This is a genomic window from Psychrobacter sp. 1Y6 (genome assembly GCF_052258385.2).
Lineage (GTDB): Bacteria > Pseudomonadota > Gammaproteobacteria > Pseudomonadales > Moraxellaceae > Psychrobacter.
The window spans coordinates 2076173-2133843 of the sequence record NZ_JBQQEW020000001.1 but is presented as its reverse complement, the minus strand read 5'-3'; the positions used below and the strand labels follow the sequence as shown (position 1 = coordinate 2133843).

The following is a 57671-nucleotide window of genomic DNA, read 5'->3' as shown; positions in this document are numbered from 1 at the left end:
CGGAAGATGCGGTTGAACAAATCAACATGGCGTATCAGCGCGATGGTTCGTTGCCATTGGTTTTCGATACGATCGTCAATCCTGAAATTCGTGAAAAGATTAACTCAGCACATAGTTGCAATTTAGATATGTATGAAGGTCTGATTGGCCGTGTTGCAGAAGAGACTGGTGTGGAGCCGGATGGTCATTCAGGGCACGCACATGATGATGTCGACTCTGAGACTTATAAAGAGCGTATCGACGCAGTGCATTTTGCCTTAGACAATGACGATGGCGCGCGTACTCGTCACTATAATGCAGCCGATATTATTTTGGTGGGTGTGTCGCGCTCTGGTAAGACGCCGACTTCTTTATACTTAGCATTACAATTCGGTATTCGAGCGGCTAACTATCCTTTGACTGAAGATGATTTGTACGACAATCAGTTGCCGAAAGCATTACGTGAGCACAAAGATAAACTATTTGGTTTGCTTATTGATACTGATCGCTTGGTAAAAATCCGTCAAGAGCGCCGTGCAGGCAGTCGTTATTCTAGCTATCAGCAATGCCAGCAAGAGCAGCGCGCGATTCAGGGTATCTATATCACGCATGGTATCCCGAGCTTAGATGTATCAGAGATGTCTGTTGAAGAGATTGCCACGCGTATTTTGCAGATGACAGGTCTCAAACGCCGTATCGGGTAGTGAATGTCAGCTTAAACAGTATCTGTTCAATCGGTATCAATAAGTGTTCAGGCAGCTTCAATAAATGCGCAAAAAACACTAATAAACATACATCATTTCATCCTAGATAATTATCATATAGAGAATATTATGATTTCAGCCTATCAATCTATAAAGCCATCGTTGTTGATGGCAGGTCTAATCAGTGCAGCGACTTTACTGAGTGCTTGTCAAACATCACCATTTGCAAAGGATCCAGTACCTGAGCCGCGCTATATTCCAAGTATCGTATTGGGAGAAGCACAGACACTGACCGTCATGCCAAACCGTGTTGCTTGTGCTTCAGAATTGCCAATGCAATGCCTACTTGCTAAGTCTAAAGACGGTAGCGTATTCCAGATTCCTTATGATTGGATCGACGACTTCAAACCAACCCTTGGTACAGAGTACATTATTAGCGCCCGCCCGCAGATTGATGAAGGACAACAGAGCGCTACTGGTCACTGGACATTGCAAAACATATTGTCACAACGTATGGTGGGCATGCCTTAGTAGGGCGATACTCAGTCATCTACATGATACTAACTCATCTACATATTGATTCATTTATATCTCAAACATTTACTCGATAAATAAATATAAAGAGGACATCATGGTAAGTAAAAGTGCAAGCGACGAGACCAACGATACTGGTAAAGATATTCATACCGAAGTATCAAATAAATCTAGCGGACACGTGCCAAGCCCTGAACATACCGAAGGTAAGAACAAAAAAGAAAAGATAGAGCAGACTCACGAGCAAGTGACTGATGATGTCATGCATCATCCGGACCTAGTGAATCCACTCGATGACACACGAATCGATATTAAATCTGGTTTTACCAAAGACTCTCGTCGTCTAAAAAGTGACGATCATGAGTATGAGTACGATGCCGTTGTTTTAGGGGCGGGCCCTGCTGGTGAAGCCGCTGCTATGAAGCTGACTAAGTCTGGTAAAAGAGTGGTGGTCGTCGATCCACGTGATCAAGTAGGGGGTAACTCTACTCACGTTGGTACGATTCCAAGTAAAGCACTACGCCAATCTGTATTTAACTTGATTAACTTCCGCCGCGATCCAATGTTTACCAAGGCGATGGAATATAAGCAAGTACCGCTAAATGAAGTACTCGCCAAAGCGCGTCAAGTTATTCGTCGTCAAGTCAGTACCCATACACGTTTTTATGAGCGCAACCGTATTGAAGTCATCCAAGGTTGGGCAAGTTTTATTGACGCACATACGCTACGTATTGAAGTCGATGAAAATGTGTACGAAACCATCACTTTCAATAAAGCCATCATTACTGTCGGTAGCCGTCCTTACCGTCCTGAAATTTTAGACTTTAACCATCCACGCGTTTTTGACTCTGACAAAATCCTGCAAATGGATTATGTGGTCAAAAAAATCATCATTTATGGTGCAGGGGTGATTGGTTGTGAGTACGCGTCTATCTTTACTGGACTTGGTTATAAAGTTGATCTAATCAATAACCAAGATCAATTGCTTAATTACTTAGACAGCGAAATCAGTGATGCCATCGCGCATGACTTTAGACAGTTCGGTGTGCTTATCCGTAGTAACGAAGAGATTGATCATCTTGAGACTCATGATGATTATGTAGTCTTGCACCTAAAGAGCGGCAAGCGCATCAAATCTGATGCCATTCTTTGGTCAAATGGTCGCTCAGGTAATACAGAAGGTCTGAATTTAGAAGCCATCGGGCTAAAAGCAAATGGCCGTGGTCAGTTAAAAGTAGATGACACTTACTGTACTGACGTCGACAATATTTATGCTGCTGGTGACGTGATCGGTTGGCCATCACTAGCTTCTGCTGCCTATGACCAAGGTCGCTGTGCTGCTGCATTTATGGTTGGTGATAGTGATGCCGAGCCAGTATCTAGTGTACCGACTGGCATCTATACGATTCCTGAAATCTCTTGTATCGGTAAGACAGAGCAAGAGCTCACGGATGAAAAAGTCCCATATGAAGTGGGTCAGGCGTTCTTTAAACATCTGGCACGTGCCCAAATTATCGGTGAACGTTCGGGCGTATTAAAGATATTGTTCCATCGTGATACGCTAGAAATTCTAGGCATCCATTGCTACGGTAACCATGCTTCAGAGATTATTCATATCGGTCAAGCCGTGATGAAGTGCAAGAGCAACAATACGCTTGAGTACTTTGTAAATACGACTTTCAACTATCCAACGATGGCAGAAGCGTATCGTGTGGCAGCATTGAATGGTTTGAACCGAGTGTTTTAAACCACCGCTATTTATGTCGTATAAATAAAAAAGCGCCTACTAATATTAGCAGGCGCTTTTTTATGCTCATAGATTTAATTAATTTGAGGATTTATAAATAGGCTTTTCTTTGCGGAATACGCTTGCGTAAAAATAGCAATAAAACAAAATAGAGCAACCATAAGCCAGTCAACGCATAAAATCCTATAGCGACTTGAGAGATACTGGCACCCATTTGGTTAAGCTGCACAGAGGTATTGATTGCAGGCGTAGTCGGTACCAGCCAACGTATTACTTGTAATACTTGAGGCAATTGGTCTGCTGGCCAAGGGTAGCCGCTTAAGAAGAATATCGGTAAGGAGATAAAAATTAATATCTGCATACTGCGCTCACGCTGCCGGAACCATAATCCGAGCACGCAGCCGAGCGTTGCGACTGTCGGACAAAACAGTGCCAAAAACAGCAGCGTACCAAGCATGTTTTGTCCGCGTGGATAATGATGTAGCTCAAACGCCCAACCATAATAAAAGCAGCCAACGATAAAGCTAAGTAAGCTTAGCGCTCCAATACGTCCTAACCAGCCACGTATACTGGTACTGTAACGACGCTGCTCATACCATGTGCCAATCAGCATCGCAGTTGCCATTAAAAGTGTCTGCTGTAAGATAATAACAGAGACAGCTGGTACGACATAAGCACCATAGCCCTCGGTTTGGTTATACAGTGGTATAATCCGTAGCGGTACAGCTTGAGTATTCTGTGCTGCGGTAGATGCATAAGCGCCTTTCGCAATGCTTTTCTTTACCTTGATACCGGCGGATACCGTACCTACTGCTTGAGAGAATCCCAATTGGACGTTCTTATTTAAAATAAAATAACCGCCATTACCCAGTACACTGACGCGTGCTTGCTCTCCGGACTGAACTTGTTCTTCAAGACCAGTTGGAATCACCATATAGCCTGCAATTTGATCTGACCATATGGCTTCTTTGGCAGCCTGCTCATTGATAAATCGTTCAGTGTCTAGATATGGACTAGCACTCGCATAGCGAACGAGAGTACGCGATAAGTTGCTGTTGTCATGATCAATGATACCTACTGGCACATGATTGACTACCTCAGACGAGTAGGGCCAAGGGTAGAAAAACCCATATATAATAGGGGCGATAATCAACATCAAAAGTACGCCTTTGTCGCCAAAGACGTCTTTAAAAGTTTGGATAAAGCTGGTCCAAAAACTTTGTGATGCCGGAGTGTCGGTTAAATTAGCTTTTGAGTGTATATTATTTGATTGTGCAGACATTAGCGTGCTCCCCAACGTTCAGGATGCGCCAATGCGCGTTTGGTTAATATTGCTGCAAGTATTAGCGCTATTACGGTCGCAAACATAAGGCCATAGACGATAGGTAGCGATATGGCGATCGGCGCTTGCATTTGTAACTGTGCAATATGGAGCTTTAGATAATGCGTTAGCGGCAGGGCATTTGACCAATATTGCGCGCTATCACTAATCGCAATATAAGGAAAAGTAACCCCAGCAAAGGCATAAGAAGGCGCTGAAATAAATCCCGTAGTCGATAGACCCATACGTAATGAAAAAGAATTTAAAGTAAAAATAGCACCTAGCCAAAACGACAATACCATTAGGCACAAAAACCCAGCATAGACTGCCATGAGAGACATGATGTTGATATTCTGATTGGACGTTGCCAGCCACAATATTAACGCTGACCACAAGCTATATGCCAGTATTGGCCAAAAGTATTTACCCAATAGACCAAATACTAAAACTGATAAGCTGACCGAATTGGGCACTTTTGCGCTTGAAGATGATGTTTTGTTATCGCTGCTATCTTGTTTGGTTGATAGCGAAGGTGTCGTTTTTGAAGTTTTAGATAAAGTTAGACTAGGCTTTCCTGTATCAATAAAACGGTACCAGCGACCGATATTCTTATCACGTAACTCGCGGCCAATCGTAGTTGCGCCAATGACCATTGCCAATATATGTAATAAGGCAGGTATGACGGTCGATGCCAAAAACTGCTGATAATTGGTTGCAGCATTGAATAAGCTAATACGCTGCACACTGATAGGTGCGTAAGCCGTCAGCGCTTGTGATGGCGCTACGCCTTGTTTGATCAATCGCTTAATCTCTATACCTGCGGATAATGTACTAGCGACTGCTTGGACACCTGCCTGAATAATACCAGAGTGCGTACCGTACTGTGCATTGACTTGTAGAGTCAACGGAGCAGGCTGGCTCGATAATATATTACGAGAAAAGTCCTCTGGGATAATGACGACAGCGTAAATATCGCGCTGTAAAATCGCAGCCTCTGCATCCGCTTGGGAGTAATAAAGCTGTCTGACCGTCAAAGTAGGACTGGCCTCTAAGTAACGGACGGCAGTATGGGCAACAGCGCTATTGTCTTGATCGATGACTCCGATAGGCAAATCGGTAATTTGAGTCTGTGAAAATATCCACCATATTAGCAGCACCGTTGCCAGTGGTATCCATACCACCATGCTAAAGTCCCAATGATTTTTTGCCAAAAAACGGCGCTCGTAGGCTGCACTGCGTAAAAAAGCCTCACTTAACTTAGTCAAGTGCATGGCTTACTCTTGGTTCTGATTGACAGGAATAGGATTGATACGTACGACCACACTCATACCCGAGCGGATACGGGCGTCGGGTTTAGAGGGTCGTGCCTTCACTTCAAAAGTACGCACATCAAAACCATCATCGTTATTGGTTGGACGCCAAGTAGCAAAGTCTGATAGGGTCGATGTTGCATAGACGGTAAACTGTTTTGTATAAGGATTATCCGCTGATGACAGCGCTGGGATAGTACCCGTAAATGTCTGACCAATAGCAAACTGATTTAAATAAGACTCAGTGACGTTAAGTACTACCCATTGGTCATTGGTATCCACTAGCGTTAAAAGCGGAACCCCTTGACCGATGACTTCTCCAGCACTCACAATGACATTGTCGACGATACCAGCGATAGGACTTCTTAGGTTCGCTTCCTCTTTTGCTACTAGCGCTTCATCGAGTTTTGCATCGACCTGTGCGACTTGTGCAGTGGCCGCTGACTTATCTTCAGTACGAGCACCTTCTAGCGCCAAATCATATTGTAAGCGAGCTGCTTCGGTTTGATCTTGAGTAGCGAGATATTGAGCATACGCCTCATCGCGCTTTTGTCGCGCCATCAAACCTTCTTCGTAAAGGCGATTGACACGCTGATAGGTATTTTCTGCCAAGTCAGACGCGGCTTTATTGGCTTGCCAAGCGGCTTTTGCTTGGGCGATTTCTTGCGGGCGAGCACCATTTTCTGCTTTGTCTAATTGGCTTTGCGCGATTTGCTTACCAGCACGTGCTTGATTAATCTTGGCATTAATCTCAGGCGAATCCATCTCAACCAGTTGCTGACCTGCCGTTACCGTATCACCCTCTGTTACCATAATTTGGGCAATACGCCCTGGTACTTTTGCAGCGATAGACGTTTGCTGCATCTGCATTTGCCCTTGTAGCGTAATAACTTCTGGCTCGCTATGCGCATTACTTTTGTATAAGCCGTACGCAATCGTACCAAGGACAATCAGTATGAATAGTGCAAGTAATACTTTTTTCATACGTGCAGATTTGTCAGTTTTAGACACATCACGATTATAAGTAGGTGTCGGTTGCTCTGGTTCAATATCAGACACGTTTTCTACAGGATCGACTGAATTTTGTGTATCTTGAGAGGTCACTGACTCGGTTGCATCAGCTGATTTATTTGAGTCGTCTGATTCGCGTAATAATTCTGTCATGACAATGAGATTCCTAAAGCAACAAAGTTGAAAATAAAGGGTTTATTACTAGTACACTCGAAACGCATAAGGTTTGGCGTTGTCTATAGTTTCAGAATTAAAAATAGCACCAAGAGCGACGATAAATGCTGAATAATAGAGCCATAGCATAATGACCACAGCAGCTGAAAGCGCGCCAAACTCAGCACTATAGTTATTAAAATTTTGCACATAAATTGAAAACAAGATGGACAATATAATCCATAAGACAGTTGCTAACGCAGCGCCCGGCATTAATTTTTTGAGGGCGACGGCATCGCGATTTGGGGCTAGGCGATAAAGACCTAAAAAGCTTAAGAATATGATACCTGTCAATATGGGCCACCTGCTCCAAAGCGCAATTGTCTTTGCTATCTGAGGGAAAGGGAAGTAGGCGGCTCCCAAGGGAATAATCGCGATAGAAGAGAATGCGATAATCAATACGACTACTGCTGCAAAGGTCAAACCAACTGCGCGAATCGTGCTTTGTACAAAACTACGCTCTTGAGTAATATGGAACGCAAGGTTAATAAGAATAATTAAAGACTTGATACCTTTAGAGCCTGCATAAAGTGCGAGCAAGGACGAGATAAGCAGACTGAAAGTCAGGGCAGACGTAGTCGTAGAAACCAACTCGCTCAGACGGGAGTTGAGCACTTCATATACTGTATCAGGTATAAATTGACTCAAAAGCCCGATTTGCTCTTGCATCTCAGCAGGAGAAAACGCAAGACCATAAAGCAGGACAAACACAGCCATCACGGGAAAAATTGATAAGAATCCAAAGAAACCTACGCTTGCGCAATGCGCCCAAACATTAGAGTTATTGGCAATACGCCACGTTTCTAGTAACGTCTGTAGCCAGTTTTTTATCGATTTAGAGGTCAATTTTTTCATAAAAGCAGCTGTTCGTAATAGGGTTGGTAAGAGTAATTTCGATGTCGGCTTTATAGTAATACAAAGCATTTATCAGCACGACTTATGGTTTCTCACATCACGTCATTGCTCAGTATATAAAGTAGGCAATTGAATGTCAGCGGCATTCAGATAAGCATTAAAAGCAAGTGGCGTACCACAGCTTTGCATAAGGGCAGCCAGTGACTGTACATAGTCATTAGCAGCTTGTGCTTGCTCGGTACGTGCCTTAAGCGATTGCGTTTGTGCTTGCACTACATCAACGGTGGTATTTACACCTTCTTGTAATCCTAAGCGACGTAGTCGTAATACTTCTGCTGCCAAATCAACATTACTTTGCAATGCCTGATAACGTAATTGAGCATTATTGACATCGTGCCAGTTTTTTTCTACCAGTAGCAATAAATTGTCACTAACTTCAATCTCAGAGAGATCGGCCTGACGTATTTTGGCACTACTGGATGCTAATGATGCGGCTTTATCGAGTCCGCCCCATAGCTTCCAACTGGCAGATATACCAGCGACCCAGCTTGGATCTTTCTCCACTTGACCATAACCGTATAGCAATACCGTTGGCTTGTAGCCCGTATCTGATAGCGCGTGTAACTGCTGAGCCTGTGCCCGCTTGGCTGCAACTTTTTGTAGTCCGGGATGGTTATTTAGTGCCAAGTCCTGAAAGTAGCTCACATCTGGTAGAGGACGACTAGAGACAAACAATGGCGTGGTCGGTTTAATACGGTAGTCGGTACGTAGTAGACGCTGTAGTGCAATCATAGCTAAGCGCGCGTCATTATTGGCATTGACGGATTCACTCTTGGCATCCGCAAGCGCAGACTGTGCTTCTAGTCTATCGACACGTGAGATAAAACCTTCTTCAAACAGACGCTCGGCCATATGGTCGGTCTGCTGCAATGTATCGTAAGCATCTTCTCGTAAGTAAGCGGCGATAATCGCTAACTGTGCCTTAAAATAACGCTCGATTAACGTATTATAAAGCTCATTTTTATCCAGTACGCTATCAGCCATCGCTTCTTGCGTACGTGCATCTGAGGCGCCAGTCAGTGCGTCCGTACGTCCAGCAGTATAAATAGGCCAAACGACTCCAAGTCCTGCGCCTGATGTAGAGCCTGAGCGCTTGAGGTTATAGGAGTCGGGAATACGCTCACCGACCAGCTCACCAAAGTCTGGTAGGTCTGCCGTAGGAGGGACTATGTTATCTACGCCATTGTTTACTTCGTTGACGATACCGCTTCTGAGAGAAGATAAATCTATATCCTCATCTAAATGATAGGCACTGGCAGATACTCGAGCAAATACGAGTGGATTGTCGATAGTTCTGAGCGCGTCAGTTTGGTATTCGCTAGCAGCAATCGCTGCTTGATTGGCAGCAATTTTAGGTGATACTTGTACTAGCAGCTTTTGCGCTTGCTCTAAGCTCAAAAAGCTTGAGACGTCTAGTGCGTAGCTGTTATCGACTGTTTTATGTGTGATAGGGTCAACAAGCGTAGACAGTGCCTGCGATTTAGCCTTATTAGAATTTGGTACTGTATGAAAAGGCGCTACAGCTGGTTTATCATTATCAGTTGGACTATCAGCATCTATGATTTGTGTCACAGCCACTGGTGTAACATCATCTGATACTTCTATACTGTCAGCGTCAGTGCTCGCGTAAGTCATGACAGGCACGCTCATGACTGCAGCTGTCATCATAGCAGTCGGTAGCGCTGATAAAATGAATTTCATAAGTCACATAAGCCATTAATTAGAATGTAAGGTATTATAAAATAAGGAACAGCACCGATAGGTTTCATTGCTCAGGATATAAAGTTGCTGAACTATTATAGACTATTTGCCAGCTAGCGAAAAAATGATGCTTAAATAAATCATTCATATTTTAATATAAAAATACGGCTATATTAAAAGCGCTAAAAAGCGGTCATTCGTCATAAGAGATACACTGTAGAGCCACAATGGTGACGGGTCAATGCTCAGTATTTTGCCGTTTTCTATTGTGTGACCAGTAGCGGTATGATAGAGGATTGATTTAATTTTTAAATATCTGTTTATAAGTAACAACATAGCCAACAAGACGTTTTTAATTCAAGCGATTTATTTTTAGTTAGATTTTGTTTTTAATCTCATTCTGAAAGCATTTAGACCGTAATTAACAAAATAAAAAATGCTCAATAAGCATCAGTCAATCATTAGCAATTAATAAGTAGCAGTCAATGAATAGTCACTAAATGGCTATTAAGTAGAATAAATAATATTAGTAGAGGGTGTGTCATGGCAGGGTATATTTTAGCGTTGGATCAAGGGACCACGTCGAGTCGTGCGATATTGTACGATGATCATGCGCGTCCTATCAAAATGGTACAACAGCCAACGACGCTGCAAACACCAAGAGCTGGGTTCGTTGAACAAGATGCACAGCAGATTTGGCAAACTCAGATTAGCTGTGCACACGATGTTATTAATCGGGCAGGGCTGCTTGCCACTGACGTTACCAGTATCGCGATTACCAATCAGCGTGAGTCTATTGTGATGTGGGATAAGCAAACTGGTAAGCCACTGGCTCCCGCTATCATTTGGCAGGACAGGCGCACCGCAAATTACTGTAAGACGCTTGCTGCTGAAAGCGCTAGCAATAGTATGAATGACCCTGTTCATCAGGACATTGATAGCGTCAACATGGCACATGAAGTTCAGCGTATTACAGGTCTGCGTTTAGATCCGTATTTTAGTGCCAGTAAGATTGCTTGGTTACTCGAAAATAACCCGAAGCTGAGTGTACGAGCCAGCAGAGGTGAGATAGCGGTTGGCACCATTGATAGTTGGCTGATTTATAAGCTCACAGGTGGGGAGCATGTCATCGATGTGACCAATGCTTCTCGCACATTGTTATTTGATATACATAAGCTGGCATGGTCAGAGACACTCTGTGACCGATTCGCTATACCTATGAATATATTGCCTAAAGTATTATCGTCCGACGGCGATTTTGGCAAAACTAAAAAAGGCCTGTTTGCAAAGCAAATACCCATTCAAGCAGTATTGGGTGATCAGCAAGCAGCGCTCTTTGGGCAAGGTTGCCTTGATGCAGGCATGGCCAAAAACACTTATGGCACAGGCTGCTTTATGCTGATGAATATTGGCCAGCAGCCAAAATTGAGTGAGCATAAGCTGCTAACCACCATCGCGTGGCAACGTAAAACGTCACCAATTCGTCCAGACAATTTATCATTTGACCAAATCGTACAGTCAGGCAAACGCATGCTACAACCGCCCAAAAAGGAAGTCACTTATGCCCTAGAGGGCAGTGTCTTCATGGCGGGGGCTATCGTTCAATGGCTGCGTGATAATTTGGGTATGATTCAGCAGAGTAGTGATGTCGAAGACCTAGCCCGTCAAGTAGACAGTAGCGAAGATGTCGTATTATTACCTGCCTTTACTGGACTGGGCGCGCCTTATTGGCGTTCGGATATCAGTGCTAGCATTACTGGTATGAGCCGCGGCACTACTAAGGCACATATTGCACGCGCTGCATTGGAGGCTGTGGCTTATCAAACTTATGATGTGCTTATCGCTATGCAAAAAGACAGCCCTCATCCTTTGACTGAGCTGAGAGTAGATGGCGGCGCTGCAAATAATGATTTACTCATGCAGTTCCAAGCAGATTTGTTGGGTGTTCCGGTATTACGTCCTAGAGATACAGAGATTACGGCAAAGGGCGCGGCACTCCTTGCAGGTCTGAAAACTGGGCTATATGATGAATCGACCATGAAAGCTTCATGGCAGGTAGATCGCGTGTTTGAACCAAGTATGTCGGCTGATGCTCGTGAGCGACATCTTGCTAAATGGCAACAAGCTATCAGAAGGTCTCTAATGCCGTTATAAGATTGATTTACTTAGTAAATTTATCATAGCTGTACATTTATAATTACTCAAAGTATGAGGCTGCCGTACACAAATGTGATAAAGATACAGGCTGTAACGCAAGATAATCGCAATACGGACACAGTTTACAAAATCGGCCTATCTGTCCTTACCTATAAATTTCTATACTTCAATTGGATTTAGTAAGACCGCTAGTTTTTAGCAGATAAATAATTCAATAAATAATAAATAATTTAAGGACAATACTATGAGTAACCATGATGCTATCGATCGCAGTGAAGTAAAACATATGTCAAAAGAGACAAAAGAAGATTTAAACGCAGACATCATTACCGGTGAGCCAGGCTCGCATCCAGTAGGTACAGGTATCGGCGGGGTAGGCGGTGCAGCAGCAGGTGCAGCTATCGGCACAATGGCAGGCCCATTAGGTACGCTAATTGGTGGTGCTATTGGTGCTATCGTTGGTGGCGGTGCAGGTCACGCAGCAGCAGAAGCCATTGACCCAACTCACGAAGAAGCGTACTGGCGCGCAGAGTACGCAAACGCTGACTACCATAGAGAAGAATACGATTTCGACCGTGACTTACATCCAGCATATGCAGTTGGTTATGCGAACCGTGCTCGTTATCCAGTAGATGCTCGTTTTGAAGATCATGAAGCAGATTTAGAGCGTTCATGGCACGAAGTAAAAGGTGAGTCTCGTATGGAATGGAACGAAGCGCGTCAAGCATCACGTGATGCATGGAATCGCGTATCATAAGAGAGTTTAAGTAACTAATAGAGCGGTTAGGCAGACAGCTCACCTAGTAATTAGCTAGTATCAAGGATTGCTATACCATTACTTAAAATAGATTAATTGTATGTCTAGGTCTATTAGTAAATCTGCTTATCAACATTTATGCTATTTTAAAACTTCCAAGGTTTAACTTTGGGAGTTTTTTTAGGCATAAAATTTGCAACGTATACATATACGTGAATATTATGTACTATAATAATGAGAACGATGGGAAATATATGAGTTATAACACTGAAGGCAATAAACAGTTTTATGTCGCAACGGCCAACCTGCTGAACTTTGCGAACTCTAATCGAACTTATTATGAAAATGCGCCAGCTTATAACGATAAAGCTTACGAACATAAGCTGCGAGGTCTTACAGATTTATTGGCTAAAGCACATGCTGACATTATTGCAGTACAAGAGGTTTGGGATAGTGATGCATTAGAAGCGCTGGCTGTTTCACTAGGATTTAAGCCTGAGCATGCGGTCATTCCACTTGCAAGTAATGATAGCGCGAGTATATATACCAAAGGCATGGGTGCACAGAATACACCTGCTGTCGGTATTATCAGCAGATTTGAGCAGTTAGAAACCAGTTTGCTAGAAGATATAGCACCAAAAGCCATTATTGATGTACCTGATATCGGTCCTTATCAACGCTTCAACCGTCCTCCATTAGTGTTACGTGTTGACGCGTACGGGCAGCCCATCACAATTATTACAGCGCATCTGAAAAGCAAACGTGCTTTTTTCTTACGTGACGAAAAAGGTGACCTATTAGAAGACATGGACGATCCAAATATTCGAGTTCGCGCCAAGCTTCGTAGTTTATGTATGCGCGCGGCAGAAGCGGCTTCTATCCGTATGTCTATCATAGAGCGATTGCAACATACCCGTGAACCATTGATTCTATTGGGCGATATGAATGATGTCACAGGTAGCGTGACTACTCAGTTGATGACAGAAACTGGGGAAGTCAATTACGATAAAAGTATGCGTGATGTCGCACTTTTTGATGCTGCTCGGATTCAAGCACGATATGGCTGGATGAAAGATGTTGCCTATACCCATATATATCAAGGCATGCCGGAAGTTATCGACCAGTTGTTTGTCTCAGAAGAATTTTTACCTGATAGTAAGTTTTCGCTCGGTTATGTCGAACGGGTCGATTATTTTAATGATCATTTGAAGTGGGACTATGCCGATAGAGTCACTGATCATGGTATTATAAGGGCGAAAATAAAACTCAATGATTAACTTTATAAAATTAGACGGTTAGCTCTATTAAATTGCTGATCGTAGTATTATTTTTTAACCTATTCATGTCCCTTGCTTGATAATGTGCAAGCGTTTATGATGCCTCTGCATTGAACATAGTAGTGACTATATAGGCTTTCTATTTTAGCCAACAGTCAACCATCCTTTATCTGAGGATAAATACTATTCAATGAAGATTATATTTATAAAATAGGGCGCAACATTAAGAGATTCACAATGAGTGATAATAAAGACGAAAAGATTGAAGATGTGTTGGTAGATTCGGAATTGGCAAAGAAGCTTGTACCTAATAAGTTTAAGTTTACTAGCCAACAAGGCCGTGCACGTCGTCAAAAACTATTGGCTGGTGCCAAAAAATTGAGCGAAACACATGCTATTAACGATATTACGTTAGCAGCTGTGTGTGAAGAAGCGGGCATACCAAGAGCGTCTGCTTACCATTTTTTCCCTAATATTGAAGCAATATTTTTAGCATTGCGTTTTTTGAATGCGATTGAAATATTAGAGATGGTAGAGACGGTCGATATTGGCAACTATGACAGATGGCAAGGATACTTAACGGCGCTTATCGATCGTTGTATTACGATATTCCATAACGATGAGACGAAAGCCAAGCTTATCTATGACACCAATACACCTGATTTTGAAGGTGACAGTTTTGGTGAAGATATGGATCATCAAATTGTTGATCTGGTCTATAAGCGTTTGTCAGAGCGTTATGAGATGCCAAACTTCCATGATATCCAAGATACCTTGTTGATTGCTTATAGCATCGTAAATGCTATCTTTACGTTGTCTTATCGCCGTCATCAGAGTATTACTGAAGAGTATATCCAAGAAGCAAATACAGCATTTATTGCTTATTTACGTTGTTACCTACCAGAAAAGTTGCCACGTAAAAACCGCTAATTGAGCTCACTTTAAACATAAAAAAGCCGACAAATATGTCGGCTTTTTTTGCGTCTAATTTTTAGCATAAGATTAGAAATAATAGAGATTAATATCTCTAATAAAATAGCTATTTTTTAACGGTTAGATGTCAAATCTTGTCCACGGCAAGTATCCTCGCTCGCGTCTAAAGGCGAGTACTGCTTATGATAACTGACGATTGACTTCTCTAGCGCTACATTGGTCTGTGAGTCATTAGCATTGACGTAAGCTTCGCGGGCTTGTTCAAGCCAACGATCGGCCATGCGAAAATGCATACCAGATTCGCGCCAGCCTCGTGCGCATTGGTTGGTTGCTGCCCAAATTAAAGCCACTTCACTAAAAGCCATCTCACGTGGTGCTGACGCTATGCCATCACCGTCTTTAAGCGCACTTAAAGTTGCCCATAAATCAGGACGCATCAAGGCAGAGGTAGACGGAATATCTTGATGCAAGCCCAAGTCTTGTACCGTGTCATTATCTAGCGCTTGCAATATAGGCTCTGCCGTTTCTAACGCAACTTGACCTGCGGATGAGCGGCTATTCATACTGTCTTGATGAATGGCATAGTTCAACCACGCTTGCGCTTTATAAGCGAAATACTGTTGAGCTGCTGTCTTGTCTTTTTGTTGATAGGGTTTTAACTGCGTGACCATACAATTTAATAGGCGCTGTTGTTCGCTTTGATATCTATAAGAGCTTACTTGAGTCTGATTATCATCGCGGCAATATTCACTCATGCTAGTTGAGTGAGCCACTTGGACAGTTTCACTTTTAGCTAAAGCTGGCTGCATAAAGGTTAACGAGAATAAAGCTGATAGTGTAACGTATACTGAGCGCTTGAAAGGTGCTGCTTTGATGGCTGAATCAAACATGGTGTAAACCTTATGTTAAGGTAATAAACGTTGGTATTATTTACCATTACTAGGGCTGACCTAATTGTTTATTGAATGACAAAATAATTTGTCATAAGACAATCATGATACTGTCATAAGGTTGTACTTACGACAGTATCATTAGTATAAAACAATTAAAATGCAGAATTGCTGCTCAGACGTTGGTTCTTACGTGGGTCTTCACGTTTAAATAAGTCTTCATCGAACTTAAAGCGCAATCTAAAGTAAGCACCTTGCTGAGTACTGTCGTCATAAGCAATATCTTCATCTTCAAAGCCCATGAAGTTATAACCAAGTGATAACCAAAGGTTGGTCATTGGGCTATAACCCACTTCTGCACCAAGCATATAAGCCAAGTCATTTGCCTGATCATTCCAGTAAGTACCTGCTTGTAATCCAATATCCCAGCGCTCACTGATGTCATAAAGACCGCGGCCATAAACAGCGTGAGCCGTGTTATCGCTGGTTAAGCTGTCTGCTTCGTATTCTGTATACTTACCAGCATAACGTCCAGACAAGGTTAGCGGACGCGTAGGATGGTAATTACCATTCCATGACCAAATCATGGTGTCTTTTTGATAAGCGTCATCGCCAGTATTATTATCATCCAAACGATATTCGAATTTCGCAAGCATATCTAACTGATTGCTATCGTAGTCACGATACGCAGCACCTAGCTGAAAACGATTGATAGTGCGATCGCCATCACTATAGTCAGTTCGTGAGTAGATGTCTTTGGCTAAGAAGGTAACCTCATCGGTATAGCGATAGGCGATACCAGCACTACCAAGTAGCGTATCACTTGTTTCACCCCAACGTTTTTCAAAACGTCCCGATGCTTTATAATTCTCTTTGGCAAGATATTCAACACCGATACCTGCCGCTGTTGCAGTGTTACTTTCTTCACCTTCCAGAGATTCAACACGTTCAAATAACGTATTTAAAGTTAGCCCTTCTTGAACATACCACTTGTTTTTTAGACCAATGGCTGCTTCTGCTTCGCGTGCACTGATGGCATCGCGCATGCGGTATTCGCTATAAACCTTACCATCTTTCATGTAAGTGGCATCAAAACCAACAGTGGTACGTTGACGCTCATCTGTATCATCAAGACCATAAGTACCAGATAGGCTATTAATCAAATCATGACGTGCGTATAGTCGACCTAGATTTCCGAGCGGTGTCTCACCACCGATAGAAGTTGCATTACGTGAGCTGTTTTCGATATCTTGCTCATACTCTGCAAATACCAAGCTATCATTCAACTTAGGTAGACGAGAGGTAATACGAGCACGAACAGTCGTACCTTCAATATCTTCTTCAGCGTTACTAATACTACTTAACGCTGACTGATTGATAATGTCATCATCAAACAGAGTGTCGTCTGTAATATCTACAACGTCTGTCGCTGCTTGAGTATTACGTGAGGCAGCAGTCGCGTCTTGTTTGTAATAACGAACCCCAATTTCACCAACGATGTTTTCACTTAAACGATGCTCAACGCTTGCTTGCACGCCTTCGCGGCTAGCGTCAGTAGTATGCTCTTCTGTGCGTATGCCTTCTAACTTAAGAGCAGTTTTCTTATCATTTAGAGTATGAGTAACCTCTACACCAGATTCAGTACGTCCAGCAGTAAGCGGTGATGCACCAGTGACAAAACCTTCATCAGCATCATTATAATAAGCTTTGGCAAGCGTATTTTTCTTATTATCAAAATCAAGCTCAATACGTAGTGCGTTACCTTCAACATCACTATCAGTCAGTTCTGTCGCGTTGATTTGATTACTTGACTGAAAATTTGGGTTCTCAGCTTTGTTCATCGCATATTCAGCGACTAGCTTTAACTTATCATTGAATTTAACAACACTATTAACACTAGCCAACTCTTCTTTGTTCAGTGGGTCATCGCTATTCACATAGCTACCACCGATGGCGACTTTATCCGTCAGTTGCTGCTTCGCTGCAATACCACCGACGAAGTAATCTTCACCGCCTTCATCAACTTCGACAGTGACACGGATATAGATAGGATTGCCTTCGATATCTTGACTAGCAATCGGTGCCGTCAAGAATAGGCTACGGCTGATAGGGTCAATCTCATAATCAGCAAAGCGAGTAAGCGTCTCACGATTGATAATAAGCCCAGGGTTGTTGGCGTCACGAGTAATAACTTCAACCGTTTCAGAGTTTTCTAATACCGCATCGAAGTTCTCAGCCAATGGATATGGGCCTGAAATGCCCAAACCGCGAGTCTCATTTACCCGTTGGCTAGTACTGGTCTCTGCTAAAAAGGCAGTAACGCGAGTATTGCTATCTTCAAATTGAGCTTTTAGACCAGTTAATGTACGGTTATATTGACCAAGCTTGATACCTTCGTCATCATCAATCTGAGTTTTCAAGTCACCATACATAGCGAACGAACGACCTTTATCAAGGCGCACGTAAAGCTTGCTAGTAGACTGCGCATCGAAGCCTTTAGCTGATGAATCGCCATAGACAGGATAGTATTCGCCTGGATCGATATCACGGAACAAACGCTCGCCTTTTTTATCACTATCATATGCAAGCGTTAGCAGGTAGTCGCCGCGTACTTTTCCTTTTAGGAACATCGCGGCACGACCAGAAGCTGTGTAATCATCATTGCCAGCAAAGTCATTTAGCTCTTGCTCAAATGCACCTTGAGCATCGGTAATGCTGCTACCATCAAAGTCTTTTAGTGAAATAGCACCTTCTACAATACCAACAGCAAGTAGTGGACGTAGTTGAGCAGTAAACTGTAACGGAATGATTTGTTTGCTGCTACCAGTGTCAATTACTAGCTCGCCCTTACCTGGTATGCTTGATGCGATGACTGGTATGAGTAGCTCACCACCTGATACAGTCACTTGAGTGCCAGCTTGATCTTTGCTACTGTCTTCCAAATTGATACGACCGATATTAGTATCAAGCGTAAGAGAAGTAGTACCAATATAAGGACGATTATCGCGATCTTTTAGGCTGATGACGACTTGGTATTCACTAATACCATCAGCTGGTACTAACTGTGCTTGAGTACGGTAGTCGATAGCTTCTAGGCTGTCAGGAGTTAATACCTTAATCGTCTGCTCAGAGATGACCTGACCATTTATATCAGTCGCAACACCACGTAAGGTGTTCTTGCCGCGCTGTAAATCAACAGCATAGTAATCGAAAGCCGTTACATTCTGTTTTTCTTGCTTAGCAGTTTTACCTATTTTTTGTTCTGATACAGCTTTGCCGTTGGCATATAGTGTGAACACAGACCCAAGCGGTGCCTGAACCTGTACCATTTGTTTATAAGTGCTAAGCTGCTGACCTTCGTTAAGGTTAATGAAGGCAACATCGTTACTCGCCACTTCTTTTAAGTATTCTTCGAGCTCTTTTTCTACTGGTGGCGCAACAGTGGTTACCGTCATATCAACACGGCTATCTGCTGGATTGACCATGTCATTAACGATAGCCGAATCACAGTTATTACCAAGATCTAAGTCACCATTGATATTACAACCACTAGCATCTACATTGTCGGTAGTATCGGTATCATAGTCAGGATCTAAAGTCAGCTCGGTTTTTACCGCCTGCTCTAACGTGTCATTTTTAGCTTCTACTAATTTGCTACGAGCAATTAGCTCAGCGTTTAAGCGCTCAGTGCTATCTGCCATTCCACCAACGATTGCAAAATCCGCACGATGTAATTCGCCGTATTTCAAATCAACAAAACGACTACCGGCATCACCAGCATTGCGATTGCTTTGGGTAACCAGCTCAGTTTCTCTAGGAATAGTAGTACGATCAACTTTTAGTACGTGTGTTTTAGCACTGACACCATAGAAGTTATATTTACCTTCAGGATCAGTCACGATGAAATTGCCGTTCTCCATATAGATACGTACACCAGCGACACCAAGCTCGCCGTCTTCTTTTTGCTGAATACCATCGCGGTTAATATCGTGATAGACCTTGCCGACGATAATACCATCGGTATTCATCACTCCGCGTTCTACATCAATTTTCCACTGAGCTTCTCTTGAGCCGACGCTTTGACCTTGGTCATCTCTAGCAACTGCGGTGGCGCGGTTGATACCATCGCCGCCTAGTGATGACGCACCGATGAGCACACGATAAGTAACTTTTTTACTTTCGCCAACTGCCATGTTTCCTAAGTTCAGTACCTGATATTTACCATCAGCTTTAAACTCAGTGGTCTGCGCTTGGTTGATAACAATATCAGTCGTTGGACTAACACGTACACTATTCTCAACGTAGTCAAAACCACGTGGTAAAGCGTCTTTTAGTTGTACATCGTAAGCAGTCGATTTACCGTTATTAGTAATATCGATGGTATAGCTGACATAATCACCAAGCTCTGCAGTTTTGACATCACTTTCTTTAGTGACGACTAGGCTTGCATTATTATCAATGATGTTTACTTGAGAGCTCAGATCATCGATACGTACAGTAAAATCGCTATTACTTGGTAGCTGATCAGCATCTGTACCAACAGAAGGAGCAATACACGCTTCTAGACTAGCAGTTAAAGTATCGTTAGCTAATGTCTGAATGAACTTATCATTAATAGCATTGGCGTTGTTTTGTGTCGGTGCAGTTAGACGATATTTGCCTGTATTATTACCAGTTTCAATTCCTTTGAAAGAATAAATATCACCAGTCATTGGCGACTTAACAGTAATCCATACTTGATCAGGTTTATCAGATTGCACGTTACACTGCGCGTAACTGGCATCAATATAAACGTTGTCCCCAATTTGCGAGGTGGTTTTAGTACCGTCAAATTGAGGGGTAGTAAAGTTGATTTTAGATTCAACAATAACCAGTCTGTCAATTGCTTCAACAGCTGCTATTGATGGGTCTTCTAATATGATAGCGCCAATCTTTACATCAGCGGTATCGCCATCTTCACCGTCGGCATCTGATAGAGCCTGTACGATAAGCTGAATACTCTCACTCTGACCAAGTTTGATCTGAGCGCTCAGGTTATCGAGCATGATTTGTCGATCTTCTGAATCGACCTCACCATTATTATTAAGATCTTGATAGACTTTTAAATTAGAGACAGTTGGCGATATAGCAAGTGTCAATTCAACAGTCTGATCACTATAGCTGGTGTTACTCAGTACGTTGACCCAACTTACCTGTGTATTAGGTATGACTGTGCGTAAAGCATGCTGAGTCAAACTGATACCATACTCAGGTAAGGCAGAGGCTTTTACTTGTACTTGGTTTGAGTCAGTACTGATAGTCGTACTGGTCTCACTGTCAACGTTGTAGCTGGCTTGAGCAGTGTTATTGATCAGCTGTACCAATGAATCAGTTGCAGCAGATGCGGTATTTGATTGCATAAGCAACATTGCAAATGACAGCGCAGAGATCTTCGCTGTATGCAACGTAGCACGATTAGACAGTGTCATTAAAGATTTAGTCATATGTCGCTTATCCAATAAAATATAAAGGGGTAGGGTAGTAACGCTCCAGCTTGGCTAACCAAAATCAATTAGGTCAAGCCGGAGAGTTATTCTATAAGCGTCTTGTGAAGCTTATAGACTTTGCAATATTAAATATAAATTAACGAGCGTTTTTAATCTTGATCTTAAAGGTCAAGGTGCCAACGCCGCCAGGAACTAATGTATAGTTAGTACCAAGAACCGCAGTACTGGTAGTACTAGCTGTGCCTGCAGTAGATGACGTAGTAGCAGAAGTAGCAGGTGAATTAGCTACTAAATCCGCACCAGCTGAAAAGTTAGACAACAAATCCGAAATCGTTACACCAGTAAGATTAAAACCTAATGCTGCCGAAGAAGTGTTAGTCGCCTGAATACGATAGATAACACATTGATCAGGTTTCGCCTCGAGCGCAGTATCAACAAAAGTACTTGCAGCAACGGTAGCTTCACAAGCAGCATCTAGGGATTGAGCCTTCACTAAAGTTAAGCCTCTGACATTAGTCGTATCCGTAACTGAGGTAGCAGCAGGTGGATTAATACCAGCAGGCGTTAACGTTACAACAGAAGTTTCAGTGCTACCAACAGCTGCAGCATCAGCAACAGTTGCAGGAGCAGCTACATTGCCCGACGACACATTATAGTTGATCGCTAATGTGCCACCAGGTGCAATACCATTTGGAAATTGAGCTGTTGGTAGTGTAGTGCTATTAAGAGTATATGTATTACCACCAGCAACGGTAGGTTGCAGTGTTATAGTAACCGGAGCTCCATTACCAGGCGGCGTATAAGTAGCACTAACAGGACCAGTAGCAGGTCTAACAGCCCCATTATTGCCACCATCAGCAATAGTAAAGGTCAATGGGTTAGCATTGGTACCTTCAGCATCTTGACCGCTGTTAGTAATAAGAGTTGAGTGAATAGCTTGATTAGCAGTACCTGAGGCAGGGGCAATCTCTCTAGTCGTTGGATTGCTCACTACAACCGCTCGTCTGGTGAAGTTAGTCACACCAGCAGTATCTATACCAGCGCCGTTAGCTTGATCTGCAGCAGCAGGAACTCTAGTCACATCTATATTGTTATTTGTACTATCCAAAATATTATAGTCAGTACCAAGTACAGGAGCAGCAATTAACGGACTAACCGCACCGATGAACTTATCGTAGACTTCTGCATTGTTAGTTACTGAACTATTAGCAGCTGTATACTGAGTTTTATCGACATTAACTGTGAAAGTAATTGTGCGACTTGCGCCAACGGCTAAGTTTGCTACGGCAACATTAATAGCTTGTCGAGTACCAACAGTAGAAATCGTAGCAGTGCCAGCACCAGTTACGGTCACGTCTGAGGCTGTGCCATTAGGCAAACTCAAACCTGCAGGAAGGACATCTCGGATGACAATATCAGTCGCAGCAGTACTATACTCAGTATCCACGTTAGTGACTACGATACTATAGTTGATCTGCGGATTAGCCACTGTCAAATCGACAGTACTGGTCGCTGTTTTTGCAATTTTAAAGGTAGGCAATCTCACGATAGTTTGGTTTTCGTTCACCAACGTCGCATTTGCTGGAAGATTAGCAGTAAAGAAAGTACTGGTTGCTGTTAACGTACCAACGCCTTTGTCATTACCGTTACGAGCGTCTGGCGTAGCTGCTTCATAGCTTAAGTTAGCTCTAGTACCTGGCTGTAGTTTAATAGTACCACCATTGGCTAGGGTACCTGTCTGTGCTTGACCATTTAAAGCGGCTATTTGAGCAGAACTTAGAGGAGTACCATCTGCTTGTACAATAGTAAACGTAACAGGCGCAGTACCCAAAGCATAGTCTGGCGTAGCTGTTACTAGGGCTGAGTCATTACCTGTGGTATTAACGGTATAAGTATCTGTCACGTTACCCGTATTGGTTAAAGCATGAGTAAAGGTAGTCGTACCACCTGGCGTAGCAGGTCTATTAACAGCAGTATCGTTACCAATGCTACCATCATCAACAGTCGATACGAGTGCAAAGTTAGCTGTTTCGCTAACGCTTACAGTCACTGTGTTAGAAGTAACGTTCGGCTGAGCGATACCAGCAACACTATAATTTGCGGTTGCGACGTTGGTAATTGGTGCCGCTCCTGCACTAACACCACCAGTAGTATTAGGAGTAGCTGCATTAGCACCACCAGAGATACCCATTACTGCGGCAATACCGACAGCAAGCAAGCTATAGTTAAAAGTATTTGATTTCATGTAGTACTCCAAAATGGATAGTAAAAGGCCGAATTAATAATGGAAGGGTGAAAAATAAAGGTTTAACCTTCTGTTAATTAGTTAACAGTAGTGTTTAAAGCCACAGCAGCTGATTTTTTAGCTGGTAACAACTTGATATTCCAGCGTAAGGTACGGTATTCAGAATACGGAACTTTAACCATTTTGCCATTTACCTTTTTCATTAAAGGCATATCAGCATAGTTTTTGCCATCAGTGCTGGCTTGTGCGCTGGCAGGATTTGCCTCACCAGTAAATGTCATGTTTGCAGGGATAGGCAGTGTCACCATCAGATCATTAATGTCTTTATTGATGGTATTGGTATAAGTTGCTTTGTATTGAATGACAGTACCAGCTGGTGCTGTACGTACTGGTGAATATACTGTTTTGCCATCCGCATTCTTAATGACCTGATTAGCAGTCAGTTCCATTTTTAGAGCGTCGTCAGCATGAGCAGTACCTAGCAAACAAGCAGAGGCAAAAGTTGCTAGCATGACATTATGTAAGAGGTTAAAACGTTTCATATAAAATCCTTTCTTAGAACATGACTATCAGTAAAGAGCGAACGTCGTATATCATGATGGAGGAGCTAGTAATCTAATATCATTCATCGTTTTAAAAGGCATCTATCTCCCTTTCTTTTATTTTCACGTAATTAATACAATTAATCATCACAAAGATGACAACTGGCATTTTGGAGTATACAAACGGTAAAAGCCCTGTCTGGTTAGACAGGGCTTGAGTAAATGTTTAATAAACAGGTGTTTAGTTACTAATGGTAGTACCATATTTAGTATTAAAACGAATGGCCTGACGGCGAGTAGTGGTGGTAGTACCTAAAGAAAAAGTATTGGTAGTAACTGTACCGTTATTGCCAATAGATACCGAATTTGTTGCAAATGATGGAGTACCACTATTTTCACCAATAGGTGTTGGATTGGCTAAGGTAGAGGTAATCAATGAATTATTAGAGTCATTTTTACTCTGTAGCGTATCCTTAATAACAATATCTGCTAAGGCAACATTACCGCGATTTATAGCTTCAATTCTATAAGCGATACATTGTCCAGGGATAATGTTAGATATTGGTTTTGTACTATACGCACTACTAGCACTACCGTCATAATTAACACCAATGGTGGCAAGGTTATTTAGGCTACAGTCATGGACATACTGACTTTTGATTAATACCAACGCAGCATTTTCTTGAACAACATCACCAAAATCATTGCTAGGGTAGTTGTATTTACTGTTAGTAATGTCTATTTGTAGGACATTACTCGTAGTATCTACAGAATATGTATAGTTGCTAGGCTCATTTTGAGTAACGCAAAGCCTTGTATAGCTGCCTACTTGTGCTGCCGTCAAGCTAAAACTATAAGTTCCATCATTACCAATGTTTACCGTCTGAGGTGAGAACGTACCACTATCACCTGTACATTTGTTTAGAGTAATGGTATGACCCGTAGTAAAGGGAATACCAGATTCAGTTGGTGAATCGTATTTGCCATTGAAATAAAGGCTATTATTTAAGTATTTGCTAGATATATCATCCTTAGACGGATTTAAAACATTACCATTATCATCAAAGACTATTCCTGAAAATACATAGGTAGATCTACCGTTCGTGATTGTGCACGTCCAGTTATCTCCGTAAGTCAGCTTGAGGTTTTTTGGGTCTAAACTACTAACGGATGTACCATCTGATTTTCTACATGCGTATAGGGCAGTATAGTCTGCTAAATTTGTCGATCCTGAGACTGCTTCTGTCAATGTATAGGTCTTGGTAGGATTAACCTTGAAAGTTCCTATAGTACCTGTGCCAGTCGTGACAGTATTATTCGTCCCCGTTGTAGTAACAGAAGTAATGCCGCTCGTAACTACCGAATTATCTGCATTGTCTTTAATCTGAACAGTAAATTGATCTGTATTCGTTTTACGAGAAGTCGAAAGCGCTTTTGTATATGTTAGACGCGGCTGCGGCAAGTAGCAATAACCATCAAATACAATATTAATTAGCTGATCACCAGGATTACCAAAAGTACTGAAATCATAGTAACTTAAGTCAGGATTGTTACCATAAGTCACATTCACTCTGACTACGGGCTGATCAAAAGCTACGGAAACCTTGCACTTCTCATCTACTGAATCCGTAGCACAAAGAACGCTACTAGTACTAGTAGTTTGACGATAAGGTGCAGTAGTTGTCATTCCAGCACCACTATACTTTCGAATTGGAATTACACTTGTACCTGAACTAGTAATACCTGTTATCGTAACTTGGTCAGAAAATTCAAAAAATCTAGTATTGTAAGCTACTCCCAAATAGTTTGTATCTATGTCATATATACTTAAGCTTACATTAGTAAGGGCTTGCGGTTGATCATCAAACTTATTTTTAAAAGTATACGAAACCGTACGAGTAGATTCCTTGGTAGCAAAGTCCTGAAAAAACTCGAAAGATGGGATGCTAGTGCCTATATTTTTAGTTCTATAAAAGTTGGAACCACCAGCATCTAAAGTGCCAGTAGTACTAAGGCTATTAGATGCAATGACATAGCTTTCATTTTTGAGTCCATCTAAAAGTTGATTTACCCCAAGAAGTGGTGGAGAAACAGTAGATGCTAAATTGCTGTAATCAACGCTTGAAAACTCATCAGAAATGTATCCAACAGGACATGTATTTATTGCAGCAAAAGCTAAGTAATTAGGCAGTAGTATTAATAGGGATGGTAGAGCTATCCAACGCGTTACTCTTAACTTTAGAGTCGATGGTATAATAGACGGGTTCATAATAGCTCCGAGAATAAGGATGGAATATATATAATCTTATAATAAGAATAATACTTAAATCACAATTAATATACACAAATGAGACGAATGTCTATTTATAGGGTATGAGTAGCAAGAAGTGTATTTTCGATTAGTATATTTATTAATTAGAAAAGCAGATATCTACCGCTATGGACAGTAAATTTCATCTACCTATTACGAAAATCTTGGTATCAATGGAATAATGGTTAATAATATTTACCTAACAACTAATCATTATTTATTTAAAAAATACTTGTTATTTCATCATTTCTCTACAGCCATAAACAACCAACGCGTAAACGCTTATAATGGAATGTCATAGTAATTAACGTTTGAATAGAATAGTCGTAGCATTATGACGATTTGGCAGGTGTGTTGATTTGATACATTTGTCGATATGAGTAATACTATTTTTATAATCAAGCTGTATATCATCGCACAAAACAATGGAATGCTTGGACGTAGCAAGGATGTCATAAGTAAGCCAATCTCTCATCATGCATTTTTCAATGAAGCCCTGCCATTAGGTAGGTATGACTGATATAAAAGGATTAACAAGAATGAATTATTATAAGGATGCTGATAGCACCGAAACTCAGGAATGGCTGGCAGCCTTTGAGTCTGTGGTTAAACACGCAGACAAGGACCGTGCTCAATTCCTCCTAAAAGCCTTATACAATATGGCAGTTCAAGAAGGTCTTCCGTTCAACAGACTAGACACCGCCTACGTCAATAGTATCGCTGTTGAAGATGAGCCAATGTACCCAGGCGATCTAGGCATGGAGCGTAAGATACGTGCTTTAATTCGTTATAACGCACTTGCTATGGTTATGCGTGCTAATAAAAACGACGATGATCTAGGTGGTCACTTAGCGACATTCGCTTCTAGTGCAACGCTTTATGAAACGGGTTTTAACCATTTTTTCCGCGCAGCTAGCGATCACTTCGGTGGTGACATGATTTATTATCAAGGTCACTCAGCGCCAGGTATCTATGCCCGTTCTTATTTAGAAGGTCGTTTGACCGAAGATCAGCTTGATAATTTCCGCCGTGAAGTAGGCGGCAAAGGTCTATCAAGCTATCCGCATCCATATCTAATGCCTGATTACTGGCAGTTTCCAACCGTATCGATGGGACTTGGCCCAATCATGTCTATCTATCACGCCCATGTACATCGCTATATGGAAAATCGTGGATTGCTAGAAAAAGAAGGTCGTAAGATTTGGACATTCTTAGGTGATGGTGAAACGGATGAGCCAGAAAGCTTGGGTGCTATTTCTCTGGCAGGTCGTGAGAAGCTAGACAACCTAATATGGGTAGTCAACTGTAACTTGCAGCGTCTTGATGGTCCAGTCCGTGGTAACGGTAAAATCATTCAAGAGCTAGAGTCAGTATTCCGCGGCGCAGGCTGGCGAGTTATCAAAGTCATTTGGGGTGGCAACTGGGATTCATTACTTGGTAAAGATCATACTGGCGTGCTTAAACAACGTATGGAAGAAGTGGTGGATGGCGAGTATCAGCTATATGAAGCGCGTACGCCTGAATTTACCCGCAAAGAGTTCTTTGGTAAATATCCAGAGCTAGAAGAGATGGCAGATGCGTTGACTGACGAAGAAATTTCACGTCTGAACCGTGGTGGCCATGATCCAGTTAAAGTTTACGCTGCCTTTAGCGAAGCTATGAAAACTAAAGGCCAACCGACGGTTATTTTGGTTAAGACCGTTAAAGGTTATGGTCTATCTGCACAAACGCAAGCAGTCAACAAATCGCATCAGGTGAAGAAGCTTGATCAAGAAGCGTTGATGTATTTCCGTGATCGTTTTGATTTGCCATTTACTGATGAGCAGTTAGAGACCCTACCATTCTACCGCCCTGAAGAAGGTTCGGCGGAGATGAAGTATCTTAAAGGTCGTCGTGAGTCGTTAGGTGGTCATCTGCCAAACCGTCGTAGTGGTCATATCCCATTGAATATCCCTGAGTTATCGATGTTTGATCGTGTATTAAAAGGCAGCAATGGTAAAGAGCAATCTACAACGATGGTATTTGTACGCTTACTATCTGCGATGCTCAAAAACAAAGACATCCAAGATCGCGTCGTACCCATTGTACCTGACGAAGCGCGTACATTTGGCCTAGAAGGTATGTTCCGTCAGTTAGGTATCTACTCGGCTGTTGGTCAAAAATACACGCCAGAAGACAGTGAAGCATTGATGGGCTATAAAGAAGCTATCGATGGTCACATGTTAGAAGAAGGTATCAATGAAGCAGGCGCAATGAGTACTTGGATTGCATTGGCAACCAGTTATTCTGTGAACGCATTACCGATGATTCCGATGTATATCTATTACTCAATGTTTGGTTTCCAACGTGTGGGTGATTTGGCTTGGGCGGCAGGTGATTGTCAAGCACAAGGCTTCTTATTAGGCGCAACCGCTGGTCGTACAACACTTAATGGCGAAGGCTTACAGCATCAAGATGGTCATTCACAGATTCTATTCAATGTCGTGCCAAACTGCGTCAGCTACGATCCTTGCTTTGGTTATGAGCTAGCTGTGGTCATGCATGACGGTCTACGCCGTATGTATGGTGAAGGCGAGCGCGTCTATTATTACTTGACGTTGATGAATGAAAACTACGAACAACCTGCTATGCCAGAAGGTGCCGAAGAAGGTATCAAACGTGGTATGTACTTGCTTGAAGACAATGGTTCAACACAAGTACAGCTATTAGGTTCTGGTGTTATCTTGCGTGAAGTGCAGAAGGCATCACAGATATTAAAAGACGAGTTCAATATTACGTCTAACGTCTGGAGCGTAACCAGCTTTAATGAGCTGACTCGTGATGGTATGGTTTGTGACGATTACAACCGTCTACATCCAATGGATGAAGAGAAAGTGCCTTGGGTTACTGAGCAGTTAGCACCGCACGAAGGTATCGTAGTGGCAGCGACAGATTATATGCGTAACTACTCAGAGCAGATTCGTGCTTGGTTACCAGATAACCGTCCTTACACGACTCTGGGTACCGATGGTTATGGCCGTTCTGATACGCGCGAAAACCTACGTAGTTTCTTCAATGTTGATGCGGCGCATATCGTTGTGGCAACGCTTAAACGCCTAGCGGATGAAGGTGAAGTTGAGATGCGTTTGGTTAAAGACGCGATTTCAAGCTTAGGTATCGATGTGGATCATCCACCTGCATGGCAGCAGCAGTCTTACTATGATCAGTCTCCAGATGCACCAGCACCAGGTAACGTAAATCCAAATCCTGTACCTGAGTTTATTGCTGAAGACGATGATGAAATCAGTAATGAAGATCGTGCTGAAGATCAAGCAGATGCAAATGTACTTGATGATAAAGATGTCAAATAATAATAACCATAAGACGAGGAAATAAATCATGGACATTAAAGCCCCCGATTTAGGTGTGGATAGCGCCGAAGTCAGCGAGATTATGGTAGAAATTGGTGATGTCATTGCAAAAGACGACAACATCGTATTATTAGAATCTGACAAAGCATCGGTTGAAGTACCAAGCTCTGCTGCTGGTAAAGTGACTAAGATTAGCGTTGCTATCGGTGATCAAGTCAGCGAAGGTATGGTGCTAATTGAGCTTGAAAGCGCAGATGATAGCGCAGAAAGCAACGATGAAAATGCTGCTGAAAAGCAAGAAGCGAACAGCACAGACGATGTTAAACCAGAATCAAAACCTGAGCCTACTGCAACTGAATCAAAGCAATCAGAGTCTGCTGCCAAGCCAGCCGCTAATGCTGGTAAAGCAACTACTCATGCATTACCTGATTTAGGTGTTGATGAGGCACAAGTTTCTGAAATTATGGTGAGCGTTGGTGATACTGTTAGCGCTGAACAGTCGATTTTGCTAATCGAATCAGACAAAGCTTCGGTTGAAGTACCAGCGCCAGTTGCTGGTAAAATTGAAAAAATCTTGGTCGAAGCAGGTGATATGGTTGCTAATGGTCAGGACTTTATCGTCATCATGGAAAGTAGTACAGATGATGCTAGTGATAGTGAGTCTGAAGCTCCTAAGCCACAAGAGTCAGCACCAGCTAAAACAGAAGATAAATCAGCTGCTAAAACCACTGGTGAGCCAAAACAAGCTGCCAAAACGACCAATACTGATATAGCTGCTAGCAAAACAGAGGGTAAATTAACTGAAGCACAGGTCAATGAAAAATTGGTTGATGTGTATGCAGGTCCTGCCGTCCGTAAACTAGCGCGTCAGTTGGGTGTTGATATCACACAAGTGAATGGTTCAGCTCTAAACGATCGCATTCTAAAAGAAGACTTGTTTGCACATGTTAAAAACAGTCTAACCAAGCAGAAAGCGGCACCTGTGAGCAGTAATCCTGTTAGCTCAGGTCTACCGAAACTGCCTGACATGAGTAACGCTGAGATCTGGGGTGAGACAGAAATACAAGACCTCAGCCGCTTGCAGAAAGTCTCGATACCACAGCTCAACTACAATACTTTGCTACCGCAAGTAACGCAGTTCGATCTGTCTGATATCACTGAGACCGAAAAGCTGCGCGGTGAGCTAAAAGGTGGCATGAAAGCAGAAGGTATTGGCTTCACTATCTTGGCCTTTGTGGTTAAAGCAACTGCTTACGCGTTGACCCAGCACCCACGATTCAACAGTCACTTGAGTGATGACAATACTCAGGTCATATTGCGTAAAAGTGTCAATATGGGTATTGCTGTGGCAACAGATGATGGTCTTATCGTACCTGTTATCAAAAACGTACAAGATAAAGGCCTGAAGCAAATTGCGATTGAGATTGGCGAGCTTGCAGTAAAAGCTCGTGATAAGAAGCTCAGTACCAAAGATTTACAAGGTGCAAGCTTTACTATATCGAGCCAAGGTAACTTGGGTGGTACCGCCTTCACGCCACTAGTTAATTGGCCACAAGTTGGTATCTTAGGTGTCTCTGAAGCAAGTATGCAGCCACGTTGGGATGCTAAAAAACAAAGCTTTGAGCCACGTTTGATGCTGCCACTGTCTTTGTCTTATGATCACCGTGTGATTAATGGCGCAGACGCTGCTGTATTCACTCGTTATATCGCAACGCTATTAGCAGACCCACGTCGTATCTTGATCTAAAGCTAGCTAGCAATTAGAAAAGACTGCCTACGGGTGGTCTTTTTTTATGGAGATTATTTGTTCTTACAGGTTATTAACTTTTTTTATAAATAATTGCTTAGTAGTTAGAGTAGACAAACGGTAGTAGCCTTAATTAATAAGCATAAAAAAGCCAGCTATCAAGCTGGCTCTTATTACGCATTGTATTTTACTAACTTAGAACTGTTTAACGAATGCTACGCCATATACCCAAGGGCTGATATCAACTTCGCCAATATCATCACCGTTTAGGCTTGCATCTGTTTTAATGTCCATATAACGGGCATCAATACGGAAAGATTCAGTTGGAGCAAAAGGAATATCAATACCAACATGACCAGCTACACCAACGCTATCATCAAGTTCTAAATCATAGTCACCAGCGAGAGGAATATAAACCTTTTCTTCAAAGAAAGTAGTGTAGTTCACACCAACACCAACAAAAGGCTTCACATTCATAGGCAAGTCATAGCCATCGAAGTGATACTGTACAGATAGAGTAGGTGGTAGATGCTGTGTTTTCGCATCAATAGTAGTATCACCAGCTTTTAGGGTAATGTCATGATGAAATGGAATAGCAGCTAGTAATTCAACACCAACATTGTTAGCGATGAAATACTCACCACTGATAGTTGGGCGTACATCACCATCAACATCAACTTCAAAGTTGCCTAAGCCAGTAGATACTGTACCGTTGTCACTTTTAGGATCAACATAATGTGCGCCAGCAGCAACAGACCAAGTACCAGCAGGGACTGCAAAAGCAGTTGTCATTGTAAGTGCAGCAGCAGTTGCTAAAACTAGGGATTGTAGTTTCATCATTTCATTCCTTAACGTAATAAAAAATTATCAGCAGTTTTCTAATGAGGGATGGCATTAGCTACTGATACATAATGTCATGATTAAAGTTTAATCTGTAACATTTAATGTCTATTATAATACGAAAATCATTATTATTGATAAGGTTTTGAGCATAAAGTAGCAATATTTCTGCAATAAATTACATTTACATGTAATTCAATTGTCTACAGTCTATAATTAAACACAACAAAAGCTGCTTTTTAAGTAAGTGTCATTGACGTAAGTCGGTATCTCTTATTTATGATTCAACAAGAGGTGCAATATATTATGCTTGGCTATTGCAGTAACTCCCCTCTACGCTGTACGAATGCGCGTACGATGAAAATATTGAATCAGGTAGACTCTTGTTGTCCTGAATGTCACTTGTTTTTGATACCTGCGCAAGATATTAGCCAGCAGCTTCGCGCTGACGAACAGTTCTTAAGGTTCTCTATCCTACTAATTGTGTTTATACTGCTGGTATCGGTCTATATTTATTATCTGCATTTTGTATAGCCGATAGTCACGGCTGATAATAGACAGGTCAGTACAAAATGAAGCGTTTCTGATAAAAATCACAGATGATTGCTGCAAATATATCCTATGTTCTGTGATGAGAGTTTGGTTCTTATTGTTTGACCGTTGTTTTATTCTACTAATATCAAATCGGTATTTCACCGCATAGGGCTGGCATGTTATTCCAATCTATACGGCGCTTGCGTCATTTTGTTTATGATATTTTACAAAATGAAGAACATGACACGTTATTTAGCCGTTACGTTGATTATTTCCTTATATTTTTGATTATGACTAACGTAGCGGCTGTGATAGCCGAGTCTGTCGATCAGTGGTATTACCCTTATCAAGATTACTTCACATTATTTGAAAACTTCTCTATCGTTGTCTTTTCTATTGAGTACTTACTTCGTCTGTGGAGTGTGGCTGAAGCAAAGCCCGATAATACAACGTGGAAACAGCGATGGGATTGGCTTAGAAGCCCATCTGCATTGATTGATTTAGTAGCTATCGTGCCCGCCTTTTTGAATTTCTTTGTCAACATTGATTTGCGTTTCTTGCGTATTTTACGTTTGTTTCGAATCCTAAAATTGACGCGTTATTTTGCCTCAATGCGCATCTTGCTAGTCGTGATTAGCAAGGAGCGAGGCTCATTTCAGGCCGTTATTTTTATTCTTATTATTATGATTGTGACTGCCTCTAGCGGTATTTATTTAGTGGAGAATCACGCACAGCCAGACGAGTTTGAGTCTATACCTAAAGCGATGTGGTGGGCTGTGGTGACACTGACAACCGTAGGCTATGGAGATGTCACGCCAATTACTAATGCTGGCAAAATATTGGGTGCGGTCATTACGATATTGGGTGTGGGTCTTGCCGCACTGCCGGCTGGTATTCTAGCGACGGGATTGGCGAATGAATTGGCTCAGCGCCGTGAAGAGCTTGAACAGCATTTTCGTGAGCAGTTAATTGATAGCGATTTTGATCTGGTACAGAATCAGATGATGATTGATAAAATTCGTCGAGAGCTGGGTTTAGATAAAGAGCAGGCACAAAATATCGTTTTACAAGTACTTCGAGAGCAAGAGCTTGAACGGCGTGAAAAAGAAGTTGAGACGCGCCAAAAGAACTTCTGTCCGCATTGCGGTGAAGTTTTATAGCGAAGTGTGAAATGATTTATAACAATAGGTTTTTAGCAGTTAATTACAGCTAATGCTTTACTCATAAAAAGAGGTCTTGTGTTTGGATAGCATAAGACCTCTTTTATATGCGATGACCAGTTGCTGTTATATCCCTTGAGGGATAGGCAGTGCACGTGCTAATTCATGAGCCACTTGTTGTGCTGCATCTGCTAGACCCTCTGCAGTGAGTGGTAAGTTTTGCAATGTTAAATGCCAGTCATCAACAGATCGACGCAAATGCGCTACCCATAACGTCGTGCAGTCGCGTGGAAGCTGCTTAAGGTTGACTTCAAAACAACGGTTTCCTTCATCGTCACTCAGGTGAATTTCGCCTTTTTTCACCCTAGAAAACGAATGACCGTGGTATGAGTTGGCGATTAAACCAATATGAGTAATATGAGCAGGAATTTTTTCGAGTTCCAATCTGATTTGCTCTTGATCAAGCGGGGCAAGATACATGGCTTGTTCACCGCGATCCTTACCATTTAAGCTGTCTCCTTGATGCTTGACCGATTCAGCTTTATCTCGCAATTGTTTAAACCAAACGATGTCACTGATGACGCAATTGTCATCGTACAACACGCAAGCCAAATCAATATCCATTGCGCTTTGATTTTTTTTGAAGCGCTTAAACATGCCTTTTGGCTCAATTTTGGTAAATTCATAATTGAGCGCAAAGAACAACGTTCCTGCGTCTAGTCCCAGTCCTCGTAAACTATCTGACAACAGTGGTGATGGGGCAGTGGTCGACATAACTTTCCTTTTTTATTCTTAGTTTTTAACCGTTATCTAGATTTGGTATTTACTTACTTAAGGCGTACGGATGTAAGATTGTCTCATGTCAGTGACGTTATTCATTGATTGCTGTCGCAGGTTTGTCTAATACTGCTTGATAAAGTAGATCAGGCTTAGCATCTAATAAGCCACTACCAAATCCACGTAGCCACCAGACCAGCTGTGAGGTTAAATTAACAGTGGCCTTTACAGTAAGGGTGTTATCCTCATTTAGCGTCACGGTTTGATCGTCATTAAGCTTACTTTCGGTCAGACTCTTACCAGCTTGCCTAGTGAACCTAAGCTCAACAGCGGTATTCTTGCCACGCTCATCCAATTCGCCAAATAGTGGGTGACTAAAGCCCATACTGCCTTCATCCAAATAGGTATCGAGTTGAAAATTCTCTGGCGTTTTTGCAGCGGTTTCGAGAATCTCAACACTATCAAACCGATGTAAGGCAAAGGTGCGAATAGTGGATTTTGGGTCGTCGGTACGAGTTGCCAGTAGATAGATAATCACGCCACGCTGGATAATTGCGATTGGATTTAGGGTGTATTCGCTGGCTTGTAATTTGTTGCTACGAGTATAACAAGCATGAATCTGCAACTGATAAAATAGCGCGTGGTAAATATTGTCTTTACTATCCAAATCTATATCTGGTGCGATAAGCGGCTGTGTGGCAGGCTCGATACGCACTCTGTCTATCCAAGAGTGGGTCACTTTGCTGTTTTTGAGCTGTCGCCGTGCTAAGTCAAACCAAGGAAATAATTCATCTAAGATAACAGGTGGCAGTAACTGGGTCAGATTGGCCTCGACCATATTAAAAGCAACCGCTTGTGATAAGTTCATGTGCGGCAAACTTTGTAATGGGGCATCTTCTTTCCAGCGCCATCCTTGTGGATTGGCATTGTTTTTTTCGATAGGGAAGCGTTTGGCAAGGGCGTTCAAATCGCGTTGGACAGTACGTAGGCTGATATCGAAGCCTGCCATCATTAGCTGCTCATAAATATGCGTGGTGCCTACCCAGCGATTGCGCTGCAGCTGTGATAGTACCTGCCATTGCCGAGCAGTCGTTGCCGCACCATGTCGATTGTCATTAATATTGGCGGCATTGGCCTCTTTTGAGGTGCCGGTGTCTACAGCTGCAAGCGCACCTGCCTGCTCACTAGGATTGGACTGAGCTTGGATGTTATCAGCATCAGTAGGATGTACAGTCATTAAGAGATACCCTTTATGAAGTTACAAGTCGGTTTCTGGCACGATATTGCTCGATCAGGAACCGTTAATCATCGCAGAAAAGCAGCGTAGCGTCTAGCGACGTTCATGCATGCGTATGTTTATTTAATAGTTACTATTCGATGGTTGCTGCTCGATCTAGCCATAGACATAACAATGAATCTAGTCGAACAGCAATGTGCGTGCGTATCGGTAGTACCGTTCAAATTTTAATTGCCATCCTCATCGACAGCTGTTGTCTCGCTATCGTTTAGGGTGTCATCAATAGGCTTAGCATCACTTTGCTTGTTACTTTCCTCGTTACCTTTCTTATCACTTCTCTCACCTTTTCGCTTTTCTTTTATTCTCTTATCTTCTTTCTTTTGACGTTTTTCTTTACGCTTTTTCTTCGCTTTCTTTTTGGACTTTTCATCATCGATGTCGTCCGTGCTCTCTTGATTTTCATCCCATAGCATCAGACGGCTTAATACTTTGCCAAATAAAGTATCTTTACGATAACGGCCTTTTTCATTCATGGTGTCGATGGGCAAACCAGTCATCAACGTCAGGGCCTCACTTAGAGTATAGACGCCATAGATATGAAATTTGCCTCTATTTACCGCATCGATAATGTCGTCACGTAGCATCAGTTGTTTGACATTAGTCATCGGAATGACGACGCCTTGATCGCCTGTTAGCTCTTGCTCGCGGCAGGCGTCGAAGAAACCTGCGATTTTGGCATTGATGCCACCAACTGCCTGTACTTCGCCTAACTGGTTCATAGATCCAGTAATTGCGAGAGACTGATTGATGGGGACGTTTGCTAACGCGGATAGCAATGCACAGCCTTCGCTCACAGTGGCACTATCACCATCGATTTGCGCGTAGCTCTGCTCGAATGCCAGTGAGGCACTAAAATTCAGCGCATGATGTTGACTAAATAGCGCGCGCAGATAGCTGGTCATAATCAGCATGCCCTTGGCGTGTAAACTACCGCCCAAGTCTACATCACGCTCAATATCAAGAATTTCACCTGTGCCAATATTGGGCTGAATGACCGCAGTAAGCCGTGCTGGCATGCCAAACTCACTATCAGCATAACTGACCACGGTCAATGCATTAACTTGTCCGATAGCATCGCCTTGCGTTTGGATTAACTGCTGGCCGTTTTTCAGCTCATCCCAGTACAGATCGCGCAAATATCCTGAACGCTCATCCATGTCATCGATTACTTGAGTGACGTGATCTGCCGTCACCATAGTCTCATTATTTAAGCGAGCGTGACGGTTTGATTCATGCAATAGTTTAATCAATAAGTCACTGTGTAGGCTTAATCGATCTTGTTCTTCAGCTTGCAGGCTTAAGTGCTCAAGCAGCGTAGCTTGCGCGCTACTATCAAACGGATAAAGGTCGGCATGATCGATGATATCGGCCATTTTTGCGACCAGTGCCAATTCATGCTCAATGGTACGAGGCACATCGTCATGAAAGTCAGCGCGGACTTTGAATACCGCATCAAATTCAGGCTCAAGCTCTAGTAGCTCGTAATATAAATCTGCTTCACCTAACAAGATAACCTTGATATCTAAATCAATAGGCGCTGGTGAAAGAGATAAGCTACCGGTTAGCGTCAGCATTTGCTCTAGACTTGATAGTTTGATTTTTCGTGATTGTAATGCACGCTTTAAGCCTTGCCACGCATAAGGATGCTCAAGGACGTGGCTGGCTTCTAATAGTAAATAGCCGCCATTAGCGCGATGTAGAGCACCTGCACGAATCATACTTACGTCAGTGGTTACTGTGCCTAATTGGGTGATTTGCTCGACATGCCCCAATAAATTGAGATGGGTTGGCAAATCCTCAAAGACTACGGGCGCGCCACTGTCAGGTGTGTGACTGACAATAACATTGACCGCATAACGACTGGGCGTCGTAGCCAATACTGCCGTCACAAACTCTTCATCATCGCCATTGACGATACGCTCTACGTGAGTGACCATATCATCGAATACAGCTTTGAGATATGCCACGACAAGTGAATGAGTTGCAAACTGCTTATAGATAGGGGTAAATAATGATTGTAGAGCACGTTGGGCAATACTACGATGTAACGCCTCAATCTCATCGTTGGCTTCGTCTTCTAGCTGCTCTAAAGCGATGGTCAGTTGACTCAGGCGCTTTTGCATATGGTTCTTTTGTACAAAGTTATTCAGCTCAGCTTCATACTCATTATTGCTATATGTGGAGTCTTGATTTTCTTTACTCTTGTTATCTTCATCGCTCAAAATGTTAACTTTTTCGCTATCATCGAGCTTTTCTGAATTTTTTTGATTGTTAGGTGTTTCTACCTGTTGGTTATCATCACTGTTGCTTTCTGTAGGCAGTTGACTAGGATGAACAAATACGGCTTTATTATCAAACGAGCGAAACGTCAATGCTAGGTCATATTGCTTGCCTTCAGCATTAAGCGCGTCATAGGCATGACTTTCTTTTTGATGAGTACTGTTTTTGATGGCTTCGATTTTGCTTTGGTATTGATCGCTACGAAAGCGTTGGCTTAAACGCTTTTTTGCTTGCTGCCATAAGTTATTAACTTGCTGCTGTAATAGCGAGGCTTGACCAGCTGGTAGACGCAGCGCCAATGGTGTGCGTGGATCAGTGAAATTATGCACATATACCCAATCATCAGGCGTTGGTGCGTCGGCGGCAATACGCGTCAAAAGACGACTAATCACAGTACGCTTACCCAAACCGTTTTCACCAGCGGCAAACACATGGTAACCACTGGCTTTAATATCCAGCGCTGTATGCAATGCTTTAAGCGCGCGTTGTTGGCCAAAACCAACATCTAAGTCAGGCGCAGTACGTGTATCTGTAGGTAACTCATCAGGGTCGCTATAGCGTTTTAATTGTTCAGCGGAAATGCGACAATTTTGCTGAACTTCTATGAAGATAGGGTTTGGGGTATCAGGTGCTGTTTGCTTAGGATTTTTTGTATCGGTAGCAGGTACTACCATATTGTTAGCGTCTTTTGATACTTGCGATATAGGGGTGTAGGGTTGTTCTGTCATAGGCGTTTGAAAAATCATCTTAAAAAGTATTAAAGGAATATGAGAAGTGATTGGTTTTATCTAGTCATGCGTATTCTGAGTTTTTTATAATCAATCATGACATCTTACAAGATATAGCCACCTATTAGCGAAGTCATTAAGCGCAGTTTTGTATCATATTTAGACAAATGCTTGAGCGTAAACAGTAAAAAACGAATGACTTAATCAGCGAATTGGAGGCAATCAAAGCAGAATAACGCCTCATGATCAGCGTAGATAGTATAAGATGTCCCACATTGGCGCAATCTGCAACTATTCAATGGGCAGACTGCATGATAAAATAAACGGTTCACAAGTCAAAACTGGATAACTCGTTGTATGTCAGCTTCCGCTAAAAACTCTTCATCGTCTGCTAGTATGGGTAATATCAATATTGATCCGACTGGTTTCGTAAAGCTTGGTGCGCAACTGCCAAAGCTGGCCAATATCTTGGCGCAAGCGATAAATGAGCTGGGTCTGCCGTTAAGTGAAACGCAGCAGCGCACGTTATTATTGTACTTAGACCAGCTTTTATTATGGAATAAAGCGTATAATCTGACCGCGATCACTGATCCAGAAGAAGCGCTGATCAAGCATGTGATAGATTGTCTGTCTATTATAACGCATTTACCCGCCGGATCGTTGCTAGATATCGGCACGGGAGCAGGGTTGCCAGCAGTTATTATTGCCATTTGTCAGCCTGAGCGCCAGTGTACTGCGCTTGATAGCAATCAGAAGAAAATTCGCTTTATTAAGCAAATTAGCAGCGAGCTTGGTTTGAGTAATATGCAGCCAATCGCATCGCGTATTGAAGCGCATGAAGCAAGCTATGCTGTGGTGACATCACGAGCGTTTGCCAGTTTGATAGATTTTGTAGAAGTAGCGCAGCCAAGATTAGCAGATGGCGGCTTCTTATGTGCTATGAAAGGTAAAGTGCCGAGTGAAGAAGAGCTGCAAGCACTTGATAGTGATTGGCATATCAAAACCATCAAGCTGACAGTACCACGTTTGCACGACAGTCGTCATTTAATTGAAATGTCTGCTAAAGATAGTTAAAGCATAAATACTTCGCAGTCATGAAACAGGCACTGTTTTTTGTGAAACACAGTTTACGTCTGTATCTAAATGACATAGTATTTAAAAGCATTTAAAATACTCGACCGTAAACTGAGTATTTTAGACCATGAATGGCTGATTTCTAAATACTGAGCGAGTGTCGCTGTACAAGACTGAACAAAAATAATCGTACCAACCGAGTCAAAAGTAATAGACCCTAATAAAATTGAGTGAGTGTATGGAAATCATAGCAATTGCGAATCAAAAAGGCGGTGTGGGTAAAACCACAACGGCAGTAAATTTGACCGCTAGCTTGGCTGCTAAACGCAAACATGTACTGCTGATTGACTTAGACCCACAAGGTAATGCGACCAGTGGTACAGGTGTTGACAAAAACGAGTTGGATCTTACCATAGCGGACGTTTTGCTAGATGGTGTCGCGTTGTCTGAAGCAATTGTTACTAGTCCTGCAGGGTTCGATGTCATCGGTGCCAATCGCGATTTGGCTGGCATGGACATTACCTTAATGAGTAAGACGGACAGTCATGAACTGTTTAAAACCGCCATGGCTGAATTGGTTAACGATCAGGTATCTACACAAAAACAGCCATACGATTATGTGATTATAGATTGTGCGCCTAGTTTGAATCTACTGACGATTAATGCGTTGGTGGCTACAGATAGTGTGATTATCCCTATGCAGTGTGAGTACTATGCACTAGAAGGGTTGGCTGACTTATCGCAAACGATTGAACGTCTTACAGAGTTGAACCCTAAGCTATATATTCGCGGTGTGGTCAGAACGCTATTTGATGCGCGTAACACGCTTGCCCGTGATGTCTCTACTGAGCTAGAAGCGCATTTTGGCGATATCATGTACAAGACCCATATTCCAAGGAATATTCGCTTGGCAGAAGCTCCTGCGCACGGCTTACCAGTTATTGCGTATGAGAGATGGTCAAAAGGCGCACGCGCGTATCAAAAGCTGGCCGCTGAAGTGATGAAACAAAGCAACTAGTTTTTATCTAAAGTCTCTTACAAAGGATTTTTAGATAAAAAGCGTCACTGATCAAGACAGTAAATGAATAGCATAAGTATAGAACACTTAACATTGTATTTAGTAAGCCGCATCAGTAATCAATTGGCTTTTATTTTAGCGTTAGAGGATAGGTAATCATGGCGAAGAAAAGAGGGTTGGCTGCTAATCGGGGCTTAGATGCCTTATTAGGGTCAATCAAAAAAGAAAAGCAAATTACCGCCTCTGCCTTGCAAGACGACATGGTGGCGCGTGAAAATGCTGCGCCAGATATTAATGTGCCTGCAGATACTAATGCGCCTGTAGATACTGTATCCACAGATATAGCGCCTGATATCACTCCGACAAAAGCCAGTGAAAAATCATCTGCGAAGACTACTGATAACGATGCTGTTAGTGAGAGTAGTACTCGCGCGCCACGTTCATCTCGCACTACTAGCAAGACGTCGCTCAACAAATCGCGTGGCAATAGTGCAGATACGAGCACAACCGAAGACCAGATTAGCCTTGTCCAGATCGATGTCACACGTTTGCAAGCAGGTAAGTATCAGCCTCGTCGTGATATGAGTGAGACAGCACTTGCAGAATTGGCATCTTCTATCGAACAGCATGGCGTGATGCAGCCTATCGTTATCCGCCCGCTATTGGCAAATGAAGATAAGAGCGAAGCATTTGTCACTCACGAAATTATCGCTGGTGAACGCCGCTGGCGTGCAGCAAAAATGGCAGGAAAAGCAGTTATTCCTGCGATTGAGCGCGCTTTATCTGACGAGTTGGCGATAGCCCTAGCATTGATTGAAAACATCCAGCGCGAAGACTTGTCAGTGATTGAGCAGGCGGCGGCGTTGCAGCGCTTTCATACGGAGTTTGGTATGAGTCATGCCATGATTGCTGAAGTCGTTGGCAAGGCACGTACGACAGTATCGAATCTACTCCGCTTAAATCAGCTGCATGATACAGTAAAAGACCATTTGGCCAACAGTGCGCTAGATATGGGTCATGCTCGTACACTTTTAGCATTGTCCTCTGAACAACAACCTATCATCGCGCAAAAGATTATCGATGGCGGTATGACCGTGCGAGAAGCTGAAAAATTGGTCAAGTCAATCTTGCAGCCAGCGCCCAAGATCAACCGTGCTGAACAAGCACAATCTCGTGATGTAGAGCGTTTGACCCAAAGATTGACAGACATGCTTGGTGCTGAAGTCAAACTAAAGCATAAAAAAGATGGTCAAGGTAGTGTTGAGATATTTTTCCACAATCAAGATCAATTAGCTGCGTTGATTAAACATATAGAAGCTTAGGCTTGAGAACGTTTGCGAGTTAGCTGTATCTATCCAAACGCTAAATCGCTTCTGAATAACTATTTTTGCAAAAATATGGAAGAGAGTGGGTATGTGGGAGTTGGTAAAAGCAGGTGGCTGGCTAATGACACCTATCGTGGTCTGTTCTATATTGGCTTTGGTTATCATCATTGAACGTAGTCATACGCTACAGTTTAACAAAGTCGCTCCTAGTAGGTTACGCGAACAGCTAATAACTCGTTTACGCGAAAATGGCGATATTGGCCGCACACAATTGATGAATGTAAAAGAAAAGACGGCGCTTGGCGATATCTTGGCAACGGGTTTGCTTTACCGTCAGTATGGGCTAGAGTCGATGACGATGCACATGCAAAATCGTGCCAGCGTCCAAGTTCATCAGTTAGAAAAAAACATTAATATGCTAGGTACTATCGGTGCGATAGCGCCGTTGCTTGGCCTATTGGGTACGGTACTAGGGATAATCTCGTCATTCTTAGCGATTACCGATGGTGCCATGCAAGATCCGACGATGCTAGCCGCTGGTGTATCACAGGCACTAATTACTACTGCTGCTGGTATGATCGTTGCTATCCCTGCGTTGGTTGCTTATCGTTATTTTCAGCGCCGTATCATTGATATTAATGCTCAGTTTGAGACTCAAGCAGGGCTTATGATTCAAGAGCTGTATGATTATCACTTACTTGCTAGTACGCAGTCATCTACATCTTCTAGCCATAAGTCAATAGACGATAGTATAGTGCAAGAACGTTCATTCGGTGGGTTGGATTCTGATAAGACCAGCATAGCGGCAGTGTAGTAAATGCGGTTTTAAAGAATAGAAATCTTAAGCCTGTAAATGGTAGCTGAATTAAAGAGATTGATATGCGTTTTAGAAAACCAACGGTTGAACCGCTTGAAATTAATCTAACACCGATGATTGATTGTTTACTGTTTTTGATTGTGTTTTTATTACTTGCTACCTCATTCAATCACTTTAGTCGTTTAAATATTATTCTTCCGGAAGCGGAAGGTGTTGCACTGACAGAACAAAACAACAGTATCGAAGTAGCTGTGCAAGAGGATGGTAGCTATTTGGTCAACGGCATTACACTTGCTAGTAGCAATGAAGCTGAACTGACCAGTATGTTGCAGCAAGAGGCGGGCAGTAATCGCGATATGCTATTTGTTATTGCAGCGGATGCCAATGCGACGCATCAGTCTGTGGTACGAGTGATGGATATTGCTGGAAAGCTCGGATTTTTGAATTTAAACATCAGTACAGTGGTACCACTTGGCCAAACGCTACCGCAATAACATATATAGTCTTATCATCATAAAACTGTGTGTCACACAGCCCATTCATACCACGATACCCAAATTGAGGCTTTTATGAGCCAAGCTTATTTACCTGACTCTAAAAAATCTTCTGCTAAAAATGCATCGGCAGTATCGCCCGTTACGCCTAAGAGTAAGACACTATTACGCTTATTAAGGTATTTAAAGCCTTACTGGTGGGCATTGCTATTGACGGCTTTAGGTTTTGCAATTAATGCAGGGACAGAGATTTGGACTGCCAAGCTTCTGCAATATATTACTGATGCTATCAATCAGAATGATCGAAGCAAACAAACCTTATTTCCACTATTGATTATATTGCTATTCTTTGTGCGCGGGGTTGGTAGTTTTTTGGGTAACTATTACTCTGCATTGGTCTCACGCAACTTAGTCTATGAGCTACGTGTAGAAGTCTTTAATAAATTACTGCGCTTGCCTAGTTCGTTTTATTTGGCCAATCCAGCCGGTACGATTTCATCGAAATTGATATTTGATGTTGAACAGGTCACGGCCGCCAGTACAGACTCAATGAAGACCTTGCTGCGTGATGGTTTGACCGTTGTCGCATTGATTGGCTTTTTGTTTTATAGCAATTGGCGTCTAACGCTTATTTTATTTGTGGTATTGCCACCAATACTATGGCTGGTGCGTATTGCATCAAAGCGCTATCTTAAGCTCTCAAAAGGTATCCAAGAAACGATGGGTAATGTCAGTCACATTACCAATGAAGTCATTGGCGGCTATCAAGTGGTCAAAAACTATGGTGGTCAATCATACGAGTCAGCACGTTTTGACAAAACATCCAAGAAAAACTTACGCCAAGGTATGAAGGTAGTTGTTACCAATAGTATTAATACGCCAGCCGTACAGCTGTTGATGGCGGTTGCGATGGCCGTTGTCGTCTGGCTTGCACTGCGACCTGCAGTAATAGATGATATCTCAGCAGGTGAGTTCATCTCTTACATTGCAGCCGCAGGTTTATTGAGTAAACCAGTACGTTCGCTGACTGATATTAATCAGAAGCTGCAAAAAGGTCTGGCTGCTGGTGAGTCGATTTTTGCGCTACTTGATGAGCCAGAAGAGGAAGATACAGGCACAATCAGTAAAGCGCTATCAGGGCAAATGTCGTTAGACAATATCAGCTTGGTTTATCCAGATTCGACGGTGGCTCTACGTGACTTTACCTTGAATATAAAAGCAGGCGAGACAGTTGCATTAGTAGGGCGAAGTGGCGCGGGTAAGTCCTCACTAGTCAATTTATTAACCCGTACTCTAGAAACTTCCTCAGGGCAGATCACATTGGATGGTATGCCAATCGAAGACATTAAGTTAGAGAGTCTGCGTGCCCAGATTGCAATGGTGAACCAGCAGGTAGTATTGTTTAATACCACCGTATTTAATAATATTGCTTACGGCAGCCTAGCTGACAAGACTCAAGCTGAGGTTGAACAAGCTGCAAAAGATGCCTTCGCTCATGACTTTATTATGAAAATGCCAAATGGCTATCAGAGTGAAATTGGTGCTGAAGGGTTGCAACTATCTGGTGGTCAGCGTCAGCGTTTATCTATTGCTCGTGCATTACTAAAGGATGCACCGATTCTAATTTTAGATGAAGCTACTAGCGCGCTTGATAATGAGTCTGAGTATTATATCCAGCAAGCGCTCGATAATGTGATGAAAGACCGCACCACATTGGTCATTGCCCATCGACTGACGACTATCGAATCAGCGGATCGTATTGCTGTGATGGATGGCGGCCAGATTGTTGAGTTAGGAACGCACAATGAGCTAATGAAACTGCAAGGCCACTATGCGCAAATGTATGCTCGAGATTTCGAGTAGTCAATTTAGAAGTTTTCAGCCAATTTTCACGCAGCCATGAACCAATAAGATAAGCGACATTGATTAATGAGTATTGAGACGACAACCACCCGCGCATGGCAACGTCAAGCTGTTTGGTTGTGGTTGTTGCTACCTATTAGTTGGTTATACGGTTTCATCACCTTGCTGCGTCGTCAAGCTTATAACGTCGGCCTATTATCAAGCTATCGGGCACCTATTCCCGTGATGGTCATTGGTAATATCAGTGTCGGCGGTAGTGGTAAGACGCCGCTGATTATTGCTCTGGTCAGCTATCTGCAAAAGAAAGGTATAAAAGTAGGGGTGATCAGTCGCGGGTATGGCGGTGATACGAGTCAAATGCCTGCATTGGTCAGTGCTACCAGTTTACCCCATGTAGTAGGGGATGAGCCGTGCTTGATTGCTCATATGACAGGCGCTGCTATGGCAGTGTGCCCCAATCGTCAGCAAGCGATTGCCACTCTATTAAAGGCAGAGCCTAATTTGCAATTGATTATTGCAGATGATGGTTTGCAGCATTATGCACTACAGCGCGATATCGAATGGATTGTGGTAGATGCCGCTCGTGGGTTTGGCAACAAACAGCTATTACCAACGGGTTTTTTGCGTGAGCCGATGTCACGATTAGAGGGTGCAAATGTTATCTATCATGAAAAACCAAGTATAGATTTAACTCAGACTTCTAGAAGTGGTAATAAGATACAGTCTACTGACCGTTTGACCATGCATTTGCAACCAGCTGAGTTACAGCGCCTATGGGATCCTACATCGAGCGCAGCACGACTAAATAGTGTGAAGCCTACTAATAATAGTCGTGTTCATGCTGTTAGTGGTATCGGCTATCCACAGCGGTTTTTTGATACCTTAGAATCTATTGGCTTTGAGGTCATAGGGCATCCTTACCCTGACCATTATGATTTTAGTTTGGCTGAGCTTTTACAATATGATGATTATCCTATCATCGTAACCAGTAAAGATGCGGTAAAAATCAGCGCATTATTGGCAGACTATACAGCGACACAAGCACTCAATGATGAGTATGTAGAACTTGTCAGTAGACTATGGGTATTGCCAGTGACGGCTGTATTATCAGAGAATAGTTATCATAATCTAGATGCGCAGCTAAAGGCGCTAGGGATTCGTATTGACCATGATATGAACACGTCAGCCTCATTGTAAATATCAGCTAATATTTTAAATCGCCGTACCATTTTATAGGAATACGCCATGTCGTTCGCCACCACACCTGCCAAGACCCATATCGTGATTCCTGCACGTTTTAAGAGTACACGGCTACCTGGTAAGCCATTGCTAACTATTCATGGTAAGCCGATGATACTTTGGGTAGCAGAAAAAGCGCAGACAGCAAGTTTTGCTGATGACATGTGTATAGCGACTGATGATGAGCAAATCGCAAAAGTTTGCACCGATGCAGGCTTTGATGTGGTTATGACCAGTAGCAAGCATGCTTCAGGGACGGATCGCTTGGCAGAGGTAGCAGCTATCAAAGGTTGGGCTGAGCATGATATTGTGGTGAATATGCAAGGCGATGAGCCCCTTGTACCGCCATTGCTTTTGAAGCAAGTACAGGCGCTTTTGGTAGCGGATGAGGATAGCGTGATGGCCACACTCTGTGAGCCTATTAATGACTATGATACGTTCCAAAAGCCATCGGCAGTAAAAGTGGTCAGTCAATTTGCTAATAACTTACAGCGTGCGCTTTACTTTAGCCGCGCACCGATTCCTTGTGATCGTGATGTTGTATTGGCTGATAATAACCAGATGCAATCACCAAAGAATGCCTATCGCCATTTGGGTTTATACGCTTATCGTGTCAGTCTATTACAGCAGTTCGTAAACTGGCCACAAACGCCACTTGAGATACTTGAAAGCTTAGAGCAATTACGTGTTTTAGAAAACGGTCAGCATATCGCTATCGCAGAAGCTGCCTGTCAGTTACCAGCGGGTGTCGATACACAAGAAGATCTAGACCGTCTAAACGCGATGAGCTTAGATAACTTTCAGAACCCTACTAAGTAATAGTCTGAGCAAAGTTGCGTGCGATTCTAAGTTTTCTACAACGCTAAAGTATCGTTGTCGTGGCTATACCTGAAATACCTAATCAATGTGATAGAGCCATAACCATGAATAATTTGACAGGAAATATGGACGCATTAGATAACACAGACCGTATATATTTTGCGCCACTATTGCCATGGCAAAAAGTACTGTGGTTACAGTTGACCAAGCGCGTACTTAAGCAGCAGTCTTTGCCGCATGCATTGCTCGCTGCTGGTATGCAAGGTATGGGCAAACGCGCCTTTGTATGGCGATTGGTCGCTTGGCTATTATGCCGTGAGCGTGGCGCACACCCACTAGGTGCTTGTGAAGTGTGTGAGAGCTGTCAATGGCTCAAGTCGGGAACTCATCCGAGCCTACAAGTATTACCACTCGTTAGTATGCCTATCAGTGCCGAGAGCGATGCGCTTCAAGAAAAATCAAGTAGCACAAAAGATAAAAAAGGCGTTAAAGCTACTAGCAACAGCGCACTTAAGATCAAAGTAGATGATATTCGTGCTTTGCAGCCTTTTATTTATCAAGGCGGGCAAGGGATGCGCATCTGTGTATTAGATCACGCTGAAAAAATGACGGTGGCCGCTGCCAATGCGCTGCTTAAAACATTGGAAGAACCGCAAGCGCAGGTGCATCTGTTTTTGATTAGTGATACGCCTGCTCAGCTATTGCCAACGATTAAGAGTCGTGTGCAACAGTTAGCACTACAGACAATTGAGCCGACTGTTGCTGTCGATTACGTGACGCAGGCATTAGGTCACACGATTAACCGCGAAGCCGTCGGTAGCGCTGCGATTGAGCAGTTGATACAACTGGCCAATGGTGCGCCTTTAGCTGCTATAGCTTTGGCACAAGCACCATGGTATAGCAAGCGCAGCCTATGGCTGACCACATGGCAGGCGCTACGTAGTGGTAAACGTAGTGGTGTGGCAGCAAGTGATTATTGGCAAGGTCAGCTCAATATTAAAGAGTTTATACAGTTATCTGAGCTGATGCTCCTTGATATACGCCGTGTCTGTTTAGGCCTAAGTGAACTACAAAAGGATGTCAATCTATCAACGATATTGGCGACTTATCATCCTACTGATAGCGGGTTAGAGGCATTTGCCAACAGCGTACAGCAGACCAAAATTGCACTGCAACAAAATGTGCAAGAAAAATTTGCCTATGATAAGCTAATGCAAGAGTTGGCAAGCTTATAGAGCCATGTTTTAACGCTTAGTTAGTGTTCGAAAATTTGCAATTGTTCTTAACTATATACTATCGATTATTTATATAAACATATTAAACCCAGTTGATGAAGGAAGCTGACTATGGCAATGCCAGGACGTGGCGGGATTTTAACCTGTCATTATGAAAGTATCGAAATGTTATATGCCAGCTATTTATCATTTGTCAGTAATGGCGCTTTGTTTGTACCGTCGGACAAACTTCAGCAATTGGGTGATGAAGTGTTCATTGCCATTACACTACCCAACTCTAGTGAACGTCTACCAATGAATGGTAAGGTGGTTTGGATTAACTCCAAGAGTCAAGGCAGTCGACCTGCAGGGTTTGCTGTGCAAATTGGTAGTGACGTCTCTGGTCAAAGAATCAAGAATGAAGTTGAGCGCCTACTAGCAGGAAAAATCGATAGCTTGCAATCGACTTATACTATGTAGTATCTATTAATAACTAGGTAGTATCTAGAAATCACATTTGTATCTTTAATAAGTTTGACTGTAGTTTTTAACTTATTAATATAAAAAAGCAGCCTTATTATTTAGTAAGGCTGCTTTTTTAAATCAAGTTTCTTTAATTTTTTATAGTAGTAGGTGCTAGTGGCTTAATAACGAGGCGGTACATACATATCATCGGGAATAGGTTCGCGGTAGTACTCATCATCGCGTTTGCGTTTGGGTAACTCAATTTCGTCACGAGGCACTTCTTTGTAAGGGATTTGGTCGAGCAAATGGGCAATACAATTTAATCGTGCTCGCTTCTTGTTATTGCCTTCGACAACCCACCAGGGTGCTTCAGGAATATGAGTACGCTCAAACATGGTTTCTTTTGCTTTGGTGTAATCTTCCCAGCGTCGGCGCGACTGTAGGTCCATTGGTGAGAGTTTCCACTGCTTGAGCGGATCATATATTCGGCTCATAAATCGAGCATGTTGCTCATCATCAGTGATAGAAAACCAGTATTTTACTAAGCGAATGCCTGAGCGTACGAGCATACGCTCAAACTCTGGTACTGATTGAAAAAATTCCTCATATTGCGCGTCAGTACAAAACCCCATGACACGCTCAACGCCTCCGCGGTTGTACCAACTACGGTCAAACAATACGATTTCGCCTGCTGCAGGCAAGTGGGCCACGTAACGTTGGAAGTACCACTGCGTTTGCTCGCGCTCAGTGGGAGCCGGCAGGGCAGCTACCCTGCAAACGCGTGGGTTCAATCGTTGGGTAATGCGTTTAATGGCACCACCTTTACCAGCAGAATCCCGCCCTTCAAAAATAACGACGATACGTTCACCGCGATCAACGACCCAATCTTGTAGTTTTATCAGTTCTCGCTGTAGTCGTACCAACTCTTGGAAGTAGGTGCGTCGATCCAGTTTTTCTTGCTCGCTCATCTCACGTCCGTTAAAACGAAAGTCACGTGCATAGTCATCTATTTCATTTTCTAGTTCTTCATCATATGTATCGATTAAGTCTTGGTGCATTTTTCGACGTAAATCATCATCAAGAATGTCTTTTTCGATGCGTTCAGTAAGAATGGCTTGTTCCTGATTGTACCGATCTACATCCTCCTCAGTCGTTAGAGATCGAAAATCAGCGGTTGCAAGCGGTTCTGTCATCACCAGTTTTTCAGAGCCAAAAATGACTTGCCTCATTTTTCTTAATAAAATTTTTGTCTTACCCATAAATATTACCTTTGTTTTGCGTATCGGCTTTTTTAAGAGGCTACTATCTAGGTCGTTTCTATCATAGCAAAGTACAGACAATAAAAAATGCCCTTTAAATAAATTAAAGGGCATTTTTTTATTGATAGATATGTACTGATTAAACTAATAAGTCAGCGTATCTTTTTCACTTAAAAGTGACCAAGCTTATTTTTCTAGGATACAAGTCACGCCTTGACCACCTGCTGCGCAAATAGAAATAAGTGCGCGGCCTGAACCTTTTTGATCTAATAATTTAGCAGCAGTAGCTAAAATACGACCACCAGTTGCTGCAAATGGATGACCTGCGGCTAGTGATGAACCGTTTACGTTTAGCTTGCTACGATCGATAGAACCTAATGGGGCATCTAAGCCTAGGCGCTCTTCACAGAATTTCTCATCTTCCCAGGCAGCTAAGGTTGATAGTACTTGTGAAGCGAAGGCTTCATGAATCTCATAAAAGTCAAAGTCTTGTAGAGTCAGACCAGCGCGCTCAAGCATACGTGGTACCGCATAAGCTGGTGCCATTAGTAAACCTTCTGTAGTACCCGATTTGCCAATAAAGTCTACTGCTGCGGTTTCTTGATGGACGATATAAGCAAGTGGTTTTAGGCCATGCTCTTTTGCCCACTCATCAGTACCTAGCAGTACACAAGAAGCACCGTCAGTAAGCGGCGTAGAGTTGGCAGCCGTCATCGTTGGGTTGGCGTTTTTTCTACCAAATACTGGCTTTAATTTACCCAGTTTTTCTAATGTAGTATCTGGACGCAAGTTGTTGTCACGAGTTAGGCCTTTGTATGGCGTGATCAAGTCGTCAAAGAAGCCTTCGTCATAAGCACGTGCTAGGTTTTGATGGCTGTTAAATGCAAGCTCATCCTGCGCTTCACGGCTGATATTCCATTCAAGCGTGGTAATCGCTTGATGATCGCCCATTGATAGGCCAGTACGTGGCTCACCATTTTGTGGTGAATCGATTAAGTCTTTTGGATTGAGACCCATTAATGCTTTTAGACGTTGTTTGTTGTCTTTTGCTGCACCAAGTTTGATCAGTACTTTACGCAAGCCATCGCCGACAGCGATAGGAGCGTCAGAAGTAGTATCTACACCGCCAGTGATTGCCGAATCGATCAGACCAAGTGCAATCTTGTTAGCAGAAGCAAAGGTCGCTTGTAAGCCAGTACCGCAAGCTTGTGAAATATCATAAGTTGGCGTATGCGGGTTTAGCGCGGTATTCAATGTCGCTTCACGAGTAAGGTTGATATCACGGCTAAGTTTCATGACTGCGCCAGATACCACTTCACCTACGGTTTCGCCTTGCAAGTTATAACGCTCAACCAAACCGTCCAATGCAGCGGTTAGCATGTCTGTGTTGCTAACATCAGCGTATGATCCGTTTGAGCGCGCAAATGGAATACGGTTACCACCTAAGATCGCAACACGATTCAGATTTGAAGCTGGTTTGGTTTCGCTGGCTTTTTTAGCCGGAGCAGGTTTTTTGGCGGCGGTGGTTTCTACTTTTTCATCGACCGATTTTTTGCTAGCAGTTTCTTTAGTGCTAGTATCTTTAGTCGAAGTGCTTTTTGCAGCGGTTTCTTTTTTTGCTGTATCTGATTTTGTATCCGTTGCTTTAACAACTGTACTTTCAACAACAGGGCTATCTGGATGATTGTTTTTATTACTCATAATATTATCCTTAAAAAGTATGGGTAGAAGTAAAAAGTGATAGGTAACAATAAAAAATAGTTAAGTTATTTTATACAGGCAAATATTATCATTTATTACGCAATACAGCTGTTTATCATAAGGCGTTTTTATTCATTTAATGTATCTCTTTAGCAAACGATGTGACGCTTATATGAGGTCGGTAGTAGATTCATGACCATGACGCATCGCTCTAATAGACTGGCTAGTAAGAAATATTAGCATTGCATAACAGTACGTTTGATAATATATTGTTATCAATAATTAAGTATGCCATAACCTATAGGTCAGATTTTAACATGTTATAGTGGCGCTTAACGCTGCTAAAAACGACTGGCTTGTATACTGACTTGTTTACAGATTGTTGTAGACATTATCTGTTTTTGGACTTGTTTATAAGGGAAGTGTATAGTTAGGCTAGTTTTGAGGCGATTTACTAAATTTAAATAATTACGATGTTAATGTCTCTATATAATAGATTCATTGCATTTTTTATTATTATACGAATCATTAATTATAAGGATTATATTATGTCAGACCGTTACGGTGATTTTGTTCAATCTTCTATTGGCAAAAAAGTAGCAAAAAACTTAGGTTTGCCGATGCCAACGACGCTTGATCGTTTCGAAAGCGGCGAGCGTTTGGTGCGTGGTAGCGTATTGGTTGGCCGTGCTACTGGTGATGACAAGAGTGTCAGTGAGTCTGTTGCCCGTATCCTGTCAGACGTTCATGCCGAAGTATATGTAAACAGCAGTGATGATATCAAAGACGCACTTGCTGATGCAGGCGTTGAGGCAAAAGCCAACACGGGTAGCGATGATCAATTCAAAGTACTGCTTTTTGATGCCAGTAATATCAGCAATGCTGAACAGCTAAAAGAGCTTTATGAGTTTTTCCATACAGTTGCACGCCGCGTAGAAAAATCAGGCCGTGTGGTTGTGGTTGGCCGTACGCCAGAGAACATCACTGATATTGAATCAGCAATGGCTCAACGCTCGCTTGAGGGTTTTGTGAAGTCAGTGGGTAAAGAGTTTAAACGCGGTATCACAGCGCAGCTGATTTATGTTGAAGAAGGCGCAGAGGAAAACCTAGATTCAACCTTACGCTTTTTTACCTCAGCTCGTTCAGCTTATGTATCAGGACAAGTAGTACGTGTCAGTAAAGGCAGCTCAGTCGATGTTGATTGGAACCAGCCTTTGGGCGGCAAAACTATGCTAGTGACTGGCGCAAGTCGCGGTATTGGCGAAGCTATCGCTCGTGTATTGGCTCGTGAAGGGGCGCATGTTATCTGTCTAGATGTACCGCAGCAGCAAGCTGACTTACAAAAAGTTGCTAGCGAAATCAGTGGCTCTGCTTTGACAGTAGATATCACTAGTGAAGACGCTGGTGCAGAAATCGCTGACGCTGCCCAAAAACGTGGTGGTTTAGATTCAATCATCCATAATGCTGGCGTGACTCGTGATAAGACGTTGGCTAAAATGGATGAGAAAAAGTGGAACATGGTCATTGATATCAACTTGGGCAGTATCGCTAGATTGAATCGCTACTTGTTGGACAATGACGTACTGAAAGAAAACGCACGTATCGTATGTGTGTCGTCAATTTCAGGTATCGCTGGCAACATGGGTCAGACCAACTATGCCACTTCTAAAGCTGGGGTAATTGGTTTGGTTAACGCAACTGCCAAGCAATTAGAAGACAATGCTAAAGGCATGACGATCAATGCAGTCGCTCCTGGTTTCATCGAAACCCAAATGACAGAAGCCATTCCATTTGCTATTCGTGAAGCTGGTCGCCGCATGAACTCAATGAGCCAAGGCGGCCTGCCAGTAGATGTGGCTGAGACTATCGCATGGTTCGCTTCACCTGCGTCTGGCGGTCTAAATGGCAACACGGTTCGCGTCTGTGGTCAAAGCTTACTTGGTGCATAACATTGATTAATTGATAGGTATATGTGAGAAATAAGGTGCAGGTAGAGAAAGTAGTTGTATCATATGAGCTATTATTTCTCGTTTGTATCACATATGCTTACGAAATAATCTCTGATAAAGTGTAATAAAGCTGCCCAAGGGTGGCTTTTTTATGATAAAAACACAAGAACCAATAGCCAAACTATTTTTTGCTATTAAAGATACTCATGAGGTTGATTAAATTTAATGCTTATTAGATGATTTAATAGTAGGCTTTAGTCAATGACTGCAGATTGTCTTTATATACATTAAAGAACTTGTTCAAGCCACACTTAGGATGTACTTATGTCAGACAAACATTATGATGCGTTGCCAAAAGCGCACACCACTTATGCCAATATTGTCAAAAGCTTATTGCCTATCGGTAATGGTGGCAAGGTCAGTAGAGACCAGTTGCCACAATCTACTTACTATGTAGATGACTTGCATATCGATCAAGAAAACCTAGACGACTATCGCAAAATTTGCGGTTTTGCTGATGATGGCAAAGTACCAGCGACTTACTTCTCGGTATTGTCACAGACGCTGCAGATGAACATGATGGTCAAAGAGCCATTCCCATTTGCCATGTTAGGTCTTGTTCACGTTGATAATAGCGTCACCCAGTATCGGCCGATTGGAGAGCGTGAAACGGTAGCAATGTCGGTCACTTTTGATAACCTGCGTGATCATGCCCAAGGTCAGCAGTTTGACTTCGTGACTATCGTAAAGTCAGAAGATGAAGTCATCTGGGAAGGTACGTCGACTTATTTATCACGTAGCAAAAAACCTAGCAGTAAAGATAAGAAGAGCGCTCCGCGTCCGGTAATGGTCAAGCCTGAAGTAAACGAAGCAGGTGTCCATAGCATTTTTGAGGTGCCAGAAGATATCGGTCGTCGTTATGCCTTTGTCTCAGGCGACTTTAACTTGATTCATTTGCATCCGCTATCAGCACGTGCGTTTGGTTTCCCTAAAGCGATTGCGCACGGTATGTGGTCAAAAGCTAAGTGTCTTGCTCTAATGGGTGACTTGCCTGATGCTTACACAATTGACGTCTCATTTAAGCTGCCTATCTTTTTGCCAGCTGAAGTAGAGCTGATTGCTGAGCCAGTAGCTCAGCTCAAAAACGTAGATGATACTTGTGAGTTTGGACTGTATAGCTCTAAAAACAATAAACCGCATTTGGCGGGTGTTGTAACCCTAAAGAGCGACAGCAAGTAATATAAACATCATAAAGCTTCTATTTTAACAGCCATATTTAACGTACATATTTATTATTATGACTTCACAAAACATGCCTTCAGAAGAAAACGCGATAGACGTAGATCAAACAGATAGCTCGATGACGACTGATACGGTCGCTGCTAACGATAGCGGTGCTAACATGCATATTAGTGCCGATAATGGCATCGATTTAGCCGATATCTTTGAGCCTTATTTTCGTCCCGATGCAAACACTATCGTGTGCGGTGCATTAGACGATGAAAAAGTCGTGGCTTTAGCGAAAGCGGGCGTCGAGCTGGTCATCAACTTGCAGCCTGATGACGAGTTGAGCTTTGATGAGGCATCAGCAGTTGAGCAAGCAGGTATGCACTATGAACAGCTGCCTATCAGCGGTGCTAAAGAGCTAAAGCAGCTTAAGATATTGGCGTTTGATAATGTGCTACGCCAGCACCATGGCAAGAAAGTCGCTATGCATTGTGGGTCGGGTAATAGAGTAGGAGCAGCAATAGCGCTGCGGGCAGGATGGTTACGTGGACGTAAGATGGATACGGCGATGGAACGTGGTCGCAGTCATGGTTTGACCAAGCTTGAACAAGAAGTTCATAATCGTTTGCTAGTACCGCGTTAACTAAATTTACAGCACTGCATTTCAATGCTGTCGTAGACGTTAGCAAACTCTAAAAATATTATCGGAATAAATAATAAAAAAGGCGACCAATAGGTGGCCTTTTTTATTGGTTCACAATTCATTTATACTGGTTCAAATATTTTATATAGCTTGTGTATTACTATCATCTTAAAAATAGAATAATTTATATCACTGGAGCAAGGTAATAATAATGGATCATAATACAGAGAATTCTAATACACCCATAAACGCTGACTTTCAAAAAAGATTACAGCAATTACTGACAGATTTACAGCTTGATGATGCACCTGCTGGCGGGGCTGTGGCCGTGTATCAAGCAGGTCAATGCATTGCGCAAGCCAGTACAGGTATGGCGCGTCCCGATATGTCGTGGCAACCCGACACGTTGGCCATTAATTTCTCTACCGGTAAAGGGGTATTGGCAACATTGGTTCATGTGCTGGTTTCGCAGCAACTGATCGAATATGACAAACCTATTGCTCATTACTGGCCAGAGTTTGCTGCAAACGGTAAAGACCAAATTACCTTGCGACAAGTCATGTCACATCAGGCCGATTTGTTTTCGATTCAAAGTATTGATGTCGATAGCGAGACGGTACTTGATTGGGATACGATGCTGCGCCATATTGCAGTGATGCCCATTACCTCTCCCGAAAATGCTACTAAGTATGACAGCGCTTATAGTGCATTGATCTATGGCTGGGTATTGGGCGGCGTAGTAGAGGCGGTTACTCATTTGTCGCTAGCCGAAGCACTGCGCCAGTATCTAACGGATCCTCTGGGTATTGCCGATAGCTGCTATTTTGGTGTGCCAGATAGTAAAGTAGATCAGGTGGCAAAATTGGCCAAAGATTTTGAAGAAACAGAGGATACGAGTGCTCAATTAAAATCGAGACGTCAAAAACCAACCTTAAAAGTAGACTCTCAAGAGACTTTACGTACTTATGCAAGCTTACCTAGTTATCATTCCTGGCAACAGAAAATGCTAAGTGACAAGCGTGCAGCTGAGACGGAAAGTAGCCTTGATGAAAAGCTAGCTAGCTCTGACAATGATAGCGTACAACCTACCTTAAATACTGCGCGTATCAATAGCTTATATTTCAATACCAGTCAGCTTAATCTAAAAAACTATAAGGCGGCGCTGATACCTGCTGGCAAGCACGCGCTTGATTATCATGACCGCCAAACATTACAGGCGGTCATTCCAGCGGCAAATGGTGTCGCTTCCGCTAAAGCACTGGCAACGATTTATGCAATGCTCGCTAATGGCGGTCTATGGCAAGGAAAGACGCTGATTGATAGTGCTACTTTTGAGCAGTTATCTACTCCGCAGGTTGAGGGTTTAGATGCGGTTATGCCAGCAGCTATGAAATGGCGATTGGGTTACCATAGATTATTTAGCTTGTATGCTAACAACGATGATACGGATAAGAGAATGAGTTCTGATTTATCAGGATTTGGGCATATGGGATATAACGGCTCGGTTGCTTGGTGTGACCCTGAACGCCAATTGTCATTTGCTTTTATTCATAGTTTTGATACCACCATGCTCAATGACGTTCGTCAGTTTGCGCTGACAGAAGCCGTCTTGAGCTGGGTAGAAGAGATACTTTAATAATGCCAACTTCAATCGCGAATTGATTCTGTCTCAAATATAAGCAGCATTAATTTTAATGCTGCTTGTTTGGTGTCATTTTGAGCAATCTTGATGCGCTGAGACCATGGATAAAGATAGAAGTCAAAATGACTATCGAACAGACAATCCACAATTTGAGCGCATCCTCATCCGCGAAGAAT

41 protein-coding genes (2 of these 41 running past the window's edge) are annotated in these 57671 nt (G+C 42.6%); 24 read left to right on the top strand and 17 right to left on the bottom strand.

What is annotated here, in order from left to right:
- The 3 genes from ppsR to sthA all read left to right on the top strand — a co-directional run.
- On the top strand, positions 1-683 hold the 3' portion of the coding sequence (gene ppsR, locus ACTXGF_RS22575) for a phosphoenolpyruvate synthetase regulatory kinase/phosphorylase PpsR (protein ID WP_101205440.1). It extends 214 nt beyond the left edge of the window; the window shows 683 of its 897 coding nt (coding positions 215-897); its start codon lies beyond the left edge, outside the window; it ends in the stop codon at positions 681-683.
- Between the two features lie 129 nt (positions 684-812).
- Positions 813-1214, top strand: coding sequence for a DUF4377 domain-containing protein (locus tag ACTXGF_RS22570; protein WP_238053126.1), 402 nt, complete (start codon positions 813-815; stop codon positions 1212-1214).
- A gap of 100 nt (positions 1215-1314) precedes the next feature.
- Positions 1315-2964 (top strand): Si-specific NAD(P)(+) transhydrogenase, encoded by a 1650-nt coding sequence (sthA, locus tag ACTXGF_RS22565; protein ID WP_057759390.1) that lies wholly within the window; start codon positions 1315-1317, stop codon positions 2962-2964.
- A 91-nt stretch (positions 2965-3055) separates the two neighbouring features.
- On the opposite strand, the gene ACTXGF_RS22560 is transcribed toward sthA, so the two are convergent.
- From ACTXGF_RS22560 to ACTXGF_RS22540, 5 genes are all read right to left on the bottom strand, one after another.
- Entirely contained in the window at positions 3056-4246 is a 1191-nt protein-coding gene (locus ACTXGF_RS22560; RefSeq protein WP_443532656.1) for an ABC transporter permease, read from the bottom strand.
- Complete coding sequence (locus ACTXGF_RS22555) at positions 4246-5556, bottom strand: ABC transporter permease (RefSeq protein ID WP_443532658.1); 1311 nt, start codon at positions 5554-5556, stop codon at positions 4246-4248. The genes ACTXGF_RS22560 and ACTXGF_RS22555 overlap by 1 nt, the downstream gene beginning before the upstream one ends.
- Before the next feature lie 3 nt (positions 5557-5559).
- On the bottom strand, positions 5560-6759 hold the full coding sequence (locus tag ACTXGF_RS22550) for an HlyD family secretion protein (protein ID WP_443532660.1): 1200 nt from the start codon (positions 6757-6759) through the stop codon (positions 5560-5562).
- 48 nt (positions 6760-6807) lie between these two features.
- Positions 6808-7674 (bottom strand): YihY/virulence factor BrkB family protein, encoded by an 867-nt coding sequence (locus ACTXGF_RS22545; RefSeq protein ID WP_443532662.1) that lies wholly within the window; start codon positions 7672-7674, stop codon positions 6808-6810.
- Positions 7675-7776: 102 nt separating this feature from the next.
- Positions 7777-9435, bottom strand: a complete 1659-nt coding sequence (locus ACTXGF_RS22540) for a TolC family protein (RefSeq protein ID WP_443532664.1) — start codon at positions 9433-9435, stop codon at positions 7777-7779.
- Between the two features lie 543 nt (positions 9436-9978).
- On the opposite strand from ACTXGF_RS22540, the gene glpK reads away from it, so the two are divergent.
- The 4 genes from glpK to ACTXGF_RS22520 all read left to right on the top strand — a co-directional run bounded on the left by glpK (position 9979) and on the right by ACTXGF_RS22520 (position 14556).
- A complete protein-coding gene (gene glpK, locus ACTXGF_RS22535; RefSeq protein WP_443532665.1) occupies positions 9979-11589 on the top strand; it encodes a glycerol kinase GlpK in 1611 nt (536 codons plus the stop codon).
- Between the two features lie 247 nt (positions 11590-11836).
- The gene (locus tag ACTXGF_RS22530) at positions 11837-12349 is read left to right on the top strand and encodes a hypothetical protein (protein WP_057759401.1); all 513 of its coding nucleotides are present in this window, start codon (positions 11837-11839) and stop codon (positions 12347-12349) included.
- 254 nt (positions 12350-12603) lie between these two features.
- Entirely contained in the window at positions 12604-13626 is a 1023-nt protein-coding gene (locus ACTXGF_RS22525; protein ID WP_443532667.1) for an endonuclease/exonuclease/phosphatase family protein, read from the top strand.
- 237 nt (positions 13627-13863) lie between these two features.
- The gene (locus tag ACTXGF_RS22520; protein ID WP_057759404.1) at positions 13864-14556 is read left to right on the top strand and encodes a TetR/AcrR family transcriptional regulator; all 693 of its coding nucleotides are present in this window, start codon (positions 13864-13866) and stop codon (positions 14554-14556) included.
- A gap of 116 nt (positions 14557-14672) precedes the next feature.
- Here the strand turns inward: ACTXGF_RS22520 and ACTXGF_RS22515 are convergent, their stop codons facing one another.
- The 5 genes from ACTXGF_RS22515 to ACTXGF_RS22495 all read right to left on the bottom strand — a co-directional run bounded on the left by ACTXGF_RS22515 (position 14673) and on the right by ACTXGF_RS22495 (position 25991).
- Positions 14673-15449 carry a hypothetical protein gene (locus ACTXGF_RS22515; protein WP_443532669.1) on the bottom strand — a complete coding sequence of 259 codons (777 nt, stop codon included), beginning with the start codon at positions 15447-15449 and terminating at the stop codon, positions 14673-14675.
- A gap of 155 nt (positions 15450-15604) precedes the next feature.
- The gene (locus ACTXGF_RS22510; protein WP_443532671.1) at positions 15605-20932 is read right to left on the bottom strand and encodes a hypothetical protein; all 5328 of its coding nucleotides are present in this window, start codon (positions 20930-20932) and stop codon (positions 15605-15607) included.
- Positions 20933-21071: 139 nt separating this feature from the next.
- The gene (locus tag ACTXGF_RS22505) at positions 21072-23180 is read right to left on the bottom strand and encodes a beta strand repeat-containing protein (protein WP_443532673.1); all 2109 of its coding nucleotides are present in this window, start codon (positions 23178-23180) and stop codon (positions 21072-21074) included.
- Between the two features lie 77 nt (positions 23181-23257).
- Positions 23258-23722: a hypothetical protein gene (locus ACTXGF_RS22500; protein ID WP_443532674.1), complete on the bottom strand. Its 465-nt coding sequence runs from the start codon at positions 23720-23722 to the stop codon at positions 23258-23260.
- A gap of 241 nt (positions 23723-23963) precedes the next feature.
- Positions 23964-25991, bottom strand: coding sequence for a hypothetical protein (locus ACTXGF_RS22495; protein ID WP_443532676.1), 2028 nt, complete (start codon positions 25989-25991; stop codon positions 23964-23966).
- 581 nt (positions 25992-26572) lie between these two features.
- Between ACTXGF_RS22495 and aceE the strand changes: the two genes are divergently transcribed.
- Both aceE and ACTXGF_RS22485 read left to right on the top strand, forming a co-directional pair.
- Positions 26573-29383, top strand: coding sequence for a pyruvate dehydrogenase (acetyl-transferring), homodimeric type (gene aceE, locus ACTXGF_RS22490; RefSeq protein ID WP_443532678.1), 2811 nt, complete (start codon positions 26573-26575; stop codon positions 29381-29383).
- 28 nt (positions 29384-29411) lie between these two features.
- On the top strand, positions 29412-31130 hold the full coding sequence (locus ACTXGF_RS22485) for a 2-oxo acid dehydrogenase subunit E2 (protein ID WP_443532680.1): 1719 nt from the start codon (positions 29412-29414) through the stop codon (positions 31128-31130).
- A 195-nt stretch (positions 31131-31325) separates the two neighbouring features.
- Here ACTXGF_RS22485 and ACTXGF_RS22480 read toward each other — a convergent pair whose 3' ends face one another.
- Positions 31326-31967, bottom strand: coding sequence for an OmpW/AlkL family protein (locus tag ACTXGF_RS22480; RefSeq protein WP_443532939.1), 642 nt, complete (start codon positions 31965-31967; stop codon positions 31326-31328).
- Between the two features lie 713 nt (positions 31968-32680).
- Between ACTXGF_RS22480 and ACTXGF_RS22475 the strand changes: the two genes are divergently transcribed.
- Positions 32681-33664, top strand: coding sequence for an ion transporter (locus tag ACTXGF_RS22475; protein ID WP_057759421.1), 984 nt, complete (start codon positions 32681-32683; stop codon positions 33662-33664).
- A 126-nt stretch (positions 33665-33790) separates the two neighbouring features.
- Here the strand turns inward: ACTXGF_RS22475 and ACTXGF_RS22470 are convergent, their stop codons facing one another.
- From ACTXGF_RS22470 to ACTXGF_RS22460, 3 genes are all read right to left on the bottom strand, one after another.
- Positions 33791-34438 (bottom strand): TerD family protein, encoded by a 648-nt coding sequence (locus tag ACTXGF_RS22470; RefSeq protein ID WP_443532683.1) that lies wholly within the window; start codon positions 34436-34438, stop codon positions 33791-33793.
- Between the two features lie 97 nt (positions 34439-34535).
- Positions 34536-35678, bottom strand: a complete 1143-nt coding sequence (locus ACTXGF_RS22465) for a helix-turn-helix transcriptional regulator (RefSeq protein ID WP_443532684.1) — start codon at positions 35676-35678, stop codon at positions 34536-34538.
- A 227-nt stretch (positions 35679-35905) separates the two neighbouring features.
- Positions 35906-38746 (bottom strand): AAA family ATPase, encoded by a 2841-nt coding sequence (locus ACTXGF_RS22460; RefSeq protein ID WP_443532686.1) that lies wholly within the window; start codon positions 38744-38746, stop codon positions 35906-35908.
- 357 nt (positions 38747-39103) lie between these two features.
- Here ACTXGF_RS22460 and rsmG point away from each other — a divergent pair, with 357 nt between their 5' ends.
- The 10 genes from rsmG to ACTXGF_RS22410 all read left to right on the top strand — a co-directional run bounded on the left by rsmG (position 39104) and on the right by ACTXGF_RS22410 (position 49089).
- Positions 39104-39820, top strand: a complete 717-nt coding sequence (gene rsmG / locus ACTXGF_RS22455; protein ID WP_443532688.1) for a 16S rRNA (guanine(527)-N(7))-methyltransferase RsmG — start codon at positions 39104-39106, stop codon at positions 39818-39820.
- A 238-nt stretch (positions 39821-40058) separates the two neighbouring features.
- A complete protein-coding gene (locus tag ACTXGF_RS22450) occupies positions 40059-40838 on the top strand; it encodes a ParA family protein (protein ID WP_057759431.1) in 780 nt (259 codons plus the stop codon).
- Between the two features lie 158 nt (positions 40839-40996).
- Positions 40997-42160, top strand: a complete 1164-nt coding sequence (locus tag ACTXGF_RS22445; RefSeq protein WP_443532690.1) for a ParB/RepB/Spo0J family partition protein — start codon at positions 40997-40999, stop codon at positions 42158-42160.
- A 91-nt stretch (positions 42161-42251) separates the two neighbouring features.
- The gene (locus tag ACTXGF_RS22440; RefSeq protein ID WP_443532692.1) at positions 42252-42977 is read left to right on the top strand and encodes a MotA/TolQ/ExbB proton channel family protein; all 726 of its coding nucleotides are present in this window, start codon (positions 42252-42254) and stop codon (positions 42975-42977) included.
- 65 nt (positions 42978-43042) lie between these two features.
- Positions 43043-43474 carry an ExbD/TolR family protein gene (locus tag ACTXGF_RS22435; protein WP_057759437.1) on the top strand — a complete coding sequence of 144 codons (432 nt, stop codon included), beginning with the start codon at positions 43043-43045 and terminating at the stop codon, positions 43472-43474.
- 75 nt (positions 43475-43549) lie between these two features.
- Positions 43550-45337: a lipid A export permease/ATP-binding protein MsbA gene (gene msbA, locus ACTXGF_RS22430; RefSeq protein WP_443532694.1), complete on the top strand. Its 1788-nt coding sequence runs from the start codon at positions 43550-43552 to the stop codon at positions 45335-45337.
- 66 nt (positions 45338-45403) lie between these two features.
- A complete protein-coding gene (gene lpxK / locus ACTXGF_RS22425; RefSeq protein ID WP_443532696.1) occupies positions 45404-46534 on the top strand; it encodes a tetraacyldisaccharide 4'-kinase in 1131 nt (376 codons plus the stop codon).
- A 48-nt stretch (positions 46535-46582) separates the two neighbouring features.
- The gene (kdsB, locus tag ACTXGF_RS22420; RefSeq protein WP_443532698.1) at positions 46583-47395 is read left to right on the top strand and encodes a 3-deoxy-manno-octulosonate cytidylyltransferase; all 813 of its coding nucleotides are present in this window, start codon (positions 46583-46585) and stop codon (positions 47393-47395) included.
- 104 nt (positions 47396-47499) lie between these two features.
- Positions 47500-48630: a DNA polymerase III delta subunit-related protein gene (locus tag ACTXGF_RS22415; protein ID WP_443532700.1), complete on the top strand. Its 1131-nt coding sequence runs from the start codon at positions 47500-47502 to the stop codon at positions 48628-48630.
- Between the two features lie 111 nt (positions 48631-48741).
- Positions 48742-49089: a PilZ domain-containing protein gene (locus ACTXGF_RS22410; RefSeq protein ID WP_201572079.1), complete on the top strand. Its 348-nt coding sequence runs from the start codon at positions 48742-48744 to the stop codon at positions 49087-49089.
- 164 nt (positions 49090-49253) lie between these two features.
- On the opposite strand, the gene ppk2 is transcribed toward ACTXGF_RS22410, so the two are convergent.
- Both ppk2 and ACTXGF_RS22400 read right to left on the bottom strand, forming a co-directional pair.
- Positions 49254-50333, bottom strand: a complete 1080-nt coding sequence (gene ppk2 / locus ACTXGF_RS22405) for a polyphosphate kinase 2 (protein ID WP_443532702.1) — start codon at positions 50331-50333, stop codon at positions 49254-49256.
- 186 nt (positions 50334-50519) lie between these two features.
- Positions 50520-52034 carry an acetyl-CoA C-acetyltransferase gene (locus ACTXGF_RS22400; protein WP_443532703.1) on the bottom strand — a complete coding sequence of 505 codons (1515 nt, stop codon included), beginning with the start codon at positions 52032-52034 and terminating at the stop codon, positions 50520-50522.
- 548 nt (positions 52035-52582) lie between these two features.
- Here ACTXGF_RS22400 and ACTXGF_RS22395 point away from each other — a divergent pair.
- The 4 genes from ACTXGF_RS22395 (at position 52583) to ACTXGF_RS22380 (ending at position 57489) form a co-directional block, all read left to right on the top strand.
- A complete protein-coding gene (locus ACTXGF_RS22395) occupies positions 52583-53983 on the top strand; it encodes a 3-oxoacyl-ACP reductase (RefSeq protein ID WP_397476991.1) in 1401 nt (466 codons plus the stop codon).
- A gap of 324 nt (positions 53984-54307) precedes the next feature.
- Positions 54308-55222 (top strand): MaoC family dehydratase, encoded by a 915-nt coding sequence (locus tag ACTXGF_RS22390; RefSeq protein ID WP_102094752.1) that lies wholly within the window; start codon positions 54308-54310, stop codon positions 55220-55222.
- A 121-nt stretch (positions 55223-55343) separates the two neighbouring features.
- The gene (locus tag ACTXGF_RS22385) at positions 55344-55853 is read left to right on the top strand and encodes a protein tyrosine phosphatase family protein (RefSeq protein WP_443532941.1); all 510 of its coding nucleotides are present in this window, start codon (positions 55344-55346) and stop codon (positions 55851-55853) included.
- 211 nt (positions 55854-56064) lie between these two features.
- Positions 56065-57489, top strand: coding sequence for a serine hydrolase domain-containing protein (locus ACTXGF_RS22380; RefSeq protein ID WP_443532706.1), 1425 nt, complete (start codon positions 56065-56067; stop codon positions 57487-57489).
- A gap of 55 nt (positions 57490-57544) precedes the next feature.
- On the opposite strand, the gene ACTXGF_RS22375 is transcribed toward ACTXGF_RS22380, so the two are convergent.
- Positions 57545-57671, bottom strand: the end of a protein-coding gene (locus tag ACTXGF_RS22375) for a cation:proton antiporter (RefSeq protein ID WP_443532707.1). 1121 nt of this gene lie beyond the right edge of the window; the window shows 127 of its 1248 coding nt (coding positions 1122-1248); its start codon lies beyond the right edge, outside the window; the stop codon is at positions 57545-57547.

Bases quoted from the DNA above. Each gene is read 5' to 3' on its own strand.
- lpxK (WP_443532696.1), top strand. From the start codon at position 45,404: ATGAGTATTGAGACGACAACCACCCGCGCATGGCAACGTCAAGCTGTT.
- ACTXGF_RS22385 (WP_443532941.1), top strand. From the start codon at position 55,344: ATGACGACTGATACGGTCGCTGCTAACGATAGCGGTGCTAACATGCAT.
- ACTXGF_RS22440 (WP_443532692.1), top strand. From the start codon at position 42,252: ATGTGGGAGTTGGTAAAAGCAGGTGGCTGGCTAATGACACCTATCGTG.
- ACTXGF_RS22395 (WP_397476991.1), top strand. From the start codon at position 52,583: ATGTCAGACCGTTACGGTGATTTTGTTCAATCTTCTATTGGCAAAAAA.
- ACTXGF_RS22510 (WP_443532671.1), bottom strand. From the start codon at position 20,932: ATGACTAAATCTTTAATGACACTGTCTAATCGTGCTACGTTGCATACA.
- ACTXGF_RS22445 (WP_443532690.1), top strand. From the start codon at position 40,997: ATGGCGAAGAAAAGAGGGTTGGCTGCTAATCGGGGCTTAGATGCCTTA.
- ACTXGF_RS22485 (WP_443532680.1), top strand. From the start codon at position 29,412: ATGGACATTAAAGCCCCCGATTTAGGTGTGGATAGCGCCGAAGTCAGC.
- ACTXGF_RS22525 (WP_443532667.1), top strand. From the start codon at position 12,604: ATGAGTTATAACACTGAAGGCAATAAACAGTTTTATGTCGCAACGGCC.
- aceE (WP_443532678.1), top strand. From the start codon at position 26,573: ATGAATTATTATAAGGATGCTGATAGCACCGAAACTCAGGAATGGCTG.
- ppk2 (WP_443532702.1), bottom strand. From the start codon at position 50,333: ATGGGTAAGACAAAAATTTTATTAAGAAAAATGAGGCAAGTCATTTTT.
- ACTXGF_RS22435 (WP_057759437.1), top strand. From the start codon at position 43,043: ATGCGTTTTAGAAAACCAACGGTTGAACCGCTTGAAATTAATCTAACA.
- kdsB (WP_443532698.1), top strand. From the start codon at position 46,583: ATGTCGTTCGCCACCACACCTGCCAAGACCCATATCGTGATTCCTGCA.
- ACTXGF_RS22465 (WP_443532684.1), bottom strand. From the start codon at position 35,678: ATGACTGTACATCCTACTGATGCTGATAACATCCAAGCTCAGTCCAAT.
- ACTXGF_RS22550 (WP_443532660.1), bottom strand. From the start codon at position 6,759: ATGACAGAATTATTACGCGAATCAGACGACTCAAATAAATCAGCTGAT.
- ACTXGF_RS22380 (WP_443532706.1), top strand. From the start codon at position 56,065: ATGGATCATAATACAGAGAATTCTAATACACCCATAAACGCTGACTTT.
- ACTXGF_RS22415 (WP_443532700.1), top strand. From the start codon at position 47,500: ATGAATAATTTGACAGGAAATATGGACGCATTAGATAACACAGACCGT.
- ACTXGF_RS22495 (WP_443532676.1), bottom strand. From the start codon at position 25,991: ATGAACCCGTCTATTATACCATCGACTCTAAAGTTAAGAGTAACGCGT.
- ACTXGF_RS22560 (WP_443532656.1), bottom strand. From the start codon at position 4,246: ATGTCTGCACAATCAAATAATATACACTCAAAAGCTAATTTAACCGAC.
- ACTXGF_RS22540 (WP_443532664.1), bottom strand. From the start codon at position 9,435: ATGAAATTCATTTTATCAGCGCTACCGACTGCTATGATGACAGCTGCA.
- msbA (WP_443532694.1), top strand. From the start codon at position 43,550: ATGAGCCAAGCTTATTTACCTGACTCTAAAAAATCTTCTGCTAAAAAT.
- ACTXGF_RS22410 (WP_201572079.1), top strand. From the start codon at position 48,742: ATGGCAATGCCAGGACGTGGCGGGATTTTAACCTGTCATTATGAAAGT.
- ACTXGF_RS22570 (WP_238053126.1), top strand. From the start codon at position 813: ATGATTTCAGCCTATCAATCTATAAAGCCATCGTTGTTGATGGCAGGT.
- sthA (WP_057759390.1), top strand. From the start codon at position 1,315: ATGGTAAGTAAAAGTGCAAGCGACGAGACCAACGATACTGGTAAAGAT.
- ACTXGF_RS22505 (WP_443532673.1), bottom strand. From the start codon at position 23,180: ATGAAATCAAATACTTTTAACTATAGCTTGCTTGCTGTCGGTATTGCC.
- ACTXGF_RS22545 (WP_443532662.1), bottom strand. From the start codon at position 7,674: ATGAAAAAATTGACCTCTAAATCGATAAAAAACTGGCTACAGACGTTA.
- ACTXGF_RS22530 (WP_057759401.1), top strand. From the start codon at position 11,837: ATGAGTAACCATGATGCTATCGATCGCAGTGAAGTAAAACATATGTCA.
- ACTXGF_RS22520 (WP_057759404.1), top strand. From the start codon at position 13,864: ATGAGTGATAATAAAGACGAAAAGATTGAAGATGTGTTGGTAGATTCG.
- ACTXGF_RS22390 (WP_102094752.1), top strand. From the start codon at position 54,308: ATGTCAGACAAACATTATGATGCGTTGCCAAAAGCGCACACCACTTAT.
- ACTXGF_RS22480 (WP_443532939.1), bottom strand. From the start codon at position 31,967: ATGAAACTACAATCCCTAGTTTTAGCAACTGCTGCTGCACTTACAATG.
- rsmG (WP_443532688.1), top strand. From the start codon at position 39,104: ATGTCAGCTTCCGCTAAAAACTCTTCATCGTCTGCTAGTATGGGTAAT.
- ACTXGF_RS22450 (WP_057759431.1), top strand. From the start codon at position 40,059: ATGGAAATCATAGCAATTGCGAATCAAAAAGGCGGTGTGGGTAAAACC.
- ACTXGF_RS22555 (WP_443532658.1), bottom strand. From the start codon at position 5,556: ATGCACTTGACTAAGTTAAGTGAGGCTTTTTTACGCAGTGCAGCCTAC.
- ACTXGF_RS22475 (WP_057759421.1), top strand. From the start codon at position 32,681: ATGTTATTCCAATCTATACGGCGCTTGCGTCATTTTGTTTATGATATT.
- ACTXGF_RS22515 (WP_443532669.1), bottom strand. From the start codon at position 15,449: ATGTTTGATTCAGCCATCAAAGCAGCACCTTTCAAGCGCTCAGTATAC.
- ACTXGF_RS22500 (WP_443532674.1), bottom strand. From the start codon at position 23,722: ATGAAACGTTTTAACCTCTTACATAATGTCATGCTAGCAACTTTTGCC.
- ACTXGF_RS22460 (WP_443532686.1), bottom strand. From the start codon at position 38,746: ATGACAGAACAACCCTACACCCCTATATCGCAAGTATCAAAAGACGCT.
- ACTXGF_RS22400 (WP_443532703.1), bottom strand. From the start codon at position 52,034: ATGAGTAATAAAAACAATCATCCAGATAGCCCTGTTGTTGAAAGTACA.
- ACTXGF_RS22470 (WP_443532683.1), bottom strand. From the start codon at position 34,438: ATGTCGACCACTGCCCCATCACCACTGTTGTCAGATAGTTTACGAGGA.
- glpK (WP_443532665.1), top strand. From the start codon at position 9,979: ATGGCAGGGTATATTTTAGCGTTGGATCAAGGGACCACGTCGAGTCGT.